This is a genomic window from uncultured Mailhella sp. (assembly GCF_944324615.1).
Taxonomy (GTDB): domain Bacteria; phylum Desulfobacterota; class Desulfovibrionia; order Desulfovibrionales; family Desulfovibrionaceae; genus Mailhella.
Map to the genome: position 1 here is coordinate 1 of NZ_CALUWY010000006.1, position 55,826 is coordinate 55,826.

Annotated in this window: 53 protein-coding genes, 1 tRNA gene and 1 riboswitch (1 of these 55 running past the window's edge); of the genes, 18 read left to right on the forward strand and 36 right to left on the reverse strand. The window is 58.2% G+C overall.

From position 1 onward, the window contains the following. Nucleotides 1-394: 394 nt before the first annotated feature. The gene (locus tag Q0K07_RS02615) at nt 395-880 is read right to left on the reverse strand and encodes a hypothetical protein (protein ID WP_294556004.1); all 486 of its coding nucleotides are present in this window, start codon (nt 878-880) and stop codon (nt 395-397) included. Between the two features lie 1,032 nt (nt 881-1,912). Here Q0K07_RS02615 and Q0K07_RS02620 point away from each other — a divergent pair. From Q0K07_RS02620 to Q0K07_RS02670, 11 genes are all read left to right on the forward strand, one after another. Then, nucleotides 1,913-3,478, forward strand: a complete 1,566-nt coding sequence (locus tag Q0K07_RS02620) for a reverse transcriptase domain-containing protein (RefSeq protein ID WP_294556006.1) — start codon at nt 1,913-1,915, stop codon at nt 3,476-3,478. Nucleotides 3,479-3,505: 27 nt separating this feature from the next. Continuing rightward, on the forward strand, nt 3,506-6,271 hold the full coding sequence (locus Q0K07_RS02625) for an AAA family ATPase (RefSeq protein WP_294556008.1): 2,766 nt from the start codon (nt 3,506-3,508) through the stop codon (nt 6,269-6,271). Next, a complete protein-coding gene (locus Q0K07_RS02630) occupies nt 6,268-7,260 on the forward strand; it encodes a DUF1848 domain-containing protein (protein WP_294556010.1) in 993 nt (330 codons plus the stop codon). Before Q0K07_RS02625 ends, Q0K07_RS02630 begins: the two co-directional genes overlap by 4 nt. A 261-nt stretch (nt 7,261-7,521) precedes the next feature. Then, nucleotides 7,522-8,121 carry a hypothetical protein gene (locus Q0K07_RS02635; RefSeq protein WP_294556012.1) on the forward strand — a complete coding sequence of 200 codons (600 nt, stop codon included), beginning with the start codon at nt 7,522-7,524 and terminating at the stop codon, nt 8,119-8,121. A gap of 264 nt (nt 8,122-8,385) precedes the next feature. Continuing rightward, a complete protein-coding gene (locus tag Q0K07_RS02640; protein WP_294556014.1) occupies nt 8,386-8,850 on the forward strand; it encodes a hypothetical protein in 465 nt (154 codons plus the stop codon). A 61-nt stretch (nt 8,851-8,911) separates the two neighbouring features. After that, on the forward strand, nt 8,912-9,193 hold the full coding sequence (locus Q0K07_RS02645) for a hypothetical protein (RefSeq protein WP_294556017.1): 282 nt from the start codon (nt 8,912-8,914) through the stop codon (nt 9,191-9,193). 2 nt (nt 9,194-9,195) lie between these two features. Then, a complete protein-coding gene (locus Q0K07_RS02650) occupies nt 9,196-9,633 on the forward strand; it encodes a single-stranded DNA-binding protein (RefSeq protein ID WP_294556019.1) in 438 nt (145 codons plus the stop codon). 259 nt (nt 9,634-9,892) lie between these two features. Next, the gene (locus Q0K07_RS02655; RefSeq protein WP_294556021.1) at nt 9,893-10,759 is read left to right on the forward strand and encodes a hypothetical protein; all 867 of its coding nucleotides are present in this window, start codon (nt 9,893-9,895) and stop codon (nt 10,757-10,759) included. A 514-nt stretch (nt 10,760-11,273) separates the two neighbouring features. Next, on the forward strand, nt 11,274-12,551 hold the full coding sequence (locus Q0K07_RS02660; protein WP_294556024.1) for a sensor domain-containing diguanylate cyclase: 1,278 nt from the start codon (nt 11,274-11,276) through the stop codon (nt 12,549-12,551). Between the two features lie 188 nt (nt 12,552-12,739). Beyond that, nucleotides 12,740-13,168: a TOBE domain-containing protein gene (locus tag Q0K07_RS02665; protein ID WP_294556027.1), complete on the forward strand. Its 429-nt coding sequence runs from the start codon at nt 12,740-12,742 to the stop codon at nt 13,166-13,168. Nucleotides 13,169-14,007: 839 nt separating this feature from the next. Beyond that, on the forward strand, nt 14,008-15,369 hold the full coding sequence (locus Q0K07_RS02670; RefSeq protein ID WP_294556030.1) for an outer membrane homotrimeric porin: 1,362 nt from the start codon (nt 14,008-14,010) through the stop codon (nt 15,367-15,369). Nucleotides 15,370-15,487: 118 nt separating this feature from the next. Here Q0K07_RS02670 and Q0K07_RS02675 read toward each other — a convergent pair whose 3' ends face one another. Next, nucleotides 15,488-15,706 (reverse strand): helix-turn-helix transcriptional regulator, encoded by a 219-nt coding sequence (locus tag Q0K07_RS02675; protein WP_294556033.1) that lies wholly within the window; start codon nt 15,704-15,706, stop codon nt 15,488-15,490. Between the two features lie 264 nt (nt 15,707-15,970). Here Q0K07_RS02675 and Q0K07_RS02680 point away from each other — a divergent pair, with 264 nt between their 5' ends. Next, entirely contained in the window at nt 15,971-16,606 is a 636-nt protein-coding gene (locus tag Q0K07_RS02680; protein ID WP_294556036.1) for a response regulator transcription factor, read from the forward strand. Between the two features lie 985 nt (nt 16,607-17,591). Here Q0K07_RS02680 and Q0K07_RS02685 read toward each other — a convergent pair. The 22 genes from Q0K07_RS02685 to Q0K07_RS02790 all read right to left on the reverse strand — a co-directional run bounded on the left by Q0K07_RS02685 (nt 17,592) and on the right by Q0K07_RS02790 (nt 36,106). Continuing rightward, on the reverse strand, nt 17,592-19,145 hold the full coding sequence (locus tag Q0K07_RS02685; RefSeq protein ID WP_294556039.1) for a histidine kinase dimerization/phospho-acceptor domain-containing protein: 1,554 nt from the start codon (nt 19,143-19,145) through the stop codon (nt 17,592-17,594). Nucleotides 19,146-19,318: 173 nt separating this feature from the next. Continuing rightward, nucleotides 19,319-19,978 (reverse strand): response regulator, encoded by a 660-nt coding sequence (locus Q0K07_RS02690; RefSeq protein ID WP_294556043.1) that lies wholly within the window; start codon nt 19,976-19,978, stop codon nt 19,319-19,321. Between the two features lie 41 nt (nt 19,979-20,019). Next, nucleotides 20,020-20,490, reverse strand: coding sequence for a NirD/YgiW/YdeI family stress tolerance protein (locus Q0K07_RS02695; RefSeq protein ID WP_294556046.1), 471 nt, complete (start codon nt 20,488-20,490; stop codon nt 20,020-20,022). A 405-nt stretch (nt 20,491-20,895) separates the two neighbouring features. After that, a complete protein-coding gene (locus Q0K07_RS02700) occupies nt 20,896-21,639 on the reverse strand; it encodes a DUF364 domain-containing protein (RefSeq protein WP_294556049.1) in 744 nt (247 codons plus the stop codon). After that, a complete protein-coding gene (locus Q0K07_RS02705) occupies nt 21,636-22,355 on the reverse strand; it encodes an ATP-binding cassette domain-containing protein (protein WP_294556052.1) in 720 nt (239 codons plus the stop codon). The genes Q0K07_RS02700 and Q0K07_RS02705 overlap by 4 nt, the downstream gene beginning before the upstream one ends. Continuing rightward, entirely contained in the window at nt 22,352-23,158 is an 807-nt protein-coding gene (locus Q0K07_RS02710; RefSeq protein ID WP_294556055.1) for an ABC transporter permease, read from the reverse strand. Before Q0K07_RS02710 ends, Q0K07_RS02705 begins: the two co-directional genes overlap by 4 nt. Before the next feature lie 76 nt (nt 23,159-23,234). After that, nucleotides 23,235-23,972 carry a molybdate ABC transporter substrate-binding protein gene (gene modA, locus Q0K07_RS02715; protein ID WP_294556057.1) on the reverse strand — a complete coding sequence of 246 codons (738 nt, stop codon included), beginning with the start codon at nt 23,970-23,972 and terminating at the stop codon, nt 23,235-23,237. Nucleotides 23,973-24,060: 88 nt separating this feature from the next. Continuing rightward, a riboswitch (molybdenum cofactor riboswitch) is annotated at nt 24,061-24,205 on the reverse strand. 235 nt (nt 24,206-24,440) lie between these two features. Then, complete coding sequence (phnN, locus tag Q0K07_RS02720) at nt 24,441-25,004, reverse strand: phosphonate metabolism protein/1,5-bisphosphokinase (PRPP-forming) PhnN (protein ID WP_294556059.1); 564 nt, start codon at nt 25,002-25,004, stop codon at nt 24,441-24,443. After that, nucleotides 25,004-26,152: an alpha-D-ribose 1-methylphosphonate 5-triphosphate diphosphatase gene (locus Q0K07_RS02725; protein ID WP_294556062.1), complete on the reverse strand. Its 1,149-nt coding sequence runs from the start codon at nt 26,150-26,152 to the stop codon at nt 25,004-25,006. The genes phnN and Q0K07_RS02725 overlap by 1 nt, the downstream gene beginning before the upstream one ends. A 6-nt stretch (nt 26,153-26,158) precedes the next feature. Next, complete coding sequence (phnL, locus tag Q0K07_RS02730; RefSeq protein ID WP_294556065.1) at nt 26,159-26,947, reverse strand: phosphonate C-P lyase system protein PhnL; 789 nt, start codon at nt 26,945-26,947, stop codon at nt 26,159-26,161. Between the two features lie 2 nt (nt 26,948-26,949). Next, nucleotides 26,950-27,729, reverse strand: a complete 780-nt coding sequence (gene phnK / locus Q0K07_RS02735; protein ID WP_294556068.1) for a phosphonate C-P lyase system protein PhnK — start codon at nt 27,727-27,729, stop codon at nt 26,950-26,952. Continuing rightward, nucleotides 27,722-28,627 carry an alpha-D-ribose 1-methylphosphonate 5-phosphate C-P-lyase PhnJ gene (locus Q0K07_RS02740; protein WP_294556071.1) on the reverse strand — a complete coding sequence of 302 codons (906 nt, stop codon included), beginning with the start codon at nt 28,625-28,627 and terminating at the stop codon, nt 27,722-27,724. The genes phnK and Q0K07_RS02740 overlap by 8 nt, the downstream gene beginning before the upstream one ends. Continuing rightward, nucleotides 28,624-29,748 carry a carbon-phosphorus lyase complex subunit PhnI gene (locus Q0K07_RS02745; RefSeq protein ID WP_294556073.1) on the reverse strand — a complete coding sequence of 375 codons (1,125 nt, stop codon included), beginning with the start codon at nt 29,746-29,748 and terminating at the stop codon, nt 28,624-28,626. Before Q0K07_RS02745 ends, Q0K07_RS02740 begins: the two co-directional genes overlap by 4 nt. A 1-nt stretch (nt 29,749) precedes the next feature. After that, a complete protein-coding gene (phnH, locus tag Q0K07_RS02750; RefSeq protein WP_294556076.1) occupies nt 29,750-30,361 on the reverse strand; it encodes a phosphonate C-P lyase system protein PhnH in 612 nt (203 codons plus the stop codon). Then, nucleotides 30,358-30,804, reverse strand: a complete 447-nt coding sequence (gene phnG / locus Q0K07_RS02755) for a phosphonate C-P lyase system protein PhnG (RefSeq protein ID WP_294556079.1) — start codon at nt 30,802-30,804, stop codon at nt 30,358-30,360. Before phnG ends, phnH begins: the two co-directional genes overlap by 4 nt. Continuing rightward, complete coding sequence (locus tag Q0K07_RS02760) at nt 30,801-31,562, reverse strand: DUF1045 domain-containing protein (protein WP_294556083.1); 762 nt, start codon at nt 31,560-31,562, stop codon at nt 30,801-30,803. Before Q0K07_RS02760 ends, phnG begins: the two co-directional genes overlap by 4 nt. Then, nucleotides 31,562-32,359, reverse strand: a complete 798-nt coding sequence (gene phnE, locus Q0K07_RS02765) for a phosphonate ABC transporter, permease protein PhnE (protein ID WP_294556085.1) — start codon at nt 32,357-32,359, stop codon at nt 31,562-31,564. The genes Q0K07_RS02760 and phnE overlap by 1 nt, the downstream gene beginning before the upstream one ends. 92 nt (nt 32,360-32,451) lie before the next feature. Next, nucleotides 32,452-33,417: a phosphonate ABC transporter substrate-binding protein gene (gene phnD / locus Q0K07_RS02770; RefSeq protein ID WP_294556088.1), complete on the reverse strand. Its 966-nt coding sequence runs from the start codon at nt 33,415-33,417 to the stop codon at nt 32,452-32,454. Nucleotides 33,418-33,471: 54 nt separating this feature from the next. Next, nucleotides 33,472-34,302, reverse strand: a complete 831-nt coding sequence (gene phnC / locus Q0K07_RS02775; RefSeq protein WP_294556091.1) for a phosphonate ABC transporter ATP-binding protein — start codon at nt 34,300-34,302, stop codon at nt 33,472-33,474. Between the two features lie 487 nt (nt 34,303-34,789). Beyond that, entirely contained in the window at nt 34,790-35,302 is a 513-nt protein-coding gene (locus Q0K07_RS02780) for a permease (RefSeq protein WP_294556094.1), read from the reverse strand. Then, complete coding sequence (locus tag Q0K07_RS02785) at nt 35,299-35,775, reverse strand: permease (RefSeq protein WP_294556097.1); 477 nt, start codon at nt 35,773-35,775, stop codon at nt 35,299-35,301. The genes Q0K07_RS02780 and Q0K07_RS02785 overlap by 4 nt, the downstream gene beginning before the upstream one ends. Nucleotide 35,776: 1 nt before the next feature. Then, entirely contained in the window at nt 35,777-36,106 is a 330-nt protein-coding gene (locus Q0K07_RS02790) for a helix-turn-helix transcriptional regulator (RefSeq protein ID WP_294556100.1), read from the reverse strand. A gap of 434 nt (nt 36,107-36,540) precedes the next feature. Here Q0K07_RS02790 and Q0K07_RS02795 point away from each other — a divergent pair, with 434 nt between their 5' ends. Both Q0K07_RS02795 and Q0K07_RS02800 read left to right on the forward strand, forming a co-directional pair. Continuing rightward, entirely contained in the window at nt 36,541-38,013 is a 1,473-nt protein-coding gene (locus Q0K07_RS02795) for a UbiD family decarboxylase (protein ID WP_294556103.1), read from the forward strand. After that, nucleotides 38,014-38,598, forward strand: coding sequence for a UbiX family flavin prenyltransferase (locus Q0K07_RS02800; RefSeq protein ID WP_294556105.1), 585 nt, complete (start codon nt 38,014-38,016; stop codon nt 38,596-38,598). 113 nt (nt 38,599-38,711) lie between these two features. Here the strand turns inward: Q0K07_RS02800 and Q0K07_RS02805 are convergent, their stop codons facing one another. The 3 genes from Q0K07_RS02805 to Q0K07_RS02815 form a co-directional block, all read right to left on the reverse strand. Next, a complete protein-coding gene (locus tag Q0K07_RS02805) occupies nt 38,712-39,416 on the reverse strand; it encodes a P-II family nitrogen regulator (RefSeq protein WP_294556107.1) in 705 nt (234 codons plus the stop codon). Beyond that, nucleotides 39,413-40,867 (reverse strand): DUF1538 domain-containing protein, encoded by a 1,455-nt coding sequence (locus tag Q0K07_RS02810; RefSeq protein WP_294556110.1) that lies wholly within the window; start codon nt 40,865-40,867, stop codon nt 39,413-39,415. The genes Q0K07_RS02805 and Q0K07_RS02810 overlap by 4 nt, the downstream gene beginning before the upstream one ends. 278 nt (nt 40,868-41,145) lie before the next feature. Next, a complete protein-coding gene (locus tag Q0K07_RS02815; RefSeq protein WP_294556113.1) occupies nt 41,146-41,910 on the reverse strand; it encodes a TSUP family transporter in 765 nt (254 codons plus the stop codon). A gap of 210 nt (nt 41,911-42,120) precedes the next feature. Between Q0K07_RS02815 and Q0K07_RS02820 the strand changes: the two genes are divergently transcribed. Then, entirely contained in the window at nt 42,121-43,032 is a 912-nt protein-coding gene (locus Q0K07_RS02820; RefSeq protein WP_294556116.1) for an AraC family transcriptional regulator, read from the forward strand. Nucleotides 43,033-43,035: 3 nt separating this feature from the next. Here Q0K07_RS02820 and Q0K07_RS02825 read toward each other — a convergent pair whose 3' ends face one another. From Q0K07_RS02825 to Q0K07_RS02840, 4 genes are all read right to left on the reverse strand, one after another. Then, nucleotides 43,036-44,043, reverse strand: a complete 1,008-nt coding sequence (locus Q0K07_RS02825; RefSeq protein ID WP_294556119.1) for an NAD(P)H-dependent glycerol-3-phosphate dehydrogenase — start codon at nt 44,041-44,043, stop codon at nt 43,036-43,038. A gap of 177 nt (nt 44,044-44,220) precedes the next feature. Next, on the reverse strand, nt 44,221-45,186 hold the full coding sequence (epsC, locus tag Q0K07_RS02830) for a serine O-acetyltransferase EpsC (protein ID WP_294556122.1): 966 nt from the start codon (nt 45,184-45,186) through the stop codon (nt 44,221-44,223). A 6-nt stretch (nt 45,187-45,192) separates the two neighbouring features. Next, a complete protein-coding gene (locus tag Q0K07_RS02835) occupies nt 45,193-46,116 on the reverse strand; it encodes a PLP-dependent cysteine synthase family protein (protein WP_294556124.1) in 924 nt (307 codons plus the stop codon). An 8-nt stretch (nt 46,117-46,124) separates the two neighbouring features. Further along, nucleotides 46,125-46,421: a hypothetical protein gene (locus Q0K07_RS02840; RefSeq protein WP_294556127.1), complete on the reverse strand. Its 297-nt coding sequence runs from the start codon at nt 46,419-46,421 to the stop codon at nt 46,125-46,127. Nucleotides 46,422-46,722: 301 nt separating this feature from the next. On the opposite strand from Q0K07_RS02840, the gene Q0K07_RS02845 reads away from it, so the two are divergent. Next, nucleotides 46,723-47,712, forward strand: coding sequence for a glycosyltransferase family 9 protein (locus tag Q0K07_RS02845; RefSeq protein ID WP_294556130.1), 990 nt, complete (start codon nt 46,723-46,725; stop codon nt 47,710-47,712). 166 nt (nt 47,713-47,878) lie between these two features. Here Q0K07_RS02845 and leuB read toward each other — a convergent pair whose 3' ends face one another. From leuB to Q0K07_RS02870, 5 genes are all read right to left on the reverse strand, one after another. After that, complete coding sequence (gene leuB / locus Q0K07_RS02850) at nt 47,879-48,952, reverse strand: 3-isopropylmalate dehydrogenase (protein WP_294556133.1); 1,074 nt, start codon at nt 48,950-48,952, stop codon at nt 47,879-47,881. A gap of 112 nt (nt 48,953-49,064) precedes the next feature. Beyond that, nucleotides 49,065-49,577 (reverse strand): 3-isopropylmalate dehydratase small subunit, encoded by a 513-nt coding sequence (locus Q0K07_RS02855; RefSeq protein WP_294556136.1) that lies wholly within the window; start codon nt 49,575-49,577, stop codon nt 49,065-49,067. Then, complete coding sequence (leuC, locus tag Q0K07_RS02860) at nt 49,577-50,857, reverse strand: 3-isopropylmalate dehydratase large subunit (RefSeq protein WP_294556139.1); 1,281 nt, start codon at nt 50,855-50,857, stop codon at nt 49,577-49,579. The genes Q0K07_RS02855 and leuC overlap by 1 nt, the downstream gene beginning before the upstream one ends. A 197-nt stretch (nt 50,858-51,054) precedes the next feature. Then, nucleotides 51,055-52,335: a serine dehydratase subunit alpha family protein gene (locus Q0K07_RS02865; RefSeq protein ID WP_294556142.1), complete on the reverse strand. Its 1,281-nt coding sequence runs from the start codon at nt 52,333-52,335 to the stop codon at nt 51,055-51,057. Further along, nucleotides 52,332-53,555 (reverse strand): dicarboxylate/amino acid:cation symporter, encoded by a 1,224-nt coding sequence (locus Q0K07_RS02870; RefSeq protein WP_294556144.1) that lies wholly within the window; start codon nt 53,553-53,555, stop codon nt 52,332-52,334. The genes Q0K07_RS02865 and Q0K07_RS02870 overlap by 4 nt, the downstream gene beginning before the upstream one ends. A 262-nt stretch (nt 53,556-53,817) precedes the next feature. Between Q0K07_RS02870 and Q0K07_RS02875 the strand changes: the two genes are divergently transcribed. Both Q0K07_RS02875 and thrS read left to right on the forward strand, forming a co-directional pair. Continuing rightward, nucleotides 53,818-53,893 (forward strand) — tRNA-Val (locus Q0K07_RS02875). A 74-nt stretch (nt 53,894-53,967) separates the two neighbouring features. After that, nucleotides 53,968-55,826, forward strand: the 5' portion of a protein-coding gene (gene thrS, locus Q0K07_RS02880) for a threonine--tRNA ligase (protein WP_294556148.1). 88 nt of this gene lie beyond the right edge of the window; 1,859 of the gene's 1,947 nt are visible here — the first part of the coding sequence; its start codon is at nt 53,968-53,970; its stop codon lies beyond the right edge, outside the window.

Below are 55,826 nucleotides of genomic sequence, written 5' to 3' on the forward strand. Positions count from 1 at the left end.
AAAAAGTTCCTTCATGGCATCCTCCCTATGCCGACAATAAGAACTTTTTACCCTTTTGGCAATTAATGAGTCCTGAGTCTAAGGGGAGAGGAATGAGGAGCTGCCATAGCTGAAAAGACGACGCGCCGTAAAACGAATCCCACCGTAGGCGAATAGAAAGTGTCCGTGGAGGAGAAGGGGGGTAACGCGGCACGGAATTTCAACACACTCAGATAAAAAAAAATCCCCGCCAGAATATGGTACTGACGGGGATAATGAGGGGCAAGATCAGGGAAAGACAGATCGTTTGCCGATGGGGATGGGATTATTCCTCTTCCGGGATATCCCAGGAGTCGGTGTGAACGATGGCTCCGTTCTGGATCTCAAAGATTCCGCCGTAGCCCTGTTCCTCTTCCTATCGCCACTGCCAGTGGCCTTCAGGGCATGATGTGGCCATGACTTCCGTAAACGTCTCAGGGTAGCTCCAGGGCGTATCAAAGAAGTAGCTGGTGTCGTCATGTTTTCGGCAGCAGGCATCCCATTTGCAGCCCCAATGGCTGTTTGTGAAGGTGTACCAGTCTGCGGCTCCGAATCGTTTGATGAGATTTCGGGCACACTCGGCGGTACAGCAGCTTTCGATGAAGCATGACGGATGCTCAACATAAAGCAGTCCTTCCTGCTCATACTCCGTGCGGACACGCTCTGCATACCGTTCCTTGAAGGCCTGCATTTCCTCGGGGGAAACGATTCTGTTCGGAGAACTGGTTTTTGAGAGCTCACGCGGAAGAGGGACAAGCCTGCCGAAGCAGAATTCTCCTTTCTCATCCACGATGCGCTCACGAGTGAATGAAGCAGCCGCTTCATTGAGCGGGGTCACAGTGTTGGATACCCAGTTTGGCATAACAGCCTCCTTAAATAGCAAAAGCCGGACTCCGTGAGGAATCCGGCGATTTGCGGTTGATGGTGCTATGATGTGGGGGATACGGATTTACAGGTCCGACATGATGTAAAATCTTCGGCAGTGAGGGCAGAAGAGAAGTTGTTTTCTGAGTCGGTTATGCCGGATCTTTTGACCACGGACGTGTACGTTGAACAGGTTCCACAGGAACCGGAAGTCAACTGGTATCAGCATATCTGATGAACACTTTGGGCAGTGTATGGTGCGTCTTCATTCAAAAACTGTACAATTAGATAAGTGATTTTTTTTATATTATTTTCATATGAAATAAAGGTATGTTGATTGGTTGTCTTGGTAGAGATTTCGAGATCCGATGGACGACAAACGGGACGCAAATAGTAGATATACATATATAGCTACTACGAAATCTCATCAAGTCGATCTGGAAACAGCGAAAAATAGACTGGATGCCATAGAGTTGTAGCCTTTCAAAAAAAGCCCAAAAATTTGTTCACAATATTTAAGAAAAGGTCGTCTTATTTATCTCGAGGGCCGTATTCATCCCCACAAGTAGCAAGATATACAAGGGCAGAATCGGGAGTTTACCGATATACTTGTAGAGTATATGAAATTTCTTGATGCTTCCAGGATAAGAATCTATTGGCAAAATCTGTGAGTACATGTCGAGAATATTGACCATTAGAAATGACATTTGAGGTGCTCCATGGGGAATACCAGAAAGTAATATGGACGATATTCCTTTTTAATTTATATATTGACAAAATATAGACATGAACAAAACATTCAATATACCGTATTTTTTGAGCTGTTTAACTTAAATTTAAATTGACGAAAGAAAAATTTTAATAGTATTTATATTTCAAGGCGTAGTAGCCCGGGCAGCGGGGCCGCATTATCGAATGTCTGAGGACATTGACGGCATGTTGTTTCGCGCAGCATGACTATAAGCATGAAAAGCTTACAGGATATATGTATTACAGGCTCCGCTGCCGACATTAAAAGAGTTGGTAATCGATGCAACATGCCATTAAGCTGGAAATAAAAAGGCTGGCCAGACAGGTACTTGAAAGAAGATCCCAAGCTGAGCAGAGCAAGCATAATTACCGAGAAAGGTTTGAAAAAAGAACTGGCCTGAAAGCCCTCATTTCGCAAAAAAATGAAATCCCCGCTCTCACGGATAGACACTTCGATCCCGTTTACTGCGCACGAAACGCCAATTTCCTCGCCAAGACACTCTGGCACAAGGTACTGGAACGCACCTATGCTCCGGAACCTGCCATCTGCTACAGGATCAAAAAGCCGTCGGGGGGCTATCGTGAAGTCATGGCCTTCAGCATACCCGACGCCGCACTGGCAAATGTAGTTTTCCGCCGCACAAGAGACAGGAACATCAAAAGATTTTCTCCTTTTTCCTATGCCTATCATCCCGGCAGGAACGTCCTTGATGCTGTTCTGGAGATCATGGAGCATGACTTTGAAGAAAAGACATTCGTCGTCCAGATAGATTTCAAAAAATACTTCGACAGCATCCCATCCCGCTATCTGAAAGAGAAGCTGGCCGACTCCGAAAGAATCAGAGTCACGCCTCAGGAACGCTATGTTTTCGAGCAGTTTCTGCGGCATGCCTATTACGACGGCACAACGGGCAATGGCACCCCGTTGCTGAAACGCCGTCACAAGGGGACGCCGCAGGGGGCCTCCGTTTCCCTGTTCCTTGCCAATCTGGCGAATCATGATCTTGACGTAAGCCTCACCCGTGCGGGAGGCAGTTTCGTGCGCTTTGCGGACGACGTGGTGGCTCTCTGCACGACATATTCTCAGGCACAGGACATAGAGCGCTGCTTTTTTGAGCACTGCCGACGCAGCGGACTGACGCTGAATGTCGAGAAATCCCCCGGCATAGCCATTCTGTCCGAGTGTCCTAAGGAAATGAAGACCATTTCCCACTTCGACTACCTGGGCTTCCGCTTCACTCTCGGCGGAATGACCATTCCCGAGAAAACTGTTTCGAAGCTGAAAAGCAAGATATCGCGTCTCATCAATCTGTATCTGCTTCATTATTTAAAGGATGGATTCAATTCCGAGAGGTGCGGCATCCGTCCTTATATCTATGACTGGGATCTTCTCGGGCTCATCTGCGAACTGCGGCGAGGTCTGTACGGAGGCCTTGCGGAAGAACAGATAACGGATTTTCTCCAGAAGAACGTCCGTCTGCCCCGCATGAAGGGGTTGATGAGCTTCTATTGTCTTCTGGACGATCCCGAGCCTTTCAGGTCGCTCGACGGCTGGATGCTCAGCATGGTGCGCCGCGCCATGAAGACAAGAAGTCGGCTGCTGCTCAACAACTATCAGCATGAGTGTCCGCAGCCTTCAAACAGGGCGCTTGCCACAGGCCTGTGGCTGGACTCCAGAGCCTGGAGAGGTTCAGATTGCCCCTGTGCGCAGATGCCGAGCTTCGTGCGGGGATGGAGAGCCGCAAGAAAGCATCTTCATACCTTCGGGCTGAAAGATGTGGCTGCCCTGTCGGGTAACTCTTCCGCCGACAACGCCGATCTGTTCGACATGCCGTATTTGTTCTGACCAGCATGAGAAAAGGCAGTCCGAATCATGGCCAAAGTGATCCATCCCCAGCAGGCACCTTCAATTACAGCGTCCTGGTCATCCCCAACTCCGCTTTCCGATACGCTTTCCCCGGCAGAGCAAAGAGCGCTCAGCTTTTTTGAAGAATTTCTCGACGACTCGTGGGAAATCTATGTGCATCCACATTTGAACGGCACGAGACCTGATTTTCTGCTGCTCAATCCTCGAACAGGCATAGGACTGATTGAAGTACGTGACTGGAACAACAGCACGCTGCCCGCAGCGGGTGACAGTGCCATGAAACTCGCGCTCGGCAAGTTGCGGAACGCCAAAAATGAAATTTTCGATCTGTATTGTCCTACGCTCGGCATGAAGTCACATAGCGTGTGGCGCGCAAAGTCTGCCATACACTGCATTCTTTTGTGTCCTTTTGTCTCACACTCGAGTCTTGCTGCAGCGGCTGAGCCGTGCTTATCTGAAAAAGAGCAGAAAAACAGCTCCATCAAGCTCTTGGGCCGAGAACATATTGAGAGCGGCAACCTTTATGCAGCATGTCCAGAACTTCGCTACACTGGATTCATGACGGCCGAAGCCGCTGAATCACTCAGACCGTGGATAGACGGCTCGGGACTGGCCATAGGAAACGATCCTCTGAACCTGAACCCATCGAAGCAGAACATAGCACGGAGCCCAATAACATCGGGTTACCGTCGCATCCGCGGTGCAGCGGGCTCCGGAAAGACCCTGGTGATTGCGGCCAGAGCGGCCTGGCTGGCCAACAACGGCAGACGCGTGCTGGTCATTCCCTTCAACATTATGCTGGTCTCTCTTCTGCACCGTCTCATTTCCCGCGACATCAGACACGGTTCGTTCATGAATCTCGTCACCTGTTTGCATTTCCACGAATGGTGCCGAAGAATATGCATCACCTATGACGACGACGCTTACCGGTCGATTTTTGCGGACAGGGAGACTGGCCGGCAGGACAAACTGAACGAACATGTTCCCGCCCTTGCGCTTGCCCTTCTCAGGAAGAATAAGGACATGGAACAAATATACGACGCCGTGCTGGTAGATGAAGGTCAGGATTTCCGTTTTGAGTGGTGGAGCATACTGCGTGAAGCGTGCAGGCCGGACGGGGAAATGATGCTGGCGGCGGACAGACGGCAGGACATTTACGGCAACGCCGGAACATGGCTGGAAGAAAACATGCGCAACGCCGGATTCCATGGACGATGGATTACCCTGCCTGGATCTCCCCGGTGTCCCGAAAGGCTGGAGACCATGGCCCGGCATTTTGCCCGGGAGTTTTTGCCGCAGTACCAGGACGAGCCCTTCGTGCCGTTTCAGAAGAATCTTGCCATGGCGAACGACGTATTCCGCTGGGTTCAGTGCCGTCCCGAGACAGCCTCTTTCTTCTGCCGCGGAGCTGTGCTCGACATGATCATGGACTGTTCCGGCGACGGAGGCATGGAACATGCCGACGTCACGCTGTTATCGCAGCGCAAGGAGTCGGGGCGGCAGGTGGTGCAGATGTTGAGAGCTCTCGGCCTGAGCGGTGAAGACACCTTTTCCGAAGACGGTGAGGAGTCCAAACGGGCCAAACGGCGCTTCGGAGAGAAGAAATATGCATTTAAAGCTTCGACCATACACGGATTCAAGGGATGGGAAGCCACGCGCATAGTTCTATATATTCAGGGACTGAACAGACCCGAGGACAAGTCGTTGGTCTATGTCGGTCTCTCCCGTCTCCTGCAGGACAATGCAAGGGGCAGCCATCTTACCGTGGTATGCTCCGCTCCGGAGCTCGGGGACTTCGGCAGGCGGGAATTCGGCACAGACTTTCGCAATGCAGACACAGATATGGGGCTTTTCCTTGAAAGTTTTCTTGCAGCACAGTTTTTTGCCTTCAAGAATATGCTGCCCAATCTGTACGGCTATACGCTGTGTACGCTGAAGCGTTTTTCTTTCCAGGGATGTTTTCCGGACTACAAAAATCCGCTGCACAGAAACTTTTATTTTTTGAAGTATTCCATCGCCTACGTCATTGAATACCGCGAAATGTATCGGCGCATTCTGGCGTCTGGACGGCTGAGAGAAACGTCGTCGCCGGTCGTGCTTTCCATAGGCTGCGGAGCCATGCTCGATCTTGTAGGCCTGACGTACGAGCTGCGAGAAAGGGAAGGCCGTGCCGATCCCGTCTATTGCGGCGTAGATCTTGTGAACTGGGAGTGTAGCGATACGAAGATTGCTCCGAATCAAAACCTCATGGTCATCGACGTAGGCAGATTTTCCAAACAGAAAGGTGATATTCCTCCCATAGACATCATTTTCTTTCCGAAGTCCATTTCTGAAATCCCTGAGACGGCCCTGGACTCTTTTATAGACAGTCTCTCCCCCTCGGATATTGCGGAACGGGCAGTCGTTGCGGTATCGAAGAGGGGGAGGGCCTCAGAAGATCACGACGCAGCCCTGCATCTGTGCCGGAGGCTGTGTGAAAAGCTCGATTTCGTCATGGTTCACTCGGACGACACCGTGTTTTCCGACAAAAGTCCGCAGAAGTTCACGCAGCTTCTGCCCCGCAAGGAATCGAGGGAACGTGTTGACTATTATCTCGACCGGGCGGCGGAAGAAATGGAGCGCCTGTACAACCGCTTTCTGGACTGCGACTGCCCCGAAGTTGAACAGTGCATGAGCATAGCGGGCAGACAGCCCATGCGCAATTTGACTAAAGCAAATGGCGTCAACGCCGAGCCGGAAATTTATTATTTTGAAAGAAAGGACGTTTCATGAAGTGGCCGGAAAGCATCATAGACACGCCGCACGGCAGACAGAAGGCTGTGGCACCGCTCGTCATTTCCGCAAGCCGCGCCACGGACATTCCTGCCTTCCATTCGGCATGGTTTATGAACAGGCTGAGGGCCGGATATTGTGTGTGGGAAAATCCTTTTAACACCACCCAGAGGCAGTGGATTACCTTTGAACATTGCCGTGCTTTTGTATTCTGGAGTAAAAATCCCGCACCAATGATGACGCACCTGCCGGAAATAGCGGCCAGCGGTCGTGAATTTTATTTTCAGTACACACTCAACGACTACGAAGGCACAGGACTTGAGCCAAATCTGCCACAGCTTGAACGTCGAGTGGAAACCTTCCGTCGGCTTTCTGAACTGGTAGGGAAAAAACGCGTCATCTGGCGCTTCGACCCCATCATACTCGGCGGCGGCCTCACGGTGGAAAACACGCTCTCGCGTCTTCACCGTCTGGCTGAAAAGCTTTCGCCGTACACGGAAAAGCTGGTCTTCAGCTTTGTGGACTGGTACCGAAAAACGGCGCGGGAACTCGGCAGGCTGGCCCCGGACTTCCGGCCTCCAACCCTTGCGGAAATGCAGGCTCTTGCCCAAGGCATAGTAAAAATCAGCAGAGCGCTTCCTGTTCCCCTGAAACTTGCCACCTGCGCCGAAACACTGGATCTGCACAGCCTCGGCATAGAACACAACCGATGTGTGGACCCGGAGCTTCTGCACCGACTGTGCCCGGACTGTGCGGAGTTCGAGCGCTGGACCAGGAGAAAAGAGGACAGACAGCTTTCGCTGCTGAGCGTCATTCCTGCCTCAACGAAAGACTCGGGGCAGAGATCCGGATGCGGCTGTGCTCCGAGTAAGGATATTGGAAGCTACAACACTTGCAGGCACTTCTGCGCTTACTGCTATGCCAACAATTCTCCCAAAAGCGTTCTTACAAAACTCGCCTCCATGTCAGCAGAAGACGAAAAACTGTAGCAGAAATACAGCATGGAAGGATTTCAAACAGACTACGTAGCCGGAGAACATGACTGATTCTTTGAAGATTTTCAGTATGATGTTCTGCCTGTTTTGCATGCCGCAAGTAAAAAACGAGGTGAATTCTGTTCACCTCGTTTTTCAATTCTGCATGAAATGGCTCTCTTTTTCGGATGGGGTCGTTGTCCAGTAGACTTCAACCGATTGAAGGGGCTACCTCGAAACTTTCATCACACTACCGATTTTTATACCGGGGCCGGAATGTCTCTTATTAAGAAAAAACATCAGCATATTAGGGATGAGTACTTAAGATTTACCCTGTTGAATGTCGATGACTTCATCGATACCCACTATATATTTCGTAGTAAAAAGAAATATCATGGCTTGTTGGGGAAACTTCTTGCCATAATTGATCGCCAATCTGCGGAAGAAGAAGAGAGTAAAAATTCTCAAGAACATTATATAGATTATGAGATATATGGATCTAATCCTTACGCTTTTGAACAGTTTAAAGATTTTTTAGTAAAAAAAGAATATTTTGGGTCAAAACTCATGAGGATGATAGAAACCAAAGGATTGGATCCTGTCGAAGTTTACAAAAGAGCGAACATCGACCGTAAACTGTTCTCAAAAATCAAAAGTCAGGAATGCTATATTCCAGGCAAACGCACGATTATGGCTCTTGCCATAGCCATGGAGCTTTCACTAGAAGAGACGGAAAAATTACTTCGTGAGGCTGGTTTTGCATTCTCGCCGAGTATCCTGTTCGATGTCATCATTGAATATTTTATTTCACATCAGAAATATGACTTCGATGAAATAAACGCGACCTTGTACATGTACAACCAGCCCATTTTCTAAGAAACGGATGTCGCTTTAAAAGCGACCACGGAGTCTGCTGATTATGCTAAAAGTTCATTCCAGAGGAGGGGGACGATCCGGGATGGATACCATACACTGATCATGTTTCCGGCAGTCGACAGTTATTTGTAATAAAATCAACGGATTCAACTGGTATCTCTCAAAGCCGTAAGGCACTTGAAATAAAGAAAAGACTCATCATATGCACTTCAATCCCATAAGATGTCACGACAGGCATGGCTAATCTTTTTTTGAGAGGAATGCATGAAAGCTAAAGGGAAGTTTCTTGCAGAGGCCATTAGTGCGAAAGAGGAAGAAAGTAAAACATTTACCTTCAAAGATCTATGTATCACCATTATTTTTCTTCCATTTTTCATGCTTTTTTGGCTTATGCGAGCCATTCCTAGTGTTCTGCTCCGGTGCGTACAAGCTGTTAACGGCATCATGATCTTCTCCATATCCTGCATATCTCTCGGGGTAGAAAAGATATTTTACAGGAATGCGTATGAACTCTCTTGTGAGCAGAAAAAAAAGGCACACACCATGGCAACTATACTTCTCAGTGTCATACTGATGGTGTTGCTTGTTTGTCTTATGGGATGGCTATGGGGAATTCTTGCATACATATTTTTAAACAATCTGATAAAAACAGGAGAAAGAGTGTATAAATATCGGCAAATAAAGAAGGATGACTTTGTGAACTGTGAAAACGACACAGAAAATTACTGAAGTTTTTTGGCCTTATATTAAAGTCACTTGTTATGTTCACACCATCAAAGGGGAATTATTCATGAAAAAACGGCTTTTCATTATTGCTACGCTCGCCTTTATTGCTCCGGTACTTCCTTGTCAGGCATGGGAAAATATCGGTATTGAACCGCTTGCTCCTCTTCGTCATTTTCAGGATAACAGTCCGAACTATAATAATTATTATTACAATCAAACCTATGATATTCATTCAAGATCAAATGAAAGAGACGACTATAATGATGCACCAGATGGAAATGATATCCGTGACTACAATCCGTATTATGACAGATACGGCAATCTGAAGCCTTTTGGAGACAGATAGGAATGAACAAAGTCGTTCTGATAGGTCGTCTTGGGAGTGATCCAGAAACACACTGGACGGCGATTGGTGCGCAAGTCGTTACCATGCGCATCGCTACCACAGACTTCTATACGGATCGCTTAGGAAACAAGGTGGAACAGACGGAATGGCATCGGGTCGTCGCTTTCCAGAAAACAGCTGCACAGTGTGCCCAGTATCTGGTGAAGGGGCGACTCGTTTGCGTAGAAGGCAAGATACAGACACGCAAATGGCAGGATCCGCAGGGGAAGAAAAGGGAACTTACTGAAATAAAAGTGGAAAATGTACAATTTCTTGATTCTTGTGGAGATAAGAGAGCTTTTACAGAGCCCGCAGACACAGAAGTTTTTTTCTCTGAGAGGGCGGTTGGTAACGATTCATGGGGAGTGATGGAAAGCACTATGGACGATATTCCCTTTTAACCGGACAGTCTGATTTTCCCGTTCCGGATGCTTTCGGCATGACTCTCCACAAGAGTGTTCGGGACGCATCAACTCAGCTCAGATGGCTTGCGAGATTATACTGAACGTCTATTTTAAATAGGTAAAAAAGGAATAGGATGCACATAATGTGATAATATATCAAAATAATAAAAAACAATTTAAATATTACTCCCCGTGGTTATGTCATGGGGATTTTTCATTTTTTATATAGAAATAGTATCAGATAGGAGGTTTTATTATGATTACTGACTATCTGAAAGCCGGTTTTCCCGCCATCCTGTTACAGACTCAGGAACCGCATCGAGCGGATGAACTCATGAGGAGGATTCCCGAATGGCAGATCTGCCGTTGGGATTGTGTCTCCGGTGTTCACGGCATGGCCCCGTCATCCTTCACTCTCAACGAAATCCAAAACCCTGTCGAAGCTGTCCAATGGCTTTCCACTGTGAAGGATACGGTGCTCATCGCCCATGGACTCCAGCACTTTCTTGACGATCCCGTTGTCTGCCAGTCCATTCTGAATGGAATTCTTCTCTGGAAAAGTGTCGGTAACTGTCTGGTCATGGTCTCCCCATTGCCGACTCTTCCGATTCAACTCCAACCATTCTTTCATCTCATCGAGATGAGGCTCCCCGATGAAGAGGCGTTAATGCGCCTGCAGGCCGAGATCGGCGAAACCACCAACATCAGGACAAACCGCAAAGCCTCACGGCTCGCCACTGGTTTGACTGAATTTCAGGCAGAAACTGCCTTCAGCTTATCGCTGGTGAAAAAGGGCTATTTCAGTTCCAAGGTCATCACTGGAGCCAAAGCGCAGATGATTAAGAAGTCTGGTCTGCTGGAGCTTTATCCCTCTGCCGACATGCAGAACGTAGGTGGCCTGAAAAGACTGAAAAGCTACATCCAGAACCGCGCACAGACCTGCTCACCGGGTTCGTCTCTTCTCATATCTGGAGGAATCCTTCTTGTGGCATCGCGGGAACGGGCAAATACCTGTCCGCTTGCCGTCGCTTTTATGCTGGATGCACACAGGGCATTCAAAAATTCTCTTGTCCACGGTTCCTGCCGGAAATATCACGGGCAGAGTCCGGACCCTCCTCTATAAAGTTTGGAGATGGGGAATCGTCTGAAACATCACGGGCAGAGTCCGGAGGCTGGTCTTGCCATGTCATCCGGGGCGGCATAGGCACCGGAGAAACGGATCCCTGACATGCCGGAGAAGCTTTCTTCCATGGAGGCGTTGTTTGCCTCACCGTGCAGGACAACAGGCATGTTTCCGAGGGGAAGTATTTCTTTCTGCGGGCTGACGGAATTTCCTGGCGGACGTCTGCTTCCGGAGTAATGCAGCACTTCAACGGAACAGCGCAGATGGCAAAATACTCCTGTCTTTCTTGCCCGTGGACACGTTTTTTCCTAATATGTCCACAAAAGTTTCCGTGAGTCGGTTCCGGGAATGGTTTTTGAGCACGTCTGGAAAAGACTTGCCCTCAGAATGCAGTCTGCGCATGGTGCGGGGAAAAAATTGTGACAGCAGGTATCGGACATACCGTGATCATGATGCAGACAGACGTTTCCGGGGATGGCCATGTTTTCTCTGACTGCATATGGAAGGATATCACATGGTTCGCGTCGTGACGAATGAAAATACGATGTCGTCTTTTTCTCCGGGATTTTTCCTTTACAAGGACGGCACGATTTTTCTTGATAGAAAAGCGCAGACTGTTTTTCATACGGCAGACAGGAGCATTTCACTGAGTGCGTTTCTGTGTCTTCTGGATGAGCTGTCCCGGGTGCTTTTTCATGATATTCTGGAAAAGGATGCGCTCGGCGATGTCGTCATCATCAATGCTTCTCTGGAAAAGAATGATGGCATCAGGCGCGTGCTCATTCAGGGCTCGGTCATCGAGCGCAATGCACAGGGAGAGGCGGCGTCTTTTTCCGGCTACTGCGTGGAAGTGAAAAACGAGTTTTCGGTTCCCCGCATCTACGATACCGCCGAGATAGGCCTGTGGGAATGGGACAGCGTGTCGGGAAAATGTATGTTTTGCAAGGGGTACCACAGGATGCTGGGCTATGACTGGCCTTACGAGAGACTGCCCGACACCTTTGAGGGCTGGAAGGCGCTGGTGCATCCCGACGACATCGAGGCCGTCCTCTTTCAGGAAAAATTGTCCCGGAGTCCCGGTGTGGGGGATAAGTTTGAATGCTTCGTCAGGCTCAGGCGCAAGAGCGGAGAGTATATCTGGACCATCGGAAAGGGGTTTGTCGCCCAGAGAGACCATCATGGACGGGCCGTTTCCATACGGGGAACCAACCAGAATATCGACATTGTGCAGCGAAACTATGAAAAGGCCATGGAAAAAAATATCCGGGATGCGCTTACCGGGTGCTACAACCGGGGATTTTTCAAGGAATACTGGAAAAAACTGAAGGAGGAATACCGCTTTCCGATAAGTTTTCTGTACATTGATATCTGCGGACTGAAGATGATCAACGATCTGCTGGGGCATAATGTCGGCGATACTACCATTCTTCAGGTTATCAGCATTGTGGAATCCGTCATTCAAATGCAGAAATACATCATTCGTATGGGAGGCGATGAGTTTTTGGTCATCCTTTCCGAATGCAGCATGGAACTGCTTGTCGAGTGTGAAAAGAATTTAAATAAATATATGAGGGTCAAGAACAGGATAAATGATCTCCCTGTACTGTTTTCCGTGGGAGCGTCTTCTCTGTACAACAAGGATGAATCCTGGAATGAAGCCGTGGGGCTTGCGGAGAGGAACATGCAGAAAAACAAGGAGGCTTCCCGTCAGCAGGATCTTTTGCTGGTCGTGTCGTACATCGAGGCGAAGACAGGGAAGAAAGTTGCCTACAAAGATTCACGCCTGCTCTAGCAGAACAGGGCGTCATTTCGTGCCCTGTTCAGGCAGGGCTGCATGCGGAGACAAATGTTGAAGGTTCCCGGGAAGCCTTGTCGTGCAGGTCTGTTCAGAGAAAAGGGCTCTGCCGTGAACTTGACAGCGGGGGGGCGGTGCTTATCTTCCTCACACCTGCCATTCTGAACCTCTGAAGGAGTTCATCCATGAAGATTACCACCAGAAACGTCCTGGAAGGCGTAGTCACCGCCGTGAAAAAGGGCGCCGTCAATGATGAGGTTTCCATTGATCTCAAGGGCGGCCTGAAGGTTTCCGCCATTGTCACCGGTGCGAGCACCGAACATCTCGGTCTCAGGCCCGGCCGTGAAGTTCTGGCCATGGTGAAGGGGATCAACGTGCTTCTTGTCCGCGACCTGGACGGCTATGTTCTTTCTTCCCGCAATATGCTGCCCGGCACGGTGAAGGCCGTGAAGAAGGGCCAGATCATGGCCAGCGTGGCCGTGGAACTGGACAACGGCGACCGCCTGACCTCCGTATGCACGGTGGACAGCGCCGAAGATGCGGGCATTGCCGAAGGCGTGCGTGTGCAGGCTGCCATCAAGGCTCCGCATGTGATTCTCGCCGCGAAGAACTGATTTCGGCCTCCCTCTGAACTCTTCTGCAGGGAAAAAAAAAACTGCAGACGCAGTTCAGGAGAATGAGGAACAGCTCTTCGGAAAGGCGGTCTGTCTCGTCGTGCGGGCGAGTGCTGCCGCAGACGAAAGTACAATATTCCGAACAAGCCCGGCATAGGTGTGAACGTATGCCGGGCTGTTTTTATGATGATGCACCGGCCTGAACAACGGTACGGCAATGCCCCTGCCGGGATTTGCGCGACGGATTGCTCCAGTGCTTCGGCAGGGCCGTACAAAGATCCGGCGGAGAGAGCGGGGGACGTGTTGAAATTTTTGTCTCCCCGGGACGAGACCGTATCGGGGCAACGGAAACGTTTTTTTCAGAAAAGGAGGCAAAACGGAAAGAAAAAATAATTACTCAATGATAAAAGAGTATTGGATGCGTTCCTGACGGAGCGTATCTCACGGCGGAATCAGGCTTTGCCCGGGGCAGGAGAAAAGGCATGTCGAATCTGTCTTATGGAGATGAGAGATTTGAAGACCGGGGCGCAAAAATTCCTTCATGTGGAAAAAATACGATAATATATTGTAATAATAGAAAAAATGATATTTTCCGCACAGGCCGCAGGCTGAAATGATCTGCGGATGACGGCAGGTGATTTCCTTGTGGGGAAAAGAAAAAAGAGTGTGTAAAAAATTTTTTATTATAATAAAACTAATACGATAGTAATGTTTTTTGATGTATTATTATATTTTTATTCACATTTTTTTATCATATGATGTTGCACTGTCGTTCCATGGAAAAAGAGGGATTTTCCATACGGTTTCAACCGACCAACTTTTTTCAAAGGAATGACAAAATGAAAAAGCTTACCACGCTTCTTCTGGCTGCCGGCATGGTGTTTGCCGCTTCCGCTCCTGCTTCCGCCGTTGATGTGAAGATGGACGGCTCTTATCTGTTCCAGTACACCCAGGGCGCCGGCGCTGCCTTCGACAACAGCAAGTTCGACAGGGAAATGCAGATGGTCCGCATCGGCATGACCTTCGCCGTTTCCGAACAGCTCTCCGGCTACATCCAGACCCACAGCAAGTGGGACTGGGGTACCTCTGAAAAGGACCTCGGCGGTAAGGACGGCCTCGGCAACTACAATGATCTGTACCTCCGTCAGGCCTACATCGACTGGCTCATCCCCAGCACCGATGTGAAGGTCCGCATGGGCCGTCAGCTCCTCGCCCTGCCCGGCCTTGCCAACGGCAAGAACCCCGCTCTGTGGTGGTCTGATCCTGCCGACGGCGTTGCCATCGACGCTCCTGTGACCGACTGGCTGTCGCTGTCCGCCTGGTGGGCCCGCTACAGCCGCGTAGCCGCTGACGCCCCCCGCTACACCAACGTTTACGACACCGCCGGCTCCAACGCCCTCGACGTGTTCACCCTCGCTGCCGACTTCAAGTACTTCGACGGCTTCCGCTTCCAGCCCTTCTTCGCCTTTGCTGCTCAGGGCGACGGCACCATGGCCACCAGCGCCAACACGACTGCCAACGCTTATCTGCCCACCGAAGACAACAACACCTACTGGCTCGGCTTCACCGGCACCATGACCTACTTCGATCCCTTCGAAGCCAAGCTCGGCTTCATGTACGGCGATCGTGACTTCAGAGGCACCGAAGGCGCTGAAAAGCCCAGCCAGCACGGCTACTTTGTGGACGCCACCGTGTCCTACAAGACCGCTTACGGTACTCCTCAGCTCCTCGCCTTCTACGGCTCCGGTGACGACAGCGACGTGCAGTACGCCTATCAGGAAAACATGCCTTCTCTGGTCGGCCGTTTCGCCGGTTCCTACGGCTTCTTCAACGGCTCCAACCTTGAAGACAACACCCTGCAGAACAACCACACCGGTATGGGTCTGTGGGGCGTCCGCGCTGCCTGGAAGAACATCTCCTTCATCGAAGATCTCTCCCATGAATTCGCCGTCATGTACGCTCAGGGTACCAACGACAAGGCCAACATGATCTTCGGCCTTGCTCCCCACAAGTATATGACCACTGAAGACTCCGTGATCGAACTCGACTTCAGCACCACCTACAACATCTACAAGAACCTCAGCGCCTACCTCGAAGCCGCTTACGTGTTCGAAGACTTCGACAACAACGTCCAGATGGGCCGTAAGGCTTCCTACGACGACGCCTGGAAGCTCGCTCTGCAGTTCGTCTACAAGTTCTAATTCTGTGCGGGCCTGGCCCGTGCCGGATTGAATCGCCTTGCACGGGAGAGGACGCAAGTCCTCTCCCGTTTTTCTTTATACGGGTTTCCCGGCGCAGGAAGATGCTTTCAGAGGAGATTCATGCACTTTCGTTTGTTTTGACATGGCTGAAGAGCTGGTGGATATCCACATCCAGAGCCATGGCCAGCTTTTCCAGTGTTGCCAGTTTGCAGGTGGCTATTCTGCCGTCCCGGGCACGGGCAATGGTGTCGGGAGCCACCTTGGAGAGAAACTGCAGATCTTCATAGGTCAGGTTCTTGTTTTTCATAATGGTTCCGAGATGACTGACAATGGACATATTTCCTCCAGATTGTATGATGCGCCGATTGAGAAATTCTTGACGAGCGCTTGGCTATAACCTAGTTTCTGTCTGTGCTTCTGCCATGAATGCGGGCCGGTTTTACCTCTGCATCCATTGAAACAGCGTTTTTTTCGTGGCGGGAGCGTGTTTTCAGCTCATACCCATATTCGCTCTGAGAGCTGCTCTATGCTGCACAGCCTGAAAAAACAGCTTTCCGTTTTTGACCTCCATCTGCTTGTCGGCACACCGGATGTGTCGACCATGAAGAATATTTTTGCGTACCTGGAGCCCATGGGCTACCAGCTCGACAGCGCCGCCAACAGCGATGAAGTGCACAACTGCCTGAAAACATCCTCGTATGAGGCGATCATACTCGACGCGCAGCTGACCGATCAGAACGGGATCCCCCTCTATACCTGCCTGCGCATCTCCAATGTTGCGAGCCCCATCATTCTGCTTACCCCTGATACCACGCTGGAAAACCTGCCCCGGTACCTGAACGGCGGTGCGGACGACATCGTCACCAGCCCGCTGCACCTTCTGGAGCTGGAAGCAAGGGTTCTTGCCTCCATACGCCTGGCCAGAGCACACCTTGCTTCGACAAAGCTGAGCTGGGCGGGCATAGAGCTGGATTCTCTCGCCCATACCGTGACATGCGACGGCAACAACCTGCACCTGCCGCCCATGGCGTTCATGCTCCTTGCCAGGCTCATGAAGGCCGCGCCCAATGTCGTGAGCCGGAGCGAGCTTCAGAATGAACTTTACGGCGATACCCCTCCCAACAGCGACGCCTTGCGCACCTATATTCATATTCTGCGCAGTCGCCTGGAAAAGGTGAACAAGCCCATTTTGAAAACCGTGCCCAGAGTGGGCTTCCGCCTGATGCCCATGCCTTAGGCGCATGCCGTCAGGGTTCCGCCGGCAGCACGACAGCCTTGAATCAACGGCCGGGCGGGCAGGGCTGCGCGTTTTTTCGCCCCTGCAGGCTGTGAGACCGTGCAGAGGCGCCGGAGCCGGGCTGACGGAATCCTGCGCATGGCGCGTATGCGCTTCGCCGCCCGGGAGCCTGTCGCCCTTTATCGGGGTGTCGGCCGGCTGCAGGGGAAGCGTCCGGGGAAGGCACGGGGAAACGCCCGCGCTTCGGGCAGGGGCATGATTTTTCCGCCTGCGGGAAGTGCATATCGCATCTGCAGGCCTTGTTAATCGTTTACCGGGAGACCTCCTTTTGGAAGGAGGACTCCCGGTATTTTTGTATCCGAATGAATGATGAAAAACATCCATTCTCTGATTCCTTGTTCTTTTGATAGTATGTACCGGATCTTACCTGCAAAGCAGTATGGAGAACCGGAACACGGTGTTTATATATATGGTCTTTTCAGTATGGTTACATACGTTTTGGCCACAGGGTAAAGAGTATTGGAGAGTGTAGCTGTTTTTCAAGACCTGTCAAAATTTTGTCAGCATTTGTAAGAAAATTTTTTCATTTTGTTACACAGCATTTTTTTTCGGAGAAGAAAAAAAATTCCCCTTGCGGCACAAGGATTTTCGGGGATACCGTTTCCCGGCTCCCCGTTCTTTTGTAACGATGTTTGTTACATTTGCCCGTATGAGGAGAGAAATCGGGAGAGAGGGGGGAGGAAAAACTGCATGGCGGCACAGCTTCCGGCAGGAAGCGGAAGGCGCATGCCAAAGATGAGCGCGGCAAAGAGAGGGCAGGAAAAGAGCGGCCCGTATCCTTTTGCCTGCCGGGGAGCGGAAGGCCTCACGGGGCAGAGCCTTTCAGGCTGGAGGGACTGTTCAGGGAAGCTGCGGCAGAGCAGGAAGGGGCCTTCCGGCAGAAAAAAGATGTCCGGCTCCTGTGGGGAGCCGGACACATGGTCTGTCAGGAAGGCTGATTCCAGGAAAGAGAGACCAGGAAGGAGCTTTCGGAAAAGCCGGGCGCGTTTTTCCGCATGCCTTTTTCCAGCCGGAAGCCGTGCAGGGCGGCAATGCGTGTCATGATGGAAAGGCCGAGTCCGCTTCCGGTTTTTTCCTGTCCCGGGGGACGGAAGAAGCGTTCCCCCAGACGCGCGGCGTATTCCTCGGGCAGGGGCGGGCAGTCGTTCTGCACGGTCAGGCTGTCGTGTTCCAGAGTCAGGCGTATGAGTCCGCCTTCCGGCGTATAGGCGGAGGCGTTTTCCAGAATGTTCCGCAGCAGCATGGAAAGAAGCGCGGGGTTGCCTTCCACGGAGGCGTTCAGAGAGCTGATCTGCGATTCCAGGCGAAGCCTGCGCGCCTCCAGGCGGGGCCTGTAGAGGGGAAGAAGCTCCTCCAGCAGTGCGGCCCAGCCGACGGAAGCAAGCGTCATGGAAGATCTGCCGGCAAGGCCCTGCGCCTCCAGCCGGGAAAGGGCGAGAATCTGTTCCATGAGTCGGGAGCAGCGGTCGATGCCCTGCCGGAGAAAGGCCAGAGCCTCCTTTCTTGCCGATTCGTCGATGCCGTTCTGGGCGGCGACCTGGGCCTGAATGCGGAGCCCGGCAAGGGGGGTGCGCAGTTCGTGGGCCGCATCGGAGATGAAGGCGCGTTCCCTTTCCAGCATGGCTTCCGTTCTTGCGAAAAAGCCGTTCAGGGATTCGGCCATGGGAAGAACTTCCGAGGGGAGGCGCCCCGTATCAAGAGGCGTGCTTTCCTCGGGTCTGCGTTCGCGCAGGGCGGAGGCCATGGCGCGCAGGGGCGCAAGTTCACGGGTGAGCAGAATGAAGAGTCCGGCAAGCAGTACGGGGAGCAGGAGAAGCCAGGGCATGATCTGCTCTTCCAGCATGTCCGAGGCCATGTCTGCGCGGTAGTCCAGTTCCTGCCCCACGGCAATGACATAGCGGCCGTCGGTGGAGTTCATCCACAGTGTGCGCCACGGTTCGTCGTCGCCCTGCAGGGGGGCTTCCACAAAGCCGCGTCTTACGGGTTCAAATACAAAGCGCCGGCCGTTTATGCCGTCGCTCTGCAGGGGACGGCCTTCGGGGGAGAACACGGCAAAGCCGATGGCCTCGTCCTCCACGTCGCCGAAGGCGTGTTTGTCCACCCCGGGAAGCATGTCCTTGATTCTGGGCATGTCGCCGCCGGAGGGAGACAGCCCGGCGGAGGCGAGGAGCCTTGCCGTCAGCATCTGCTGGGAATCGAAGAATTCGTCGATGGACTCCCGGCAGGCATGCCAGGCGAAGAGCGCGGCCGCAAGCCAGGCCGTGACCATGAACAGGGAAAAGAAGACGCTCAGGCGAAGCCTGAGGCTCCTCCTGCTGGCAGGCAGGGCAAGAAGGCGTGCCCACAGCGTACGGACGGCGCCGGCGACGGTGACGAAAAGGCCGGGAACGGCGCTTCGCACCCGCGACGCCGTGCGGCCGAAGGCTTTTCCCGCCGCACGGGGCAGAGTTTTCAGAGCAGACGGGATGCGCATGTTCATGGGGGCCTCGTATGGCTGAGGAGAAAACGCCCGGTATGCGGGCGGCGCGATGCGCTGCGGAAAAGATGCGCTCAGGCAGGCTTCCGGGCAGGGTGCCTCTGTGCGGGAAAAGGTCCGGGCCTCTGCAGGCGGCTTTGCCGGAAGCCTTTCCGGGCGGGGCATGGCAGGGAACGTTATGCCTCTCCCAGCGTATAGCCCACGGAGTGCACGGTTTTGATGAAGCCCGTCCCCAGCTTGCGGCGGATGCGGTGTACCAGCACTTCCACGGAATTGCTGCTCACCTCTTCTCCCCAGGGATAGAGCTTCTCTTCAATGGCGCTTTTGGAAAGCACGCTCTGCCGGTTGAGCAGCAGCAGTTCCACCAGCATGACTTCCTTCTGGCCCAGAGCCACGGGTTTTCCCTCCAGGGAAACCGTACGGGTGAGGGGATCGAAGCTCACGGCACCGTGGGAAAGGCTGTGTGAGGAAACGCCGTGACGCCTGCGGACCAGAGCGCGCAGGCGGGCGGCCACCTCGTCCAGATCAAAGGGTTTGCCCAGGTAGTCGTCCGCTCCGAGATTCAGCCCTTCCACACGCTGACTTATGGCGTCTCTTGCAGTGAGGATGAGCACCGGCACGTCGAGCCCTGCGGCCCGCCATGCGCGCAGAATGTCCAGCCCGTCCATGCCGGGAAGGCCGAGGTCGAGAATGACGGCGTCATACTCCGCCGAGGAAAGGGCCTGCATGCCCAGCGGACCTTCCTTGAACCAGTCGGTGGCAAAGCCCAGGGCGGGAAGCCCCACCCTGAGCCCGTTGCCTATGAGAACATCATCTTCAATGAGAAGAACGCGCATGGTGTCGCCTCAGAGGCGCGGCCCGTGCGGGCCGCGGCCTGTTATCTCTTGATGAGCCGGTCCACGTCGATTTCCAGCTCGTTCCAGTCCTTGTCCACTTCGCCGTAGAGTTCCACGATGTCGTCGGGGCCTACGGTCTGGCCCTGCCAGCGCTTGTGGTCGATGTCCACGTTGATGGTGCCGGTTTCGTCCTTGAACAGGTAGTGTTCGCCGCCGAGGTGCTGGACGATGCGGCCCCGCAGGGTAACGTGGGTGTCGTCGCGCATCTTTCTGGCCTGTTCCACCGTGGAGATGGAGGGGCCGGGCCCGGTGTAACCGCCCATGGTGGTGACGTGGGTGTTGTTCTGGGTGTAGCCTCCGGCCCCCCTGTTGGCAAGGGCGTCCGACGCGCCCAGGGTGAGCAGAAGGGCGAGGGAGGCGGTGACGGCCGCGGGAAGAAGGACGGAACGCCTGCGGGCGGGACGGGCGGCGGGGGTGAGACGGCGGTTTTCAGCGAGGGGGTACAGGGTCATGGTTGCCTCCGTATGTTTTTTTGTTGTCGCCTCTCCGGAAGGAGCCGGGAAGGCCGGGATGTTTCTGATGCGGGACTTTTTGCCCCTGAGGGGAAGGAGGTTCTGAACTTCTTCCCTTCATGTGAGGTCAGTAGACTACGGCAAACTTACACCGACCTTACAGGAAGTCAGTTTTTTTCATTCCGAGGCTTTTTTTTTGAGAAAATGCCGGAGGAGAACAGACGGCAGAAAAAAGCCGGCCCGGAGGGGACGGGCCGGCATGGAAAGAAGGCCGCCGGAGGGTGGATGCGGCCTTCCTTGCAGGAAGCGGAAGGGGGGCAGGGAAGAGGGAAGCCGTCTTACGCGCGGTATGCTGTTTTTGCCGGATGCGTCTTTGGGCGATCCGGCTTTCCTTCCTGCCCGGTATCAGCTGGACATGGGGCAGAAGCGGGGCAGGCCGAGAATACGGGCCGCCGCGGCTCCTGAAATGCCGAAGAAGAGTACGGGCTTTCCTATGTCCACAAAGTCGACGAAGGAGCCGTTGCAGAGGGTACTGCCCGTGCAGAGCACAAGGTCGGGCCATTCCAGAACCGCATCCTGATAGCTGTTTCCGCCGTGTTCGATGGTGATGCCGGAGCGGAGGCTGCCCACGAACTGCGGGTTCATGTCCAGCACGCGAAGGGAGAACTCCTGCGAGAGGCGGGCGGTAAGGGCGGGCTGATACCCCACCAGCGTGATGCGCGGGCGGTGGAAATGTCCGTGGATATAGGAGGCGTAGGCTTCGGCGCACAGTTCCAGTTCGTTGTTGCGGCAATGGACGGTATGGTCGAGGTCGCCGGTGAAGCGCATGACGGCGTTGAGCGTGGCCACCAGAAGCCCCCGGCTGTACGGATCGTTTTCCACATCCAGATGCAGTATCTGGTCGAGGGTGCCGCTGAAGTCGGAAGGCGCGTCGGTAAAGGCCTGACCGAGGGCATCGCCGAACTGGGCCTGAAGCATGATTTCCCTGCCCGCAAGGATGGGGTAATCCCTGCGCGTGGTGTTTCCGATGGCTTCTTCCGGGGAAAGTCCCCGGCTTTTCAGGGTGATGGGGCGTTCGTTCAGGCGGTGTTTACGGACGATGTCTTCCATTTCCTGCCTGAGGCGCCGGTACAGCTCCTGTGTGGTCATGCGTCCTCCAGTCCGAGAAAGGCGTTGAGTTCAGCGTTGCCGCTGCGGGTGAAAAGTTCCTGTGCCGAACGGATGCAGAGCATCCTGCCCCGGGCCATGATGCCTATGCGGGAGGCCAGCATCTGGGCCTCCCTGAAGTCGTGGGTGACGAAGAGCACCGCACAGTGGAACTTCCGGGGAATGTTCCCTATTTCTTCATACAGGCTTTTTCTGGTGGCCGGGTCGAGGGAGGAAAAGGGTTCGTCGAGAAGGAGCAGGCGGGGATTCAGCACCAGGGCGCGGGCCAGCGCGACCCTTTGCTTTTCCCCGCCACTCAGGGTTTGAGGATATTCTTTCAGAATATGGCCTATGGACAGCAGGGAGGCGATTTCCTCCACCTTCCTTTCCTGTTTCGCACGGCTCATGCGGCGCATGCGCAGGCCGTAGGTGATGTTTTTTTCCACGTTCATGTGGGGAAAGAGGGCGTAATCCTGATACACGAAGCCTATGCGTCGTTCCGTGAGGGGAATGTCCTGCACCGGCGTGCCGTACAGAAGCACGCGCCCTTTTTCCGGGGTGTAGAAGCCTGCCGCCGATTCCAGAAGCAGCGTCTTGCCCGCGCCCGTCCGCCCGAGAATGGCGAACATTTCCCCTTCCGCCACGGAAAAGGAAATATCTTCCATGTGCATGCTGCCCCGGGTGAGGCAGAAGGACTCGAAGGCGAGGGGCACGGTCACCAGCAGGCTCCTTCCATGCGGCTTGCGGCGCGGCGCTGCAGCAGGGTGGAGGCAAGCAGTGCCGTGCCGGAAATGATGAGCAGGATGATGGCGGCGGCCATGGCCATGCCGTTGTCGCCGGTACTGATGTTGAGGTAGATGCTGGCGGGCAGGGTTTCGGTCTTCATGCGCGTCACGCCCACGAGCATGAGCGTGGCTCCGAATTCCCCGATGGCGCGCGACCAGGTGAGTATGGCCGCCATGAGTATGGAATTGCGGCACAGGGGCAGGGTGATGGTGCAGAATCTCTGCCACGGGGAGGCGCCCAGCGTGCCCGCAATGAATTCCAGCCTTCCGTCCAGCTCTTCCAGAGCCGTGCGCATGAGCCGTATCACAAAGGGGATGTTGACGATCCACTGGGCCATGACGATGCCCGCCGGTTCAAAGATGATCCGTATGCCGAAGTTTCTGAGCAGCCTTCCCGCCTCGGAGGAAAACATCATGAGCAGGCAGAGCCCGAGCACGAGGTAGGGCAGGGAGAGGGGAAGTTCCAGCACCAGGCGGCAGAGATTGCGCAGGGGCATGCGGCACCGGGCCAGCGCATAGGCGCAGGGAATGCCCACCACGAAGCACAGCAGCGTGGAAATCGTGGAGGTGACAAGGCTCAGCCTGATGGAAAACAGCACTTCTTCCGAGCGGAACGCCCCGGGCAGAAAGGGCAGGCCCCCTATGATGATGGTACAGAGGGAGGCGGTGAGAAAAAGCACGGTAAGAAAGGCCACACACAGGCTTGCGCCGTCGAAAAAGGAGAGTTTTCGTTTCATGGCGCGCAGGATGCCCGCGTCATGCATAAGGCACGGCGGGCGGAAGAGGGGAGGGCGCCGCAAGGCGCCCGGCGTGTCAGTTCAGCACCACATAACCGTGCTTTTCCCAGATGTTTTTTGCCTCATCGGAAGCGAGAAAGTCCAGGAAGGCCTGCTGTCCCCCGGGATTGCTGGAAACGGAAAGAGTGGCGGCGGGAATGGTTTTCACATAGGCGTCCATGGCCGGGTCGGCCAGAATGTCCATGGCGGCCGTCACATTTTCCTTCCACACGATGATGGCGTCGCATTCGCCCACGTTCAGGGCGTTGAAGATGGAAGGCGCGGTCACGCCGCGGCTCACCACGTTGACCTTGCCGGTCAGGCCCGCGTCGGCAAGGGCCTTGTCCGCAATCTTGCCTATGGGCGTGGCCCTGGCATCACCGAGCACCACGCGAAGGTCGCTTCTGCCGAGGTCTTTAATGCCGGAAATGTTTCTGGGATTGCCTTTGGCCACGGCAAGCACCGGGATGTGCTTCACAAGATCGCGCGTGGCGGACACATACTTCTTCACGGGCTTCAGTTCTTCCGCAGCCCCGGCGATGAAGAAGTCGCCTTCCTGCGCGGTATTGAGCTGCGACTGTATCTGCCCGGCGTTGGCATAGGTCACTTCCATGCCGATGCCGGTTTTTTTCGTGAAGGCGGCCGCTATTTCGCCGAAAGGTCTGGTCATGCCCGCGCCGCAATAGACGTGCAGCGCTTTTTCCGCCAGAGCAGAGGTGGGGAACGTCAGGGCCAGGACCGCCGCAACACAGAGGAGGAGGGGAAATCTTTTCATGCGATTCTCCATGCAGCGCATACGCGCACTTCCGGTGTTGCTCACAGATGAAAACACCAGAACCATGGATACAGGGGTATCCATGCATGGTTCAAGCGCAGCGTTTTCTTTCCATGCCGCAGGGGCATTCAAGGAGGCGGGGCCGTTTCCAGCGCCCACCCTGTGAGCAGAAACTCAGGTCGGAGCGGCATGGCTTCCGCTGTAGCCGGACCGACTCGAAAACTTATCTTTTGAAATAGAACAGGCGCGATTTCCTTGTCAAGCAGGGCGGGAAAATTCCTCTGCTCCGGGCGTGTTTTCTGCCGGGCACGAGAGAAAGCAGCGCTTTCGGCACACGACGGAAAGGGGCACTTTGGCAGAAAGGCCGGTCATGCTCCCTTGTTTGGCGGCGGGGATGCCCTGTGTCCCGTGCAGAAAAAGGCCCTGCGGAAACATGTTCCGCAGGGCCTTGCGACAGGGGCCGTTTTTTCAGGCAAGATGCAGGGCCGAGGTGATTTTTTCGGCAAGGTTGCGGGCGTTTTCTTCCAGCGGGCCGGAATTGTCGATGCGTATCCACTGCTCGACGGCGTCTTCCTCGGGAATGGGAGCAAAGGCGGCGGTGAGCCTTTCCTCCACTTCGGCTTCGGATTCCCGGCCGCGCTTTATGAGCCTTTCCCGGAGCATGGAAGGCTCCACGGTGACGAGCACGGGCAGAAGTCCGGGGTAGCGGCGTCTTGCCTGAGGGAAGGCGGCGCGGGAGCCGTTGATGATGAGGGAAACGCCGCATGCCAGAGCCGTATCCGTGCTGGCCGCAATGCCGTAGCGGTAGCCGTGGCTGGCCCAGTACAGGGAGAAATATCCCTGGGAAACGAGGGCGGCGAAATGTTCGGGGCTGACGGGGATGTGGTGTTCCCCTCCGGCGGAGGCGGCCCTTGTGATGTAACGCCGGGGAAAGGCCACGGGCAGCCCGCACAGGCGCTGACGCAGCGCGTCGAGAAGCGAATCTTTTCCCGCGCCGGAAGGGCCCATGACATAGATGAGTCTGCCGTTCATCAGAACACCCTTTCGCCTTCGCGCCATACGTTGCGCACGACGGGCACGTCGTCGAGTCTGCGTATGCGTACAAGGTCGGCGCGCAGTCCCTCGGCAATGCGTCCCCTGTCGTCGAGCCCCACGGCTTCGGCCGGATGAGAGGAGACGAGACTCATGGCTTCCGGCAGGGGCATGATGCCGCGTTCGTTCAGGGAAAAGACGGCGCTGATGAGGCTGATGGGCACATAGTCCGAGGAAAGCGCGCCGAGATAGCCTTCCCGTGCCACGGTTTCCGCCGAGACGTTGCCCGAATGCGAACCGCCCCGCACGATGTTGGGCGCGCCCATGAGCACCGTCATGCCGTTTTCCGAAGCGTAGCGCGCGGCCTCTTCCGTGGTGGGAAATTCGCTGATGCGTATGCCGTTGGCCAGGGCTTCGTTCACATGTTCCACCAGCGTGTCGTCATGGCTGGCCATGGGCAGGCGGTGCTCACGGCAGAAGGACATGACGGAAGCCGCGTTTTCATCCGCGCAGGAATCCCGCCGTGCCCTGAGTTCGTCCACCATCTTCTGAAACTCTTCGTCCGTCCATGATCTGGTGTTGCTGTAATAGGTACGGTAACTTTCGGTATTGCGCCACTGTCTCTGTCCGGGGGTATGGTCCATGAGGGAAACAAGGTGCAGGCCGGGGGTGTCGGAAATGGGGAAGAACAGCTCCTGCATGCGGGGATCGGCCACCTCGCAGCGCAGATGCAGCAGATGTTCCGCGCGAAGCTGGCCGCTTTCGCGGCAGTGATTGAGGGCCTCCACGGCTTCGCCGAGCATGGCGATGCGGCCCTTGTCATGATATTCGCCGACGGAAAGCGCGTCAAATACCGTGGTGATGCCCGAGGATACGATCTGCGCGTCATGGGCGAAAAAGGCCGATTCCGGCTGGGGCCACACCACTTTCGGCCGGGGCAGAATATGTTTTTCGAGGTTGTCGGTATGCAGTTCCACAAGGCCCGGGGCGAGATAGTCGCCTTCCATGTCCACGTCGTCGGCATGACGGGCGCCGCAGGCGTTTCCTTCCTCCACGGCGGCGATGCGGCCGTCGCGTACGAGCACATGTCCGTTGACGATGTCGTGTTCCGTGATGACTCTGCAATTATAGAAAAGCTGTTCCTTCATGGCTTGTTATCCTTTTCCGTGGAGGGAAGATGCGCCCTGTTCGCCGGGGCGGTGCATGATGACGGAGCGGTGGGCCACGGCCGTTCTCGTGTCGTCGTCGTGGAAGATGCCCACCACCGCGCATCCGCGTGCGCAGGCTTCACGGATGAGTTCCACGACGATTTTCCTGTTCATGGCGTCGAGGGAGGCCGTGGGTTCGTCGAGCAGAAGAACGGGAGTGGGGCGGCAGAAGCCCCTTGCGATGTTCACCCTCTGCTGTTCGCCGCCGGAAAAGGTGGCCGGGGCCAGATTCCAGAGCCTTTCGGGCAGGTTCAGCCTTTGCAGAAGGTTGCGCGCCCGGCGCAGGGCCTCCTCTTCCTTGCAGCCTGCCGCAAGCAGAGGTTCCGCCACAAGATCGAGGGTGGAAACGCGGGGGATGACGCGCAGAAACTGACTGACGTAGCTTATGCACTCGCGCCTCAGTCGGCTCACCTCGCGGGGGGAGGCATGGGCGATGTCGGTTTCCCGGCCGCTGCAGCGCACAAGAATGCTGCCTGATGTGGGCAGGTAATTGCCGTACAGGGCCTTGAGCATGGTGGACTTGCCCGAACCGGAGGGCCCGTACAGGGCCACGCATTCGCCGGCATTCACATGGAAGCTGACGTCCCGGAGCGCTTCGATGCGTGTTCCGCCCTGCTGATGCAGGATGAATTCCTTGCACAGGCCGGAAACTTCTATGACCGGAAGTTCGGCAGGATGCGCCTTTTCGGCGTCGGAAGCCGGGGAGGGAAGAGCGTTGTTTGTCGTATTCATCATCGTCAGCCTTGGAGGATGGAGGAAACCAGAAGCTGGGTATAGGGATGGTGCGGATCGTCCAGAACCTGATCGGCAAGGCCCTGTTCCACGACCTCGCCGTGGTACATGACCATGAGCCTGTGGGAGAGCAGCCGCGCCACGGCCAGATCGTGGGTGACGAGCACCACGGCAAGGCCCATGTCGCGCACGAGCCTGCGCAGAAGATCGAGCAGCCGCGCCTGCACGGACACATCGAGTCCGCCCGTGGGCTCATCCATGAAGACGAGGCGCGGGCCGGTCACGAGGTTGCGGGCTATCTGAAGGCGCTGCTGCATGCCCCCGGAATAGCGGGCCGGAATGTCGTCGATGCGCGGGGCGGCTATTTCCACCTTTTCCAGCCATTCCAGAGCGGTGGCGCGCAGCTTGCCGTAGTTTCTGCCCCCGGCGGCCATGAGGCGTTCGCCGATGTTGGCCCCGGCGCTTACCTGCATGCGCAGGCCGTCGCGGGGGTTCTGATGCACATAGCCGAGTTCCGTTCGCAGAAGGCGGCGGCGTTCCCCCTCGCTCAGCGCGTGCAGGTCGAGTTCCGTCCCGCAGGCGTTGCGGTAGATGACGCGGCCTTCACTCGGTTCCATGCGGCCGGAGAGCATGTTGAGAAGCGTGCTTTTGCCGGAGCCGGATTCTCCGACGATGCCGAGCACCTCGCCCGGCCACAGCTTCAGGGAAACGTCGCGGCAGCCCAGCCTCTCGCCGTAGCGCCGCGTGAGCGATTCGGCCTCAAGCACGGGAAGCGGTTCATTCATGGGAAACCTCCGTCATGCCCTGCCGGGCCCTGTTTTCCGCGCAGGCGTCGCTGTCGGAACAGACGAACATTCTTCTGCCCGTATCGTCGAGCACTACTTCGTCAAGGTAGGTGTGGCGTGCCCCGCACAGGGCGCAGGGTTCCTCCCAGCGCTGTACCTCGAAGGGGTAGTCCTCGAAGTCGAGGCTCTTCACGTCGGTATAGGGCGGAATGGCGTAGAGGCGTTTTTCCCGCCCCGCGCCGAAAAGCTGCAGCGCCGGGCACTGGTGCATCTTGGGGTTGTCGAAGCGCGGAATGGGCGAGGGACTCATGATGTAGCGTCCGTTCACGCGGACGGGATAATCAAAGCTCATGGCTATGGCTCCGTGCCGCATGATGTCCTCGTAGATCTTCACGTTCATGAGGCCGTATTCCTCAAGAGCGTGCAGGGTGCGGGTTTCCTTTTCGCTGGGTTCCAGCCAGCGCAGGGGCTCCGGCAGAGGAACCTGATAGACCAGAATCTGGTTTTCGTTCAGCGGGTGTTCGGGAATGCGGTGCCTTGTCTGAATGATGGTGGCCTCGGCGGTATGCGTGGTGGTTTCCACCCCCGTAGTGCCGGCAAAGAATCTGCGGATGGAAACGGCGTTGGTGGTGTCGTCGGAGCCCTGGTCGATGACCTTGAGCACGTCCTCTTCCCCGATGACGCTTGCCGTCACCTGTATGCCGCCCGTTCCCCAGCCGCAGGGCATGGGCATTTCCCTTCCGGCAAAGGGGACCTGATAGCCGGGCACGGCCACGGCCTTGAGCAGTCCCCGCCTAATCATCCTCTTGGTGCTTTCGTCCAGATAGGCGAAGTTGTAGCCTTCCAGCGGCGTTTTCTTCCGCGTATCGTTACAGATATCCTGCTGCAGTGTCATCATGACCGTTCTCCTCGGGAAGGGGATGCGTCCGCTGCCTTCTTCCCTGCCTCGCGCAGACTACGTATCAGGGAAAGTTCCGCCTGAAAGTCCACATAGTGGGGCAGCTTGATGTGCTGCACGAAGCCTGAGGCGTCCACATTGTCGCCGTGAAGCAGGACGAATTCCGGGTTCTGCGCCGGTCCCGTCACGGGTTCCTTCAGTTCTTTTGCGCGCAGGGCGCGATCCACGATGGACATGGATATGGCCTTTCTCTCATTGTTGCCGAACACGAGTCCGTAGCCTCTGGTGAGGCAGGGGGGCATGGCGCTTCCCGTGTAGCGGCTCACCGTGTCGCATTCGGTCATTTCCAGCTCTCCGGCGACGATGGGAAAGTCCAGTTCCTCGGGCGTGATGACGAGCTCCACGAAGCCGCGCCGAAGTTCCCCGGTAAAGGGATGCACCGCGCCGAAGCCGCGCTGGGTGGAGTAGGCCATGCCGAGGAGAAAGCCTTCGTCGGCCCTGGCCAGCGTCTGCAGGCGCACGGGGCGATCCTCCGGGCCGTCGGCGGGAAGTTCCAGAGGCCTGCGGGTGAGATCGGCAACTTCCCGGCAGGAGGAGGTATCCGCCGCAGGTTCGAGCAGGCCTTCCGCGTTCAGGGCGCTCATGGCGCGGGGAAGGTTCTTCACGTTCAGCTTCTCTTCCGTCAGGGGCGCGGAAGTGTCCGGCGCGCCTTCAGTCCGGCTGAGGCTGCGGTCGAGCAGCCTGTGGGTATAGTCGAACGTGGGGCCGAGTATCTGCCCTCCGGGAAGATCCTTCCATGTGGCGGAAATACGGCGCGAGACGCGCATGGACGAGGTGTCCACGGGCTGGGAGGAACCGAATCTCGGCAGGGTGGTGCGATAGGCGCGCAGGAGAAACACCGCTTCCTGCAGGTCGCCGCAGGCCTGCTTCACGGCAAGGGCCGCAAGAGGCGGACAGTACAGGGAGGCTTCGGCCATCACCCTGTCCACGGCGAGTTTCAGCTGAAAGGAAATCTGCGCAAGGGAAAGTTCCGGCACGTCCAGCGGGCCGCGCCGTTCCCGGCGAAGCTGCGCGTGTGCGGCGTCTATGGCCTTTTCCCCGCCTTTGACTGCTACATACATGTCATGCCTCCTGCGCCTTCAGAGTTGTGCTGCGCGGAAGTCCCGAGGCCATGCCCTCTCCGCAGAGGAACATGTCGACGCCCTGCGGAAAGCTCTGGTGATTCTCCTCCCACTGGAGCAGAAAGCGCTCCGGCAGGTTGCACTGGAAGACAAGGGATCGGCGTATGCCCGGGCCTGAGGCCGTGCAGGAAAAAGAGCCCTGCGGCTGTGAAAACATCATTCCTCCCAAGCAGAGCGTGGCGGAACGGTCGGGATATTCGGCGCTGCCCTGAGAGAAAACCGAAAGAGGCGGCATATCCTCCGGGTCGGCGATGAAGGCGAAATCGGCCCTGCCCGGGTCGTCATCCATGGTGGAGCCGCACTGGAAGCGGAACCAGCGACGCACGCTTTCTTCGTTCAGGGAGGGAGAAAGCCATACCGTCGTGTCCTGATCGCACAGCGTCAGGGCGATGGCGGCAAGTTCCGGGGCAAGAGGAGCGGCCGTGCCTTCGGGCAGAGGCAGGGGAACGGGCCGGCAGGGGCGGGAAAGCGCACGCAGAAGACTGCGGAAGGTCTGCTGCGCCTGCCGGACGGGGTTGTTCCAGTGGGCGGGATGCGTGACGGGGCAGCTCATTTGTCTTCCCCCCTGACGAGAGTGAAGAAGTCCACCTTGGTGGGGGCGGCCTCTTTTCCGGCCTGCTCTTCCCGTTCCTGCAGCATTTTTTCGAGCCGCGGCTTCAACTCTGTGTCGAACATGGGGGCATAGGCCTCCTTCTGCCAGAGCGCGTCGCAGAGTGCCGCAAGCTCGGCGTGCCGGGGATTTTCCCCCAGAACGTAGCCGCAGCCGCAGGTGTCGCCGGGAAGCGTGACCACGCAGCGGGTCACCAGGGCTTCGCCCACGTTGAACAGCGCGCCCTCCGCGTTGATGCGGCCGCGGACCATGACCAGTCCGCTTTCCGGGCCGCGGAGAAGTTTCCAGGGAGGGAGCTGCAGCCCGGCGAGGAAGTGTTCCAGTTCCTCGGCAGGGGCAAGGGAAAGAAGACGCATGTACTGCTGACGTCTGTCCTGGGTATTCATACGATGTTCCTGTGGTTGTTCATTCCAAGGGGGAAGCGTGCCAGTTCCGTGAAGGGGCTTTCGCGGTCCTTCTGGCGGAACAGACTGATGCCGTCCACCATGAGGGGCCTGTGAAGAAAGGGGGAAAGGCAGCGCTGCAGGCTTTGCTGTGCAAGGGATGTCTGCTCTTCCGACAAGGAGCCCGTCAGCGTCAGGTGAAAGCGGAAGAGGTTGAACACGCGGTGATAGCCGTACACGGCAAGGTATTCCGCCTCTTCGGAGCTGAGTGTGCCGCGCCTTTTTATGTCGGCTTCGGCAAGAGGCGCGCGGAAGAAGTCCGGCGCGGTCACGCAGTCTCTTTCCAGTTCGCAGAGTCCGGGGTTCGCCTCGCCGAAGGAGGCGGAACCGCAGGAGGGCGTGAGGGCGAGAAAGGCGCCGGAGCCGTTGTTCAGCGCCCGAAGTTCCAGGGGCGTGGTGGCAAAGGGTTCATGACGCCGCGCGATGTTCCGGCAGACGTCCATGAGAAGTTCACATGCCCACTCCTCTTTTTCCCACCGGGGAGAAAGTTCAAAGGGAGCCTTGAGGGTGGCGTGCAGGCCGTATTTTGCCGGTGCGGCCACCATGGCGGCCCAGTCATCGGCGGAAAAGGGGGAGCCTTCGGGAGGCACGGGGGCGGAGCTTGTTCCGTTCAGGGCGTCGCGGCCGAAAAGCGGCGTGACGGCGGCATGGAGCGCGGAGCCGGCGGACGGGGCGTAATAAAGGGCGTAGCGGGCGGACATCAGAGCACCATTTTGCGAAGTTTCTGGGAGAAGAGGTCGAAGAGCGTGACCACGAGAATGATGATGGCCATGACGGCGCAGGTGCGGGGAAATTCAAAACTGCGTATGAGTTCCCACAGCACCATGCCTATGCCGCCCGCGCCCACCATGCCCACCACGGTGGCGGAACGCACATTGGCTTCAAAGCGGTACAGGGAATAGGAGATCCACAGGGGAAACACCTGGGGGATGACGCCGTAGGCTATTTCTTCCAGATAGGTGGCGCCGGTGGAGCGCACCCCTTCCACGGGAGCGGTTTCAATGGCTTCCACGGCTTCGGAAAAGAGCTTGGCCAGTGTGCCAGTGGTATGCACCCACAGGGCCAGAACACCGGCAAAGGGGCCGAGGCCCACGGCCACCACGAAGAGCATGGCGAACACCATTTCGTTGATGGCGCGGGCGGCGTCCATCATGCGGCGCACGGGCTGGCGTATCCACCAGGGGGCCATGTTCTCCGCCGACATGATGCCGAGGGGCACCGCGCATACGACGGCGAGTACCGTGCCCCATACGGCCACCTGCAGGGTGATGAGCATTTCCTTCACATACATGCGCCATTCGGTGAAGTCGGGCGGGAAGAAGTCGCCTATGAGCGTGCCGATGTTGCCCGCATCGGTGATGAGAGCCAGAGGCTCCATTTCCGCACCGTGCCACGACCAGACAAGCAGGGCGATGACGGCCGTCCATGTCAGCATGCGGGAGGCTTTTTCCCCGATGCTGAGCGGGGGCCTTAACGAGGGTTCAGAAGAAGCGTGCATGGGAATCCTGTGCCGGCGGATCACGATCCGCGCCTGTAAACAGGGGAAAGGGGAAAAAAAGCCCTTCCCCGGCAGGGGAAGGGCGGTATGGCCTACTTGCCGAGAGCGGCGAGCCTGGCATCTATGTCGGCGATGCGACCGGCCTTTTCTTCGGCGCTCATGTGTTCGTTGCCTTCGATGCTCATTTTTTCGCGGAACAGTTCAAGCTGGCGCAGAGGCGTGAGCTGGCTGTTGTCGGACTTCTTGAAGGGGCCCCACGTCAGGTTGGCAAGAACCTGACGCTCCTTTTCCGCGTTCTTTCCGGAGACGCCGTAGCTGAAGATGAAGTCCGTGATCTTCTTCTTGGTGGCATCGGAAAGATCCTTGCGCCAGACCAGCGGATCGCTGGGAATGCGGGGCGACTTCCAGATGACGGCAAGCTGGGCTGCCTTGTCGGGATAGATATGTTCCAGACGGCCCATGCCTTCATTGTTGAAGGTGGCCACGTCCACCTGACGGTTGGCCACGGCAAGGGCGTTGGATTCGTGGTTGGAGGCCACGACGCGCTTGAAGATCTTCTTGGGATCCTTGCCATTCCGGGCAAAGACGTAATAGCCGGGGACAAGATAGCCGGAGGTGGAGTTGGGGTCGCCGTTGCTGAAGGTGAGCTCGGAGGCCCGGGCGAACATGTCGTCGAGATTTTTGATGCCGCTGTCCTTGTGGGCGATCAGGTAGGACCAGTAGCCGGTGTTTCCTTCCACGTCGCAGGTCTGGGCGAACACTTCGCCGTTGGCGCGGTCCACCATCATGATGGCGCCCTTGTTGCCCACCCAGCTGAGATCGACCTTCTTGAAGCGCATGCCTTCAATGATGCCCGCGTAGTCGCTGGCAAAGAAGGCCTTGATCTTCATGCCGGTGGCCCTGCTCATGTCTTCGAGGAAGGGATCCCACATGGTTCGCAGGTTCTGGGAGGATTCCGTGGAGATGATGCCGAAGTTGAGGGTGGCGGGTTCTTCGGCCCGGGCGGAGGCGGCGCCCATGAGCAGCGTCGCGGACAGAATGAGGGAAAGAAGACGCATCAGTGTATCCTCTGTTGGAGATGACCGGGGCGGAGGCCCCGAATGCTTGTTCTGTCAGGCGGCAACCGCCGTGCGGCCGCCGTGGGAGCGGGGAACGAAGGAGGGACGGGCCGTGTTTTTTTCGCCGAACAGCTCACGGCTTTCCGCGCCGTAGAGGCTGTTGAGCATGGCGGGAGTGAGCTCTGAGGTGGGGCCGTCGAAGACGATTTCGCCTTTCTTGAGCGCCACGGTGCGCGGACAGTAACGGATGGCGTAGTCGACCTGATGCAGCGTGACCACCACGGTGATGCCGTCGGTTCTGTTGAGCTCCTGCAAGGTGTCCATGACGTTGCGGGCCGATTCCGGGTCCAGGGAGGCGATGGGCTCGTCGGCAAGGAGCACCTCGGAGCGCTGCACAAGGGCGCGGGCTATGGCGGCGCGCTGCTGCTGTCCGCCGGAAAGCGTGGAGGTGCGCTGCCAGGCCTTGTCGCGTATGCCCACGCGCTCAAGGGCGCGCAGGGTCAGTTCCACATCCTCGCGGGAAAAAAGCCCGGCCAGTCCGTGGAAGAACGGCGTGCGGCCGAGGGCACCCAGGGCGACGTTGCGTGCGACGCTGATGCGCCCCACAAGATTGAACTGCTGGAAAATGACGCCGATGTGGCTGCGTATGTCGCGTATGTCCCTGCTCAGCATTCCGTTCTTCTGTATGGTGTAGCCGTTGACCGTGACCTCGCCTGCGTTTCTGTCGCTGGTGGTGAGGCCGCATATATGACGCATGAGCGTGGATTTGCCGGAACCGGAAGAGCCGATGAGCGCAACCATTTCTCCGGGACGGATGTGCAGGTCTATATGTTTAAGTGCCTGAACGCCGGAAAACGTCTTGTTCAGCCCGGTAACGTGAATCATTCCTGTTCCTCCATCGGAGAATATCCGTACATGTCAGAGTACGGGTGTTTTCACAGAGTTATTTTCCGCAAAAATCACGACTTTTGCATGTATGATGGAAAAGTCTCTGGTTCATGCGGAAGATATGCATGTGATATACGGGGGATGAATAGAGCGGGGATGACGGAAGTATGAATTTTCCATAACGCTTTTTTCCCTCACGGAGGAAAATTTGCGTCACTTTTTGTGCGTCATGGAAATATAAGGAAAAATAAGAAAAAGAAAATCAGAAGGATACGGCGAAATTTCCGCATAAGAAAGCGCAGCTGTCCTGCCTTACACAGCCTTCACAGAAAAAAGGGCGCAGCGGAAGAAGGCGGCAATGCCTGCGGGGATGCCGTGACCGGAAGGCAGCCGGAGGCGAAAAAAAAACGCGCCGCCTGGCGGATGTTTTGAGCGTGGACATCCTTTCCGGGCAGGCGCGTGATGTTCCGGGAAAGGGGAGTGTTCAGGAAAGGTTCTTTTCTTCGGGAAGGGTCTTTTCCAGCACAAGGGCGATGAGGAATATGCCCGCGATGTTGAACAGAAGGCGCAGAGCCATGAAGCGGAAGCCGAGGGTGGCGCTTTCAAACATGATGAGGGGAATCTTGGTGCAGGACCAGGCCCCGATGAAGATGAAGACATTGAGCATGCGCGCCCCCTTCCGCATCATGACGCAGGCCATGGGAAAGGCCGCGTACAGGGGGCCCGCCGCGGCGGAACCCAGGAAAAAGGCCAGAAGCATGCCCCGCAGACCGGAATGCACGCCCATGTACTTCATCATGGTTTCCCGTTCCACCCATACGTCCAGAAGGCCGAGCAGCACGAAGATGGGCGGCAGGAAGGAAAGCATTTCCAGAAGATTGTCCCGTGTGAGCGTCAGCGCCTTCCAGCCCGTCTCCGGAGCGAGAAAAAGCAGAAGCGTGTTGACGAGGCCGAGGGCCAGAAAAAAGCGGTAGCGTCTGCAGAAGGAACGTATCACAGCAGCGCCCCCAGCAGAAAGGAGGAAAGCACGGCGTAGATAAAGGCGAGGAGGTTCCTCTGCACGGCGATGCGTCTGCCGAAGGTGGAACTTTCCAGCGGCAGGGTGATCACGCCCACCATCATGAGGGTGGTGAGGAACATGGCCGTCTGCCCGTAGCCCGCGCCGGAGGCGAGAAGCGAGGCCGCCAGCGGAAAGGCGATGAATCCGGGAATGAGGGTGACGGAACCTGCCGCGGCGGCCAGGGCCATGCCTGCAAGGCCGGAATCCTTCCCCAGCAGGCGGGAAATGAGGCTTTCATCCACCACGGCCAGCGTCATGCCCATGAGCAGGATGATGGGGAGAAACTGCGGCAGGATGTTCTCAAAGGATTTCCAGCCCTTTTTCAGGGCAAGGCGTGTCTTCTGCCTGTCTCTGGCAAAGGAAAGACCGAGCAGAAGCAGCGTTGCCAGATAAAGCGCGGCGGTGGACATGTCATTTCTCCTTCCGGGGCAGAGGGGCCATGGGCAGGCGGAGAAGCCCGTTTGCGTCGTCGCGCGCCGTGATGTCCGCCATGGCCTCGATGTCCCGGGCCAGAGCGCGCAGTCTTTCCCTGTTGATGGCATAGTGCATGTGGTAGCCGCGCCGTTCCCCGGAAAGAAGTCCGGCTTCTTTCAGGATTCTGATATGCTGGGATACCGCGCTTTCACTGACGCCGAGGCTGCGCGCCAGTGCGGAGACGCAGAAATTGTGTTCGAGCAGCAGCCTGATGAGACGGCGGCGGGTTTCGTCGGCCAGAGCGCGATAGAGGGGGGCGTTGTCCATGCTCTTCCTTTGCCGCAGGCGGCGGTGCGTTCCGTTTTTTTCGCCGGAGAAGGGCAGGCCGGTGCGGGAATGAAATCTGATGAAGTAATGACTTAAATAAACCGACGCCATGTTCTGTCAAGCGGAAGGGCCGCCGGGAAGAAGCGCCGGAAAAGGCGCCCGCGGCGGACCTTCCGGGCACGGCGTGCTTCCCTGAGGGCGTTGACAGAAAAACGCCATGGCGGGCATGATGACAGAACACTCGTATGGATGCAGAAGGGGCGGGAGTGCGTGCAGGCTGAAGAAGGCCGCGTTTTGTGAGGCGGCTTTCGGGCGATGGTGCCGAGCTGCGCGCCGGAAGAGAGAAAACGCCCTTCATCCTGCCGGGCGCATTTCTTCGCGCACGGCAGAACATGGGATATTCCCGCCTTCGGGCGGAGACGGAGGAATGCGACATGCAGCAGAAGGTCAACGATCTGCGCAGTGCGCTTGAGCTGCTGCGCTCCATGCCGGGGCAGCTTGTTTCCACGGATGTGGAGGTGGATCCGGAGGCGGAACTTTCCGGCATATACCGGTATGTCGGCGCGGGCGGCACGGTGAAGCGGCCCACGAAGGAAGGTCCGGCCATGCTTTTTGAAAACATCAAGGGGCATCCGGGGGCGCGTGTGGCCATAGGGCTCATGGCAAGCCGCCGGCGCGTGGCCGCGCTTCTCGGCACAAGGGCGGAGGATCTGGGAAAAAGGCTCTGGGCCTGTGTGGATGCTCCCCTGCCGCCTGTTTTTGAACCGGGGCCTGCCCCCTGTCAGGAAGTGGTGCACCGGGCCTCTGAGGAAGGCTTCGACCTGAACCGCCTGGTGCCTGCTCCCACCAATACGCCGCAGGATGCCGGGCCCTACATCACGCTCGGCATGTGCTATGCCGCGCATCCCGATACCGGCCGCTGGGATGTGACCATACACAGGCTCTGCATCCAGAGCAGAGACACGCTGTCCATTTTCTTCACGCCCGGCGCGCGGCATATCGGGGCCATGGCGGAACGGGCGGAGCAGCTCGGCAGAACGCTCCCCATTTCCATAAGCATAGGGGTGGATCCGGCCATTGCCATCAGTTCCTGCTTTGAGCCGCCCACCACGCCCCTGGGCTACGACGAACTGGCCGTGGCCGGAGCCCTGCGCGGGGAGCCGGTGCGCCTCTGCCCCTGCGTGAGCGTGGACTGCCGCGCCATTGCTCTGGCCGAATACGTCATTGAGGGCGAAGTGCTGCCTCATGTGCGCATTCAGGAAGATCAGAACCGCCGTACCGGCTATGCCATGCCGGAATTTCCCGGCTATACCGGCCCGGCAAGCCCCGACTGCTGGTGCATCAGGGTGAAGGCCGTCACCCACAGAAAGAATCCCATCATGCAGACCTGCATAGGCCCCAGCGAGGAACATGTTTCCATGGCGGGCATTCCCACGGAGGCGAGCATTTACGGCATGGTGGAACGCGCCATGCCCGGGCGCCTGCTCAACGTGTACTGCGCCTCGGCCGGCGGCGGAAAGTATATGGCCGTCCTGCAGTTCTGCAAGCGTTCCGCCAGCGACGAGGGCCGTCAGCGTCAGGCCGCGCTTCTGGCTTTTTCGGCCTTCAGCGAGCTCAAACATGTGTTTCTGGTGGATGAGGATGTGGACTGCTTCGACATGAACGACGTGCTCTGGGCCATGAACACCCGTTTTCAGGGGGACAGGGACATCATCACCATTCCCGGCGTGCGCTGTCATCCGCTGGATCCGTCCAATGATCCGGCGTATTCCCCCAGCATTCAGAATCACGGCATTGCCTGCAAGACCATTTTCGACTGCACCGTGCCCTTTGCCCTGAAGAGCAGATTCGTGCGCGCCGCATTCATGGAAACCGATCCTTCGCGCTGGCTGGGAGGGGAGAAGTAGATGTCCGTACATCAGAAGCGCAGGCGGCTGATCATAGCCGCCACCGGAGCGAGCGGTTCCCCCCTGCTTCTGGAGTGCCTGCGCATGGTGAAGGCTCATCCGGACTGGGAAAGCTGCCTTGTCATGAGCCGGGGGGCGAAGCTGACCCTCGGCTATGAAACCGATCTTGCCGTGGAAGACGTGTACCGCATGGCCGATACCGTGCTTGAACCTGAGGACATCGACGCCGCCCCCGCCAGCGGAAGCTTTTCCACGGCCGGCATGCTGGTGGTGCCCTGCAGCATGAAGACGGTGGCCGGCATTGCCTCCGGCTATGCCGACACCCTTATCCTGCGTGCGGCGGACGTGACCATCAAGGAACAGCGCCCCCTGGTGCTGGCGGCAAGGGAAGCTCCGCTGAGTGCCGTGCACCTGCGCAATCTCTATGAACTTTCCCGTCTGCCGGGGGTGCGCATCGTGCCGCCCGTGCTCACCTATTACCACAGGCCGCAGAGCGTGCAGGATATGACGCATCACTGCGCCTGCCGTCTGCTTCAGCCTTTCGGCATCGAGGTGGAGGACATGTTCCGCTGGGGAGAAGCGTAGAGGCCGGGGCTTTTCCGGCGAAGCCTGAAAAAAGCATCGCCCGGGGCAGGCGGACCCGGGCGATGTCTTTGCAGGGAGAAGGAACGTGGAGCCATGCTCCACGTTTTTTTTTGTTATGCGCCGGTTCCGTTCTTTTTCTGACCCAGCGTTTCAAAGCTTTCCACAGGCATGCGGAAGGCGATGCCGGAACCGGGTTCGGCGTCTTTGAATTCCGAACGTATGCTTTCCATGATGTGCGCGCTTTTGCCCCGGGAGCTGAGTATCATGACCAGTTCCTTTTCAGGAACGATGGTGATGCCGAAGAAGGTGGCGTCGTCGGGGCGGGCCGTGCCGCGCGCGTGGATGACGGTGCCGCCCGTGGCTCCGGCGCGGCGTGCCGCGTCCATGACCTGATCGGCGCCGCCGCTGTTGACGATGACGGAGAGAAGTTCGTAGCCGGAAAGTTCCGGGCTGCTTTCGGACATGGGTTCCTCCTGAATATGGGAAAAGGCTGCGCCTGAAGCGTGGTGGCGGAAAATGTCGAGCACGTTGAGCGTGAACATGATGCCCCGGGCTCTGGCGAGTCCGGGAGCGTTGCGGATCGCATCCATGACGGGCTGCACGAGATGCGCGGGCAGAATGCAGTAGAGCAGTTCCTTTTCCACGTCGTCCAGGCCGAGGAGGCGGAGCCACCGGCTTTCGGCCGTGCCGCGCCCGAGGATGACGGTGCCGCCGGAGGCCCCGGCCTTTCTGGCCGCGGCCATGGCTTCGTCGCACCTGTGTTTTTCTATGACGGTGACGAGCAGTTTGCCCGTGCTGTTGCTGGAAGTGGTGTTCATGAGCGGTCCCCCGTCTTGCATCTGAAAACAATGCCCAGAAGCTGAATGGCGATGAGCGGCGTCATGGCGATCATGGCGATGCAGCCGAAGGCGTCCACGGCGGGATTGCCGCCCACGCCCTTGGATACGCCGAGCATGAAGGCGAGGATGAAGGTTGAGGCCATGGGGCCCGAGGCCACGCCGCCGGAGTCGAAGGCGATGGCCGTGAACATGCGCGGGCAGAGGCGCATGAGCAGCATGGCCGCTGCGTATCCCGGAATGAGGAAATACCAGAGGCTGGTACCCGTCATCACCCGGTACATGGCGATGCCCACGGCAAGGGAAACGCCTGCGGAAAGGGCGATCAGCATGAGTGTACGGCGTATGGCGCCGCCGGAAACCTGTTCCACCTGTTCGGTGAGAATCCATACGGCAGGTTCCGCACATACCACCACGGCGCCCAGCACCAGGGCCACGGGAATGAGCAGAAAGCGGTTTTCCGGGGCGGAGAGAAGAGCGCCGAGGGCGTCGCCCGCAGGCATGAAGCCGCCCTTCACGCCGAGGAAGAACAGAATGACGCCGAAGAAGGTATACAGCAGGCCCATGACCATGCGCAGGGTCTGTCTGCGGGAAAGCCGGATGAGAAACAGGCGGAAGAGGACAAAGAGCGCGGCCAGAGGCCCGAGGGCCATGGCCACTTCGTGGGTGACTTCCGGCAGCAGGTGGAGAAAATGCTCCGCAAGGCCTTCCTGTGCGGCCTGCATGGCGGAGGCCTGTTCCGGCATGGCCGGGGCGGCGAAGAGACCGAGCATGAGCACGGCAAGGATGGGGCCCACGGAGGCCAGGCCTACGAAGCCGAAGCTGTCGTCACCGGCATGACTGCCGCCGCGCACGGCGGCCACACCCACGCCGAGAGCCATGATGAAGGGCACGGTCATGGGGCCTGTGGTGGCGCCGCCCGCATCGAAGCCTATGCCCAGAAAAAGATCGGGCACAAGAAACGCGCAGAGGAACACCAGAGCGTAGCAGAGAAAGAGCAGCAGTTTGAGCGGGAGCTGAAAAATGATGCGCCCCATGGCCACGGCCACGAAAAAGCCCACACCCGCCGCGATGATGCACACAAGCGCCATGGGGGCGATGACCGGGGCCACCCCCGTGACTTGGGCGGCGAGCACCTGCACGTCGGGTTCGGCCACGGTGATGATGAAGCCCACCACGAAGCCCACGGCCAGTATGAGGGCGAGGTTTCTTTTGCCGGTAAGAGTGGAGCCCACCTTCTGACCCACGGGCAGAACGCCGATGTCTGCGCCCACAAGGAAAAGCCCGAGGCCGATGATGAACAGTACGGCTCCCACGAGGAATTTCGGCAGATCGTCGCCCAGCGGCGCGACAGTCAGATGAAGCAGGAGCACCAGAATGACCACCGGAATCACCGAGATCACGGACTCCCTGCATTTCTCGATAAAGAGCATGAGTATCCTTTATGCAATGTAACAAGTTGGCAACATGCCGGAAGTCCGGCTCTACGCAAAGAACATAAAGACATATAACCTATATAAAAACATGAAGACGACATTTTCTGCGACATGCTGCACAGAAAAAGAGACTTTCTGCATGGTGCCGCTTTGCAGGAGGGCCGTTTTCATGGGGAATGGCATAAACATCAGACACACGCTTTTTCATGCGGGCGAAAAAGCGCGGTGGGCGCGTTTTGCGCCTTCTGCGAAAAAGTCATGCCTCAAGTGTGATATTAAGAAAAAAAGAAGCGGTAGACAAGGGTGGAAAGCAATAAAGAAAGCGTCACATAAAGAAAATTTCTGACCATGCGGGCGCCTATGCGGATGGCGAGGCGCGTGCCGAGCTGATTGCCGAGTATGTTGGCCACGGCAAGGGGCACGCCGAGGCCGAAGAGCGTGACGCCGCCCGTGGCGAACACGGCGAAGGCGCCCGCGTTGGAGGCGAGGTTGAAGACCTTGGCCGTAGCCGAGGCGCGCACCAGCCCCATGCGGAGCAGAAGGTGCTGGGCAATGATGAAGAAACTGCCCGTGCCCGGGCCGAAAAAGCCGTCGTAGGCGCCGATGAGAAGCCCCATGAGGATCACTCTGGTCCAGAGGCCCTTTTCGGGCAGATCGCCCTCTCCGGAGACGAGTCTTCCGGAAAACAGGGAGATGACCATGCCCACGGGCAGAAGGAAGATGAGCACCTTGCCCAGAAGGTCGCTCGGAACGTGCATGGCAAGGCCCGAACCGATCATGCCGCCGGCAAAGGCCGAGAGAAAGCCCGCCGGAGCGATGCGCATGACCACGAGATGATTGCGGGCAAAGGTCCAGAGCGAGGTGAGCGAACCCAGGGTGCTGGCGAATTTTCCCGTACCGAGGGCCGCGTGCGGGGGAATGCCGCAGAGCAGCATGGCGGGGGTGGAAATAAGCCCGCCCCCTCCGGCCACGGAGTCCACGAAACCGGCGAGAAAGAAGAACAGGCAGAGGATCAGAAGAACGGCAAGGGAAGTTTCCACGGTAAAGGCCTTGTTTGAGGTTGCGAAGCGTTTTGTTTGTAGACGAAACGGCCGCGTTTGTCGAAATGGACTTCGGGAGGCGATGGTGAGAGAATCAGGCAAGAAAAAGAGGGAAATGGATATGGGGAAAGGCGGGTTTCCGGCATAGGATGAAGTCATGAACGGGCCGGGGCGGGATGCCGCCGGAGGAAGGCCCGGCAAGGAGGCCGTATGGGAGAGTGGGAACGCATCAACAATGCCCTGAAGGAAAAGGCGCTTCGCCACATGCCGGAACTGGGAGTGCGGGAGACGGCCGTTCCCGGCCTTTCCATCTCCCATCGTCTTGCCCACGACGTTCTGGAAAACAGTCTGTACAGGCCCTGCATAGGGGTGATGCTTCAGGGCCGGAAGAAGTCCATCATCGGCATGGAGGAATATGTGTACGGCGAAGGCCAGTGCCTGGTGGTGGGCGTGGACGTGCCGAGTTCCTTCTATGTGGTGGACGGCACAGAGGAGGCCCCGTTCCTCTGCCTTGCTCTGGAGGTGGACAGCTTCCGGCTCACAAGGCTTGCGGCCGAAGTGCCGCCCGTGCAGACGTCCTCCGCCGGAGCATGCCTGCGCGGTGTTTCCGTGGACAGGGTGGAGGTGCCCGTGCTCGACGCCTTTTCCCGTCTGATGGATCTTCTGGACAAGCCGGAGCACATTTCCCTGTTCGCACCCATCATCATCAAGGAAATCTACTACCGCATGCTTCTGGGGCCGCAGGGGGAATTTCTGCGGAGTTTCCATACCATGGGTTCCCAGAGCACGCAGATAGCCCAGGCCGTGACGTGGCTGCGCGACAATTTCCGCGCACCGTTGCAGGTGGAGGAACTGGCAAGGCGCGTGAACATGGCCACGTCCACCTTCCACCGTCATTTCAAGGAAGTGACGAGCCTGAGTCCCCTGCAGTTTCACAAGAGACTGCGTCTTTTCGAGGCGCAGCGCCTCATGCTTGCCGAAAGGGTGGACGCCGCGAGTGCGGGGCTTGCCGTGGGCTACGAGAGTCCCACCCAGTTCAACCGTGAATACAAGCGCCTTTTCGGGGAACCGCCGCACAGGAACATCACGCGGCTGAAGAACGCCTCTTCCGGCAGGGCGTGAGGATTATTCTTCCCTGAGGGGGCGTTCCATGAGTTCCCGCACGGCGTCCTTCGGCGAGGCTCCTTCGTGCAGGATGCGGCATACCGCCTCGGTCACGGGGGCGCTGATGCGGAATCCGGCGGCAAGTTCCCTTGCCGCGCCCGCCGTCTTCACGCCCTCGGCCACCATGCCCAGGGAGGCGACGATGTCTTCCAGCCTTTCCCCGCGGCCCAGGCGTTCGCCCACCTGACGGTTGCGGGAAAGGCGGCCCGTACAGGTGAGCACCAGATCTCCCAGACCGGAAAGTCCCATGAAGGTGAGGGGCGTCGCTCCCATGGCCGCGCCCAGACGGCTGAGTTCCGCAAGCCCGCGGGTGATGAGCGCCGCGCCTGCATTGGAGGAAAAGCCCAGCCCCGTGCAGACCCCGGCGGCAATGGCCATGACGTTCTTGAGCGCTCCGCCCATTTCCACACCCGTGACGTCGGTGCTGGAATAGCAGCGGAAGAAGGGCGTGGAAAAAAGCGCCCGGAGCCTGCTTCCCCTGTCCTCGTCCCGGCAGCCCAGCACCACGGCGGTGGGCTGACCGTCCATGACTTCCGCGGCAAAGGACGGCCCGGAAATCACGGCATAGTGCGATGCAGGAAGGGGCAGTTCCTCTTCCAGCACCCGGCTCATGGGCAGACAGGTGCCGTTTTCCAGCCCCTTGGAGGCGTTCACCACGGTGATGTCTTCGGGAAGATAGGCCTTCACGCTCCTGATCCAGGTGCGCTGATGCTGGCAGGGCACGGCAAGAACGAGCGTGCCGCAGCGGCTGAGCGCCGAGATATCCGTCGTTGCTCTTACGGCCGCATGCACTTTTTTCCCGGGAAGATAGCGCGGGTTCTCATGGCGTTCGTTGATGGCGAGGGCCACGTTTTCGTCGCGCAGAACAAGGGTGGTGTCGTGCCCGGCCACGGCCAGTACATGGGCCAGCGCCGTGCCCCAGCTTCCGCCGCCGGCTACGGCGACGCGGGAAAAAGTGCCTGTGGTCATCGTGCTTCCTTTGCGTTCTGATCTTTTTTCGGAAAGGACGGCCCCTTTTCCCCCGCACGGGGAGAGGGCGCGCTCTGCAGGTCTTTCCTCCGTTATGCCCGAAGAATATGACGGGAGCGTGGCAGAAAAAAAGGAAGCTCCCGAAGGAGCTTCCTCTGTCGTTGTGCCGGTACGGCGTTATGCCTTGTCGCTTCTGCCCGTGAGGGTTTCGCCTGTTCTGGCCTTTGCACCGCTCTGCACGATGCGGCTTCCTGCGGGCACGCTGTGGGTGAGCCACACGTTGCCGCCGATGACGGAACCCTTGCCTATGGTGATGCGGCCGAGAATGGAGGCCCCGGCGTATACCGTGACATTATCTTCCAGAATGGGGTGACGGGGAATGCCCTTGACCAGCGTGCCGTCGGCATTCTTGGAGAAGGAAAGCGCGCCGAGGGTCACGCCCTGATACAGGCGGCAGCCCTTGCCGATGATGCAGGTTTCGCCGATGACCACGCCGGTGCCGTGGTCGATGAAGAAGTTTTCGCCTATCTGCGCGCCGGGGTGAATGTCGATGCCGGTGCGGGAATGGGCCATTTCCCCGATGATGCGCGGGATGATGGGCACCTTCAGGGCATAGAGCTCATGGGCGATGCGGTGGTGGATCATGGTGAGCATGGAGGGATAGCAGAACACGGTTTCTCCCGGACTCGTGGCCGCAGGGTCGCCCTCATAGGCCGCGCGGGCGTCCTCCGCGAGCATGTCGCGGATGGCCGGGATGCGCCGCATGAACTTCATGGCCATTTCCCGGGAGGCCACGTCGCAGCCCCGGCAGTCGTTGGCATAGTCGGCGCAGGCAAAGCAGCCGCCGCGCCGTATCTGTTCACTGAGCAGGCGGAAGATGGAGTCGAGGTTTGCGGCGAGGTGATAGCGCAACGATTCGCGGTGCACCTGAGAGGGGCCGAAATAGCCGGGGAAAAGCACCGCCTTCAGGCGTTCCATCATTTCCTTCAGCGCGTCATAGGAGGGCAGAGGAGTGGAACAGTCCTTGGCGTTCAGCACGGAAGAAAGGGATTCCGGGCGGCACAGGGCATCCGTCACCTCATCGAGGTCGTGCATGCGGGAAAGGGTGATTTCTTTGTCGGGCGTGGGGCAGCAGGAAGTCATGGGCGCTCAGTCCTTGGGAAAAAGGGGAGTGGAAAGATAGCGTTCTCCGGTGTCCGGCGCTATGGTGACGATGTGTTTGCCCGCAAATTCCGGGCGCAGGGCGAGATTCATGGCGGCGCGCACGTTGGCGCCGGTGCTGATGCCGCAGCTCAGTGATTCTTCCGTCATGAGCATGCGGGCCGTTTCCATGGCTTCTTCCGTGCTCACGGTGAGAATCTCGTCGACAAGGGAGCGGTCGAATACGGCGGGCACGAAGTTGGCGCCTATGCCCTGTATGCCGTGGGCGCCGCTGCGTCCTTTGGAGAGCACCGGCGATTCGGCAGGTTCCACGGCGGCGCAGAACACGGAGGGATCGGCCTCCCTGAGTCTGCGGCTCACGCCCATCAGGGTTGCGCCGGAGCCCACCCCGGCCGTGAAGGCGGCGGGAGCAAAGCCTTCCTTCCGGCAGTCTTCAAGAATTTCCACGCCCGTGGTCTCGTAATGGACGCGCGGCCCCACGGGATTGCTGAACTGATCGGGGCGGTAGGCGCCGGGCAGGGAGGCGAGCAGCTCATCCACCTTGTCCTGCGAACCCTGCATGCCCAGTTCCGCAGGCGTGAGCACGACCGTCGCGCCAAGACCGCGCAGCAGGGCCACACGTTCCCGGCTTGCCGAGGCGGGCATGGTAAGAATGAGCCTGAGATCAAGCTTCCGGCAGGCCACGGCAAGCCCTATGCCGAGGTTGCCGCTCGTGGCCTCCACCACGGTTCCGCCGCCGGCAAGAGCGCCCGATGCAAGCGCTGCGCGAAGGTAGCCCGCCGCCGCCCTGTCCTTGATGGAACCGCCGGGGTTGCGGGCTTCGTATTTCACATGGATCTTCGCGGGAAGAGATGCCGAAACCTTGTCCAGAAAAATGAGCGGCGTATGCCCTATGGTGTCGAGAATGTTCATGGCGTACCTCAGGATGGGTCGGAGGAAGGGGGCATGTCGTCCCTGGTGAACATGTGCCAGTACACGGAACGTTCTCCGTCTTTTTCGCGTCTTTCCGGGGTGACGTACAGGATGGGTTCGTCCTTCCAGTGATACGTCATGCTGTTGTCGGGCGCGATGTAGCACTTCATGTTGGCGGCGATGTCTTCCGGAGGCAGAGTACGGGGATTGATACCCCGCTCCTCCAGCTGTTCCCGGAGAAGTTCTTCCACTCTGGCGGCAACCTGAAGATTCGGTTTGGGCGCGTCTTCACACTGTGATGGCATGGTATCCTCTTTTTGCAGAAAATGGCGCTGCGGCCTTGGAATATACGATAAGCTTTTGTCCTGTCTTGGCAAGAGCGGAGGGCGGCCCGGGAGCCTGGATGGACGAAGAGGGCATCCTTTCGCCCCGTCCGGGCATAAAGGGCCTGCAGGAGGCCGGGTTCCCCGCGTTGTCTGCCGGGAAAATATGGGCTATGCTTCGCCCGTTGCAGACTTTTGCATGGGCTGCGGGTCATACCGGCTTCGTGAGAGGGCGGATGTGCTTTCCCCGGGGCCGCTGCACCATGAGCAAGGAGGGCTTTTCGTGAAGAAGTTTCATATACTCTGCCTCAGAAGCGACCGCATCGGCGACATGCTGGTGAGCACCCCGGTGCTGCACCGGCTCCGCGTCCTGTACCCCGACGCGGTTCTTGACGTGATCGCAAGCCCTCTGGGTGCCGTGGCGCTGGAAGGCAACCCCGATGTCGATCATGTGTTCGTGTACGACAAGAAGCACCTGCGCTGCCTGTTCACCCTTCTGCCGCACCTCAGGGAAAGGCACGATATGGTGGTGAGCTTCAACGACAGGTCGCGCACGCTGCGCATTCTTTCCTTTCTTGCGCGCGGCGACAGAAAGGGCGCGCTCAACAAGGGCCGCCTTGCGCCGTGGAGCGGTTCGGAGTCGGACGGCACCCATTATTCCGCCGTCATGCTCCGGGAGCTGGAGGCGGAATTTTCCCTGCCTCATGACGAACACCCCGACATAAGCATTCGTTTTTCCCTGCCGGAAGAGGTGGAAAAGGCCGTGCGCGAAAGTTTCCCGCCCGTGCCCGGACTCAGGCGTGTGGGCATATTCATCGGCAACATCAAGAAGACGGGCCTGCGCTGGCCCATTGAAAAATTCGTGGAACTCACGCGGGTGCTGCTGGAGAAGAACGCGGATCTTGATGTGTGGATCGTTGCCGGGGAAAGCGACGTGCCCCTTCTGGAGGCCTACCGGGACATGGAACACCCGAGACTGCACCGCTTCATCGGCAAAAAGTCGCTCCAGTACACCGCGGCCTTTCTGAAGACCTGCGACGCCTTCGTCACCTGCACCTCGTCGCCGCAGCATCTGGCCGGAGCCATGAAGGTTCCCACCGTTTCCATCACCTATCCCTGGTCGGAAACGCTCTGGACGCCGCGCGGGCCGCTGAATTTTTCCGCCGTTTCCGAGGTGAACGACGATGTGAGGGATATTCCCGTGCGCACCGTGTACGAAACGCTGAACAGAACGCTTCAGGGGACGCTTTCCCCGTGGGAAGAGAAGGTATGACGGAAGACGGGCCGCAAGGCCCGTTTTTTTTCGCCATGGCCTGAAGGCGCGTTTTCGGCGTGCCGGGGAGTACGGAGCAGGGGAAGATCTGCCCGGTGTTAAAAGAACGCCGCCGGAGCATGGCACCGGCGGCGTTTTTTCTAGAAGGGCAGGGTTGTGTTCAGGCTCAGATTCTGTCGCAGATGGCCTTGCCCATGGCCGTGGTGGACACGGGCGTGACGCCTTCTTCCGCAATGTCCGAAGTACGGATGCCCGCCTCAAGCACCTGCGTCACGGCGTTGTCGATGGCGGCGGCTTCCTGCTCCAGACCGAAGCTGTAGCGCAGCATCATGGAAACGGACATGATGGTGGCGATGGGGTTGGCGATGTTCCTGCCGGCGATGTCGGGCGCGGAGCCGTGGCTCGGCTCATAGAGGCCGAAGGAGCCGTCGGCAAGGCTCGCGGAGGGCAGCATGCCGAGGGAGCCGGTGATCATGCTGGCTTCATCGGAAAGGATGTCGCCGAACATATTGGAGGTGAGCAGCACGTCGAACTGACCCGGGCGGTACACGAGCTGCATGGCAGCGTTGTCCACATACATGTGGGAAACGGTCACTTCCGGATAATCGGCGCTCATTTCGTTGACCACGCGTCTCCACAGGCGGGAGGTTTCCAGCACGTTGGATTTGTCCACGCTCACGAGGTTCTTTCTGCGGGCCATGGCCGCGTTGAAGGCCACCTTGGCGATGCGGCGGATTTCCATTTCGCTGTAGCGTTCCACATCATAGGCTTCCTGGCCGTATTTTCCTTCTCTCCAGCCGTGCTCGCCGAAGTAGATGCCGCCGGTGAGTTCGCGCACGATGAGCAGATCCATGCTGTCGCCGATGTTCTCGCGCTTGATGGGGCAGGCATTGCTCAGCGCCTTGTGCATGATGGCCGGGCGCAGGTTGGCGTACAGGCCGAGGCCTTCGCGGATCTTGAGCAGGGCCTTCTCGGGGCGTTCGGCGCCGGGCAGGTTGTCCCACTTGGGGCCGCCCACCGCGCCGAGAAGCACGGCGTCGTTCTTCTTGCAGGTGTCCACCGTGCTTTCAGGGAAGCAGGTGCCCACGGCGTCGTAGGCGGCGCCGCCCATGAGCAGATGGGTGAAGACAAATTCGTGGCCGAACTTCTGCCCGACCTTTTCCAGAACCTTGAGGGCCTCGTCCACGATTTCCGGGCCGATGCCGTCGCCGGGGATGACCGCGATGCGATAGGTTGCCATAGTACCGTCCTTATGGGCTGAAAGGGGAAAGAGCGCGGAAAGGCGGCTCTTTTTTACGAAAAAGCCCGGCGGAGCGCGGTACGCCCCGCCGGAGGATGCCTGTGCCGAGCGCTCAGCGCGCGGCGCGGAGTTTTTCTATCTTGTCCTTCGAGTAGTTCACCAGACCGCCGCAGGCGATAAGGTTCTGCATGAAGGGCGGGAAGGGTTCGGCCTGAAAGGTCCTGCCCGTGGTTTCGTTGGTGATGACGCCGGTTGTGAAGTCCACGCTCACCGTGTCGCCTTCACGGATGTTCTTCGCCGCTTCGTCGCATTCCAGAATGGGCAGGCCTATGTTCAGGGCGTTGCGGAAGAAGATGCGGGCGAAGGTGGAGGCGATGACGCAGGAAATGCCGAGGTACTTGATGGACAAAGGCGCGTGCTCGCGCGAGGAGCCGCAGCCGAAGTTCTTGTGCGCCACCATGATGTCGCCGGGGCGGGCCTTTTTCACGAAATCGGGATCTTCCGATTCCATGCAGTGGGAGGCCAGCTCCTTCGGGTCGGTCACATTGAGGTACTTGCCGGGAAGGATGACGTCGGTGTTGACGTCGTCGCCGAAAACAAAGGCTTTGCCGTGCGCGTTCTGCATCAGTCGTTACCTTCCTTGTCCATGATTGCTTCGGGGCTGACGATGCGCCCCGCGACGGCCGATGCGGCGGCCACGGCCGGGCTGCACAGGTAGACTTCAGAATCCACATGCCCCATGCGGCCCACGAAGTTGCGGTTGGTGGTGGAGAGGCACTTTTCCCCGGCGGCGAGAATGCCCATGTGCCCGCCGAGGCAGGCGCCGCAGGTGGGCGTGCTTACCGCGCATCCGGCTTCCATGAAGGTGCGGATGTAGCCTTTCTCCATACACTCCATATAGATGGAAGGCGTGGCGGGAATGACGATGACGCGCACCCTGTCGCTGATCTTCCGGCCCTTCAGGATGCTTGCGGCCATGGCCATGTCCTCCATCCTGCCGTTGGTACAGGAACCGATGAACACCTGGTCGAGGAGCACTTCGCCCACTTCGTCGATGCTGCGGGTGTTGGAAGGCAGGTGCGGGAAGGCCACGGTGGGACGTATGGCGGAAAGGTCGATGTCGATGGTCTTTTCGTATTCGGCGTCGTCGTCGGCCTCATACACGGTATAGCTTTTGCGGCAATGGGCGTCGAGATAGGCGCGGCAGATGTCGTCCACCGGGAAGGTGGCGTTTTTGGCGCCGGCTTCGATGGCCATGTTGGTCATGGAGAAGCGGTCGTCCATGGAAAGATGCGCCACGCCGTCGCCGGAAAATTCCATGGAGCGGTACAGTGCGCCGTCCACGCCGATGAGTCCGATGATGTGCAGCATCACATCCTTGCCGCAGACCCACCTGCCCGGTCGGCCGGTAAGATTGAAGCGTATGGCCGAGGGAACCTTGAACCAGTTTTCTCCCGTGGCCATGCCCATGGCAAGGTCGGTGCTGCCCACGCCCGTGGAAAAGGCGCCCAGCGCGCCGTAGGTGCAGGTGTGCGAGTCGCCGCCGATGATGACTTCGCCCGGGGCCACGATGCCCTGTTCCGGCAGAAGGGCGTGTTCGATGCCCATGCGCCCCACGTCGAAGAAGTGCGTCAGCTCGTTTTCTCGGGCAAATTCGCGGCATACCTTGCACTGCATGGCCGCCTTGATGTCCTTGTTCGGGGCGAAATGGTCGAGTACCACCACGACCTTGTCCTTATCGAATACTCTGTCGGCCCCGGCCTTGCGGAATTCCGGAACGGCCAGAGCAATGGTGATGTCGTTGCCCATCACCACGTCGAGCTTCGCTTCGATGAGCTGGCCTGCGGAAACGCTTTCAAGTCCCGCATGCGCGGCCAGTATCTTCTGTGTTACGGTCATGCCCATAGAGATATCCTTGTATGATAAAAGAAGAGAAGTTTTTTCCTGTGTGCAGGGCACAGGCAAAAAGTCCTTTCAGAATAAAAAAGCGGTCGGACCTTGTCCAGAAAAAAGGCGGCCGCTCCGGCGTACGGCCGGAGCGGCGGAAAAAAAGGCCCCGTACCCTGCGGGGCACGGGGCCTTGGAAAAGCTCTGCGGACCGGTCAGGACTTGTGCAGCATGATGTCGAGGATGACCTTGTCGGCCTCCTTCATGCCCGTGGAACCCAGGCGGCCGAGGTTGGCGATGCAGGCTTCGATGTCGTCATCCACAATACCTTCGTTGCCGGGCACTTCGGTGCCGGCCATGGCAAGAAGCACGGCCTGAATGCCCGCACCCACGGCCGTGGCGACCTTGAGGGCGCAGCTGCTTTTGGCGCCGTCGCAGATCATGCCGGACACGTTGCCCACCATGTTGCGCACCGTGCGTTCCATGTCCTTGAGGCCGCCGCCGAGAAGCAGCGCTATGCCGCAGGCCGAGGCCGTGCCCGCCACCATGGCGCCGCAATGGGCCGAAAGGCGGCCCAGGTGATGCTTGATGTGAATGGAGGTGAGGTGGCTCATCATGAGCCCCCGGGCCAGCTTCTCATCGTCGCACTGCATGCGCAGGGCGCAGGCCACCACGGGCATGGTGCAGGTGATGCCCTGATTGCCGCTGCCGGAATTGCTCATCACCGGCATCATCACGCCGGCCATGCGCGCGTCGGCGGCGGCCGCCGTGAGCTTGGTGGCAAAGGTGGGCAGATCGTCGGCAAGAATGTGCTTGCGTATCTGCGTGTCCATCATCTTGCCCACGCCGAGGCCGTACTGACGGCGCAGCCCTTCTTCCGCCACGCGGCGGTTCATGCGCGCGGCTTCCAGAATGAAGCTGATTTCCTCGATGGGGGAGGTGGTGGCGAATTCGTAGATGCCCGCAAGGGTGAGCGGCCAGGGGCTGTCCGCTTCGCCGGCGGCTTCGGCGCGGGGCTTTTCAAAGATGAGCGAGCCGTTCTGCCATACGCGGGTGATGTTGTCGTGGCTGCCCGCCAGTTCGGCGGCGGCGCTCTCGTCTCCGGCAGAGGCCGTGACCAGGCAGTAGAGCAGCTCGTCGTTGTCTGCAAGGTGCAGGTTCACCGCGTTCTTTTCCAGCATGTCGCGGGCGTCGCCGGCCGTGGTCTCGTCGATGTCGCGCAGGCATTCCAGACCGAGGGCGCTTTTGCCGCCCAGCGCTCCGGCTGCGGCCGCCACGCCGAGGCCCATTTCGCCCGTGCCGGGAACCATGACGCCCATGCCGTTTTTAAGAAGATTGGCACTGACGGCCACATCCAGCTTCTCGGGTCTGCGGCCCAGGGTTTCGGCGGCCTTTGCCGAGGCGAGCGCCACGGCAATGGGTTCCGTGCAGCCCAGGGCCGGAACCACTTCCTGCTGCAGCAGGCTTATGAAGCGCTTTCTTTCCTCTTGAGTCATGCGTTTTCTCCGCTGTGCTGGAGCGTGTCCAGCTGTTCATTTCTGTTGAAGATGCCCTCCAGCATGAGGGTGAGGGCGCCGTCGCCCGTGATGTTGCAGGCCGTGCCGAAGCTGTCCTGCAGGGCGAAGATGGCGATGAGCAGGGCCACGCCGTTCTGGTCGAAGCCGAGTACGCCGGTGACGATGCCGAGGGAGGCCACCACGGTGCCGCCGGGCACGCCGGGAGCGCCCACGGCGAAGATGCCGAGCAGCATGCAGAAGAGCATCATGACGCCCACGCTCGGAAGCGTGCCGTAGAGCATGAGGTGCAGCGTCATGCAGAAGAAGGTTTCCGTGAGCACGGAACCGCACAGATGCACGGTGGAGCCCAGGGGAATCATGAATTCCACAAGGTTTCTGCTGAGCACGCGGGATTTTCTGGCGCATTCCAGGGCCACGGGCAGCGTGGCCGCGCTGGACATGGTGCCCACGGCGGTGAGGTAGGCGGGGGCGTAGTGGCGGAACACTTCCCAGGGATTGCGGCCGGAGAGCAGGCCGCCTATGCCGTACAGCACGGAAAGCCAGATGAAGTGGCCGACGATGACGATGAGCACCATGGAGATGAACACGGGCAGGTGAAGGCTGAGGGAGCCTTCATAGGCCAGTCCGAGGAAGGACATGCCCACGAAGAAGGGCAGGATGGGAATCATGACGTGAAGGACGAGGGCGCTCATGACGCGTTCAAGCTCGGAAAAGAGCCTGGCCATGTTTTCCGACTTCGTCCAGCTGATGGCTACACCGAAGAGAAGGGCGAGCACCAGAGCGCTCATGACGCTGAAGAGCGGCGGAATGTCGAGCTGGAACACGATTTTCGGCAGGGAACGCAGCGTTTCGGCCGAGGTGGCTATGGAAAGATGGGGAATGATGGTGTAGCCCGCGACGGTGGAGAAGAACGCCGCCCCGATGGAGGAAAGGTAGGCGATGGCCACGGCCGTGAAGAGAATTCTGCTGGCGTTCTGCCCGAGGCGCACGATGGCCGGGGTGATGAAGCCGACGATGACGAGGGGAACAAGGAAGAAGATGATCTGCCCGAAGATATAGCGCAGCGAAACCACGGCATCCATGATGCAGTGCAGCGGGCTTTCGGTATGGGAACCGAGGTATGTGCCCGCAAGCGAACCGATGACGATGCCGGCGAGCAGTTTGAGAATGAGGGAAAAATCAGCGGCCTTGGTGGACATGAGAAGCCTCCATCATAAGGAATGTAGTGCTTTTTGCGCTGTAGCACAGGAAGGGAGGCTTCGCAACATGCGCCGGAAAAGGCAGAGACTGAGCGTGCGGGAAAAAAAGCGTCGGCGCAGTCGATGTCCGGAGCGGGGACGCAGAGTGCGGGGGCGTTTTTCCGGAAAAAAGGGAAAAAGCGGGAGAAAATAAAAAAACAGGGAAGAAAATGCTTGACGAAGGGGAAAAAGCTCTATAAGAATTTTCCTCACCGAACAATAAAGGCGCGTAGCTCAGGTGGCAGAGCACTTCCTTGACACGGAAGGGGTCAGCAGTTCAAGTCTGCTCGTGCCTACCACAAAAAAACATCGGAAAGGGAGGCAGCGCCTCCCTTTCTTTTTTTTGTTTCACATTTGGATTTTGGAGTTTTCCATGCAGATATCCGTAGAAGGAAAGTTGATTGAGGCCGCCGCCGGCGTTTCGTGCGCCGAGGTGCTGAAGCAGGCTCTTTCCGGCAAACGGTTCAAAGCCGCTCTTGCCTGCCGTGTGCGTACTGCCGACACGGAAGAGCTGCTCGATCTTTCTGCTGAAGTACCCGCCGGTGCGCTGGAACTTGCGCCCGTGACGGCCGAGGAGCCCGAAGGCCTCCAGCTTCTGCGCCATTCCACCTCTCATGTCATGGCTGCCGCCGTGCAGAAGCTCTTCCCCGGTGTGAAGGTGACCATCGGCCCCTCCATTGATTCCGGTTTCTATTACGATTTCGACGCTCCGCGTCCCTTCTCCCCCGACGACCTCGAAGCCATCGAAAAGCAGATGCGCGCCATCATCGCCGAGAACGTTCCCTTTGAACGCTCGGTCATGAACAAGGCCGACGCCGTGGCGCTCTTCCGCGACAAGGGCGAGAACTACAAGGTGGAGATCATCGAAGGCATCGACGCCGACACCGTGTCCCTGTACCGCTGCGGCGATTTCCTCGATCTGTGCCGCGGCCCGCATATCCCCGCCACCGGCGCGGTGAAGGCCTTCAAGCTTCTTTCCGTGGCGGGCGCCTACTGGCGCGGCGACGAAAAGAATCCCATGCTCTCCCGTATTTACGGCACGGCCTTCCCGGATGAAAAGGCCCTGAAGGACTACCTTGCCGCCATCGAGGAAGCCAAGAGGCGCGACCATCGCCGCCTGGGCAAGGAACTCGGCCTCTTCTCCTTCCATGAAGACGTGGCCCCGGGCATGTCCTTCTGGCTGCCCAAGGGCATGATGCTGCGCACCATTCTTGAGGATTTCCTCGTGCGCGAACATCTGAAGCGCGGCTATGAACTCGTGCGCGGTCCGCAGATTCTGCGCCGCGAACTGTGGGAACGTTCCGGCCACTACGATCATTACCGTGAAAACATGTACTTCACGGAAATCGAAGGCGACGTGCACGGCGTGAAGCCCATGAACTGCGTGGGCCACATGCTCATGTACGGCGAAACCCTGCACAGCTACCGCGACCTGCCCGTGCGCATGTTTGAACTCGGCGTGGTGCATCGTCACGAAAAGTCCGGCACGCTGCACGGCCTTCTGCGCGTGCGCCAGTTCACGCAGGATGATGCCCACATCATCTGCGCCATCGACCAGCTGGAAGAGGAAATCATCAACGTGATGCACCTCTCCGCCGACCTGATGGATCTTTTCGGCTTCAAGTACCGTATTTTCATTTCGACCCGCCCCGAGGACAGCATCGGTTCCGACGAGGCGTGGGAGCGTGCCACCAGCGCGCTCATCAAGGCCGTGGAGAAGGAGGGCAAGCCCTACCAGATCAACGAAGGCGACGGCGCCTTCTACGGCCCCAAGATCGATATCAAAGTCACCGACGCCATCGGCCGTGAATGGCAGCTTTCCACCATTCAGGTGGACTTCACGCTGCCCGAGCGCTTCGATCTCGTGTATGTCGGGCAGGATGGCGAACGCCATCGTCCCGTCATGGTGCACCGTGCCATTCTGGGTTCTCTGGAACGCTTCATCGGCGTGCTTACCGAGCACTATGCCGGCGCCTTCCCTGCCTGGCTTGCTCCCGTGCAGGCCCGCATCGTCAACGTGACCGACTCCCAGATGGATTATGTCAAGGAAATGAAGAGCCGCCTTGCCGCCGCCGGTCTCCGTGTGGAAACCGATCTGCGCAATGAGAAGCTGGGCTTCAAGATCAGGGAAGCCCAGATGGCCAAGATTCCCTATGTCCTCGTGGTGGGCGACAGGGAAGTGGCCGACGGCGGCTTCAGCGTCCGCCTGCGTTCCGGCGAGAACATCGGCTT

What these genes read in the sequence shown, in the direction of transcription:
- Q0K07_RS02615 (WP_294556004.1), bottom strand. Translation starts at nt 880, where the DNA reads ATGCCAAACTGGGTATCCAACACTGTGACCCCGCTCAATGAAGCGGCT.
- Q0K07_RS02620 (WP_294556006.1), top strand. Translation starts at nt 1,913, where the DNA reads ATGCAACATGCCATTAAGCTGGAAATAAAAAGGCTGGCCAGACAGGTA.
- Q0K07_RS02625 (WP_294556008.1), top strand. Translation starts at nt 3,506, where the DNA reads ATGGCCAAAGTGATCCATCCCCAGCAGGCACCTTCAATTACAGCGTCC.
- Q0K07_RS02630 (WP_294556010.1), top strand. Translation starts at nt 6,268, where the DNA reads ATGAAGTGGCCGGAAAGCATCATAGACACGCCGCACGGCAGACAGAAG.
- Q0K07_RS02635 (WP_294556012.1), top strand. Translation starts at nt 7,522, where the DNA reads ATGTCTCTTATTAAGAAAAAACATCAGCATATTAGGGATGAGTACTTA.
- Q0K07_RS02640 (WP_294556014.1), top strand. Translation starts at nt 8,386, where the DNA reads ATGAAAGCTAAAGGGAAGTTTCTTGCAGAGGCCATTAGTGCGAAAGAG.
- Q0K07_RS02645 (WP_294556017.1), top strand. Translation starts at nt 8,912, where the DNA reads ATGAAAAAACGGCTTTTCATTATTGCTACGCTCGCCTTTATTGCTCCG.
- Q0K07_RS02650 (WP_294556019.1), top strand. Translation starts at nt 9,196, where the DNA reads ATGAACAAAGTCGTTCTGATAGGTCGTCTTGGGAGTGATCCAGAAACA.
- Q0K07_RS02655 (WP_294556021.1), top strand. Translation starts at nt 9,893, where the DNA reads ATGATTACTGACTATCTGAAAGCCGGTTTTCCCGCCATCCTGTTACAG.
- Q0K07_RS02660 (WP_294556024.1), top strand. Translation starts at nt 11,274, where the DNA reads ATGGTTCGCGTCGTGACGAATGAAAATACGATGTCGTCTTTTTCTCCG.
- Q0K07_RS02665 (WP_294556027.1), top strand. Translation starts at nt 12,740, where the DNA reads ATGAAGATTACCACCAGAAACGTCCTGGAAGGCGTAGTCACCGCCGTG.
- Q0K07_RS02670 (WP_294556030.1), top strand. Translation starts at nt 14,008, where the DNA reads ATGAAAAAGCTTACCACGCTTCTTCTGGCTGCCGGCATGGTGTTTGCC.
- Q0K07_RS02675 (WP_294556033.1), bottom strand. Translation starts at nt 15,706, where the DNA reads ATGTCCATTGTCAGTCATCTCGGAACCATTATGAAAAACAAGAACCTG.
- Q0K07_RS02680 (WP_294556036.1), top strand. Translation starts at nt 15,971, where the DNA reads ATGAAGAATATTTTTGCGTACCTGGAGCCCATGGGCTACCAGCTCGAC.
- Q0K07_RS02685 (WP_294556039.1), bottom strand. Translation starts at nt 19,145, where the DNA reads ATGAACATGCGCATCCCGTCTGCTCTGAAAACTCTGCCCCGTGCGGCG.
- Q0K07_RS02690 (WP_294556043.1), bottom strand. Translation starts at nt 19,978, where the DNA reads ATGCGCGTTCTTCTCATTGAAGATGATGTTCTCATAGGCAACGGGCTC.
- Q0K07_RS02695 (WP_294556046.1), bottom strand. Translation starts at nt 20,490, where the DNA reads ATGACCCTGTACCCCCTCGCTGAAAACCGCCGTCTCACCCCCGCCGCC.
- Q0K07_RS02700 (WP_294556049.1), bottom strand. Translation starts at nt 21,639, where the DNA reads ATGACCACACAGGAGCTGTACCGGCGCCTCAGGCAGGAAATGGAAGAC.
- Q0K07_RS02710 (WP_294556055.1), bottom strand. Translation starts at nt 23,158, where the DNA reads ATGAAACGAAAACTCTCCTTTTTCGACGGCGCAAGCCTGTGTGTGGCC.
- modA (WP_294556057.1), bottom strand. Translation starts at nt 23,972, where the DNA reads ATGAAAAGATTTCCCCTCCTCCTCTGTGTTGCGGCGGTCCTGGCCCTG.
- phnN (WP_294556059.1), bottom strand. Translation starts at nt 25,004, where the DNA reads ATGAACGGCAGACTCATCTATGTCATGGGCCCTTCCGGCGCGGGAAAA.
- Q0K07_RS02725 (WP_294556062.1), bottom strand. Translation starts at nt 26,152, where the DNA reads ATGAAGGAACAGCTTTTCTATAATTGCAGAGTCATCACGGAACACGAC.
- phnL (WP_294556065.1), bottom strand. Translation starts at nt 26,947, where the DNA reads ATGATGAATACGACAAACAACGCTCTTCCCTCCCCGGCTTCCGACGCC.
- phnK (WP_294556068.1), bottom strand. Translation starts at nt 27,729, where the DNA reads ATGAATGAACCGCTTCCCGTGCTTGAGGCCGAATCGCTCACGCGGCGC.
- Q0K07_RS02740 (WP_294556071.1), bottom strand. Translation starts at nt 28,627, where the DNA reads ATGATGACACTGCAGCAGGATATCTGTAACGATACGCGGAAGAAAACG.
- Q0K07_RS02745 (WP_294556073.1), bottom strand. Translation starts at nt 29,748, where the DNA reads ATGTATGTAGCAGTCAAAGGCGGGGAAAAGGCCATAGACGCCGCACAC.
- phnH (WP_294556076.1), bottom strand. Translation starts at nt 30,361, where the DNA reads ATGAGCTGCCCCGTCACGCATCCCGCCCACTGGAACAACCCCGTCCGG.
- phnG (WP_294556079.1), bottom strand. Translation starts at nt 30,804, where the DNA reads ATGAATACCCAGGACAGACGTCAGCAGTACATGCGTCTTCTTTCCCTT.
- Q0K07_RS02760 (WP_294556083.1), bottom strand. Translation starts at nt 31,562, where the DNA reads ATGTCCGCCCGCTACGCCCTTTATTACGCCCCGTCCGCCGGCTCCGCG.
- phnE (WP_294556085.1), bottom strand. Translation starts at nt 32,359, where the DNA reads ATGCACGCTTCTTCTGAACCCTCGTTAAGGCCCCCGCTCAGCATCGGG.
- phnD (WP_294556088.1), bottom strand. Translation starts at nt 33,417, where the DNA reads ATGCGTCTTCTTTCCCTCATTCTGTCCGCGACGCTGCTCATGGGCGCC.
- phnC (WP_294556091.1), bottom strand. Translation starts at nt 34,302, where the DNA reads ATGATTCACGTTACCGGGCTGAACAAGACGTTTTCCGGCGTTCAGGCA.
- Q0K07_RS02785 (WP_294556097.1), bottom strand. Translation starts at nt 35,775, where the DNA reads ATGTCCACCGCCGCGCTTTATCTGGCAACGCTGCTTCTGCTCGGTCTT.
- Q0K07_RS02790 (WP_294556100.1), bottom strand. Translation starts at nt 36,106, where the DNA reads ATGGACAACGCCCCCCTCTATCGCGCTCTGGCCGACGAAACCCGCCGC.
- Q0K07_RS02795 (WP_294556103.1), top strand. Translation starts at nt 36,541, where the DNA reads ATGCAGCAGAAGGTCAACGATCTGCGCAGTGCGCTTGAGCTGCTGCGC.
- Q0K07_RS02800 (WP_294556105.1), top strand. Translation starts at nt 38,014, where the DNA reads ATGTCCGTACATCAGAAGCGCAGGCGGCTGATCATAGCCGCCACCGGA.
- Q0K07_RS02805 (WP_294556107.1), bottom strand. Translation starts at nt 39,416, where the DNA reads ATGAACACCACTTCCAGCAACAGCACGGGCAAACTGCTCGTCACCGTC.
- Q0K07_RS02810 (WP_294556110.1), bottom strand. Translation starts at nt 40,867, where the DNA reads ATGCTCTTTATCGAGAAATGCAGGGAGTCCGTGATCTCGGTGATTCCG.
- Q0K07_RS02820 (WP_294556116.1), top strand. Translation starts at nt 42,121, where the DNA reads ATGGGAGAGTGGGAACGCATCAACAATGCCCTGAAGGAAAAGGCGCTT.
- Q0K07_RS02825 (WP_294556119.1), bottom strand. Translation starts at nt 44,043, where the DNA reads ATGACCACAGGCACTTTTTCCCGCGTCGCCGTAGCCGGCGGCGGAAGC.
- epsC (WP_294556122.1), bottom strand. Translation starts at nt 45,186, where the DNA reads ATGACTTCCTGCTGCCCCACGCCCGACAAAGAAATCACCCTTTCCCGC.
- Q0K07_RS02835 (WP_294556124.1), bottom strand. Translation starts at nt 46,116, where the DNA reads ATGAACATTCTCGACACCATAGGGCATACGCCGCTCATTTTTCTGGAC.
- Q0K07_RS02840 (WP_294556127.1), bottom strand. Translation starts at nt 46,421, where the DNA reads ATGCCATCACAGTGTGAAGACGCGCCCAAACCGAATCTTCAGGTTGCC.
- leuB (WP_294556133.1), bottom strand. Translation starts at nt 48,952, where the DNA reads ATGGCAACCTATCGCATCGCGGTCATCCCCGGCGACGGCATCGGCCCG.
- Q0K07_RS02855 (WP_294556136.1), bottom strand. Translation starts at nt 49,577, where the DNA reads ATGCAGAACGCGCACGGCAAAGCCTTTGTTTTCGGCGACGACGTCAAC.
- leuC (WP_294556139.1), bottom strand. Translation starts at nt 50,857, where the DNA reads ATGGGCATGACCGTAACACAGAAGATACTGGCCGCGCATGCGGGACTT.
- Q0K07_RS02865 (WP_294556142.1), bottom strand. Translation starts at nt 52,335, where the DNA reads ATGACTCAAGAGGAAAGAAAGCGCTTCATAAGCCTGCTGCAGCAGGAA.
- Q0K07_RS02870 (WP_294556144.1), bottom strand. Translation starts at nt 53,555, where the DNA reads ATGTCCACCAAGGCCGCTGATTTTTCCCTCATTCTCAAACTGCTCGCC.